At 42.3% G+C, this 57,671-nt stretch carries 43 protein-coding genes and 1 pseudogene; 37 read left to right on the top strand and 7 right to left on the bottom strand.

Annotated elements, in window-relative coordinates; all coding sequences use genetic code 11:
• The first annotated feature begins 226 nt into the window (after window positions 1-226).
• Entirely contained in the window at window positions 227-565 is a 339-nt protein-coding gene (locus tag G9U52_RS17410) for a hypothetical protein (protein WP_166151889.1), read from the top strand.
• 303 nt (window positions 566-868) lie between these two features.
• Here the strand turns inward: G9U52_RS17410 and G9U52_RS17415 are convergent, their stop codons facing one another.
• Window positions 869-1,270, bottom strand: coding sequence for a helix-turn-helix domain-containing protein (locus tag G9U52_RS17415; protein ID WP_166151891.1), 402 nt, complete (start codon window positions 1,268-1,270; stop codon window positions 869-871).
• Between the two features lie 196 nt (window positions 1,271-1,466).
• Here G9U52_RS17415 and G9U52_RS17420 point away from each other — a divergent pair, with 196 nt between their 5' ends.
• The 13 genes from G9U52_RS17420 to G9U52_RS17475 all read left to right on the top strand — a co-directional run bounded on the left by G9U52_RS17420 (window position 1,467) and on the right by G9U52_RS17475 (window position 26,352).
• Window positions 1,467-2,321: a TnsA endonuclease N-terminal domain-containing protein gene (locus G9U52_RS17420; RefSeq protein ID WP_166151893.1), complete on the top strand. Its 855-nt coding sequence runs from the start codon at window positions 1,467-1,469 to the stop codon at window positions 2,319-2,321.
• Window positions 2,293-4,449, top strand: coding sequence for a TnsB C-terminal domain-containing protein (locus tag G9U52_RS41400; RefSeq protein ID WP_166151895.1), 2,157 nt, complete (start codon window positions 2,293-2,295; stop codon window positions 4,447-4,449). The genes G9U52_RS17420 and G9U52_RS41400 overlap by 29 nt, the downstream gene beginning before the upstream one ends.
• Window position 4,450: 1 nt before the next feature.
• Window positions 4,451-6,163, top strand: coding sequence for an ATP-binding protein (locus G9U52_RS17430; RefSeq protein ID WP_166151897.1), 1,713 nt, complete (start codon window positions 4,451-4,453; stop codon window positions 6,161-6,163).
• A gap of 65 nt (window positions 6,164-6,228) precedes the next feature.
• Entirely contained in the window at window positions 6,229-7,857 is a 1,629-nt protein-coding gene (locus G9U52_RS17435) for a TnsD family Tn7-like transposition protein (RefSeq protein WP_166151899.1), read from the top strand.
• A 19-nt stretch (window positions 7,858-7,876) separates the two neighbouring features.
• Window positions 7,877-9,745, top strand: a complete 1,869-nt coding sequence (locus G9U52_RS17440; protein WP_311764892.1) for a TnsD family Tn7-like transposition protein — start codon at window positions 7,877-7,879, stop codon at window positions 9,743-9,745.
• Between the two features lie 419 nt (window positions 9,746-10,164).
• A complete protein-coding gene (locus G9U52_RS17445; protein WP_243767407.1) occupies window positions 10,165-15,561 on the top strand; it encodes a P-loop domain-containing protein in 5,397 nt (1,798 codons plus the stop codon).
• 49 nt (window positions 15,562-15,610) lie between these two features.
• Window positions 15,611-16,444, top strand: a complete 834-nt coding sequence (locus G9U52_RS40085) for a hypothetical protein (RefSeq protein WP_243767408.1) — start codon at window positions 15,611-15,613, stop codon at window positions 16,442-16,444.
• On the top strand, window positions 16,356-17,078 hold the full coding sequence (gene avs3b, locus G9U52_RS17450) for an AVAST type 3 anti-phage protein Avs3b (protein ID WP_166151903.1): 723 nt from the start codon (window positions 16,356-16,358) through the stop codon (window positions 17,076-17,078). The genes G9U52_RS40085 and avs3b overlap by 89 nt, the downstream gene beginning before the upstream one ends.
• Before the next feature lie 403 nt (window positions 17,079-17,481).
• On the top strand, window positions 17,482-18,663 hold the full coding sequence (locus G9U52_RS17455) for a hypothetical protein (protein WP_166151905.1): 1,182 nt from the start codon (window positions 17,482-17,484) through the stop codon (window positions 18,661-18,663).
• Window positions 18,664-20,223, top strand: a complete 1,560-nt coding sequence (locus G9U52_RS17460) for a hypothetical protein (protein ID WP_166151907.1) — start codon at window positions 18,664-18,666, stop codon at window positions 20,221-20,223.
• Window positions 20,224-20,472: 249 nt separating this feature from the next.
• Window positions 20,473-24,435 carry a hypothetical protein gene (locus G9U52_RS17465; protein WP_166151909.1) on the top strand — a complete coding sequence of 1,321 codons (3,963 nt, stop codon included), beginning with the start codon at window positions 20,473-20,475 and terminating at the stop codon, window positions 24,433-24,435.
• Entirely contained in the window at window positions 24,425-25,717 is a 1,293-nt protein-coding gene (locus G9U52_RS17470) for a protein kinase domain-containing protein (protein ID WP_166151911.1), read from the top strand. Before G9U52_RS17465 ends, G9U52_RS17470 begins: the two co-directional genes overlap by 11 nt.
• A 293-nt stretch (window positions 25,718-26,010) precedes the next feature.
• Complete coding sequence (locus G9U52_RS17475) at window positions 26,011-26,352, top strand: hypothetical protein (RefSeq protein WP_207953045.1); 342 nt, start codon at window positions 26,011-26,013, stop codon at window positions 26,350-26,352.
• Window positions 26,353-26,597: 245 nt separating this feature from the next.
• On the opposite strand, the gene G9U52_RS41705 is transcribed toward G9U52_RS17475, so the two are convergent.
• Window positions 26,598-26,735 carry a helix-turn-helix domain-containing protein gene (locus G9U52_RS41705; protein ID WP_166151915.1) on the bottom strand — a complete coding sequence of 46 codons (138 nt, stop codon included), beginning with the start codon at window positions 26,733-26,735 and terminating at the stop codon, window positions 26,598-26,600.
• A gap of 1,132 nt (window positions 26,736-27,867) precedes the next feature.
• Between G9U52_RS41705 and G9U52_RS17485 the strand changes: the two genes are divergently transcribed.
• The 3 genes from G9U52_RS17485 (at window position 27,868) to G9U52_RS17495 (ending at window position 29,502) form a co-directional block, all read left to right on the top strand.
• Window positions 27,868-28,611, top strand: coding sequence for an MBL fold metallo-hydrolase (locus G9U52_RS17485; protein WP_166151917.1), 744 nt, complete (start codon window positions 27,868-27,870; stop codon window positions 28,609-28,611).
• Window positions 28,604-29,173, top strand: coding sequence for a TetR/AcrR family transcriptional regulator (locus G9U52_RS17490; protein ID WP_166151919.1), 570 nt, complete (start codon window positions 28,604-28,606; stop codon window positions 29,171-29,173). Before G9U52_RS17485 ends, G9U52_RS17490 begins: the two co-directional genes overlap by 8 nt.
• A 125-nt stretch (window positions 29,174-29,298) precedes the next feature.
• On the top strand, window positions 29,299-29,502 hold the full coding sequence (locus G9U52_RS17495) for an IS3 family transposase (protein WP_375790264.1): 204 nt from the start codon (window positions 29,299-29,301) through the stop codon (window positions 29,500-29,502).
• Between the two features lie 195 nt (window positions 29,503-29,697).
• Here the strand turns inward: G9U52_RS17495 and G9U52_RS17500 are convergent, their stop codons facing one another.
• Window positions 29,698-30,456 carry an SDR family NAD(P)-dependent oxidoreductase gene (locus G9U52_RS17500; RefSeq protein ID WP_166151921.1) on the bottom strand — a complete coding sequence of 253 codons (759 nt, stop codon included), beginning with the start codon at window positions 30,454-30,456 and terminating at the stop codon, window positions 29,698-29,700.
• 224 nt (window positions 30,457-30,680) lie between these two features.
• Here G9U52_RS17500 and G9U52_RS17505 point away from each other — a divergent pair, with 224 nt between their 5' ends.
• From G9U52_RS17505 to G9U52_RS17520, 5 genes are all read left to right on the top strand, one after another.
• Complete coding sequence (locus G9U52_RS17505; protein ID WP_166151923.1) at window positions 30,681-31,274, top strand: TetR/AcrR family transcriptional regulator; 594 nt, start codon at window positions 30,681-30,683, stop codon at window positions 31,272-31,274.
• Window positions 31,275-31,439: 165 nt separating this feature from the next.
• On the top strand, window positions 31,440-31,562 hold the full coding sequence (locus G9U52_RS40920; RefSeq protein ID WP_279538665.1) for a hypothetical protein: 123 nt from the start codon (window positions 31,440-31,442) through the stop codon (window positions 31,560-31,562).
• Between the two features lie 1,376 nt (window positions 31,563-32,938).
• The gene (murD, locus tag G9U52_RS17510; protein ID WP_166151925.1) at window positions 32,939-34,270 is read left to right on the top strand and encodes a UDP-N-acetylmuramoyl-L-alanine--D-glutamate ligase; all 1,332 of its coding nucleotides are present in this window, start codon (window positions 32,939-32,941) and stop codon (window positions 34,268-34,270) included.
• A 295-nt stretch (window positions 34,271-34,565) separates the two neighbouring features.
• The gene (locus G9U52_RS17515; protein ID WP_166151927.1) at window positions 34,566-35,480 is read left to right on the top strand and encodes a phosphotransferase; all 915 of its coding nucleotides are present in this window, start codon (window positions 34,566-34,568) and stop codon (window positions 35,478-35,480) included.
• Between the two features lie 262 nt (window positions 35,481-35,742).
• On the top strand, window positions 35,743-36,318 hold the full coding sequence (locus G9U52_RS17520; RefSeq protein WP_166151929.1) for a dihydrofolate reductase family protein: 576 nt from the start codon (window positions 35,743-35,745) through the stop codon (window positions 36,316-36,318).
• Between the two features lie 593 nt (window positions 36,319-36,911).
• Here G9U52_RS17520 and G9U52_RS17525 read toward each other — a convergent pair.
• A complete protein-coding gene (locus G9U52_RS17525; RefSeq protein WP_166151931.1) occupies window positions 36,912-37,616 on the bottom strand; it encodes an SDR family NAD(P)-dependent oxidoreductase in 705 nt (234 codons plus the stop codon).
• Window positions 37,617-37,896: 280 nt separating this feature from the next.
• Between G9U52_RS17525 and G9U52_RS17530 the strand changes: the two genes are divergently transcribed.
• The 15 genes and pseudogenes from G9U52_RS17530 to G9U52_RS17600 all read left to right on the top strand — a co-directional run bounded on the left by G9U52_RS17530 (window position 37,897) and on the right by G9U52_RS17600 (window position 53,357).
• Complete coding sequence (locus G9U52_RS17530; protein WP_166151933.1) at window positions 37,897-38,778, top strand: LysR family transcriptional regulator; 882 nt, start codon at window positions 37,897-37,899, stop codon at window positions 38,776-38,778.
• 250 nt (window positions 38,779-39,028) lie between these two features.
• Window positions 39,029-39,361: a hypothetical protein gene (locus G9U52_RS42105; RefSeq protein ID WP_243767409.1), complete on the top strand. Its 333-nt coding sequence runs from the start codon at window positions 39,029-39,031 to the stop codon at window positions 39,359-39,361.
• A gap of 224 nt (window positions 39,362-39,585) precedes the next feature.
• Entirely contained in the window at window positions 39,586-40,794 is a 1,209-nt protein-coding gene (locus G9U52_RS17540; RefSeq protein WP_166151937.1) for an N-acetylglucosamine-6-phosphate deacetylase, read from the top strand.
• 510 nt (window positions 40,795-41,304) lie between these two features.
• Window positions 41,305-42,636 carry an extracellular solute-binding protein gene (locus tag G9U52_RS17545; RefSeq protein ID WP_166151939.1) on the top strand — a complete coding sequence of 444 codons (1,332 nt, stop codon included), beginning with the start codon at window positions 41,305-41,307 and terminating at the stop codon, window positions 42,634-42,636.
• A gap of 112 nt (window positions 42,637-42,748) precedes the next feature.
• Window positions 42,749-43,783 carry a Gfo/Idh/MocA family protein gene (locus G9U52_RS17550; RefSeq protein ID WP_166151942.1) on the top strand — a complete coding sequence of 345 codons (1,035 nt, stop codon included), beginning with the start codon at window positions 42,749-42,751 and terminating at the stop codon, window positions 43,781-43,783.
• A gap of 56 nt (window positions 43,784-43,839) precedes the next feature.
• Entirely contained in the window at window positions 43,840-45,030 is a 1,191-nt protein-coding gene (locus G9U52_RS17555) for a DegT/DnrJ/EryC1/StrS family aminotransferase (RefSeq protein WP_166151944.1), read from the top strand.
• A gap of 31 nt (window positions 45,031-45,061) precedes the next feature.
• Window positions 45,062-45,928, top strand: coding sequence for a sugar phosphate isomerase/epimerase family protein (locus G9U52_RS17560; RefSeq protein ID WP_166151946.1), 867 nt, complete (start codon window positions 45,062-45,064; stop codon window positions 45,926-45,928).
• Window positions 45,925-46,932: a LacI family DNA-binding transcriptional regulator gene (locus G9U52_RS17565; protein WP_166151948.1), complete on the top strand. Its 1,008-nt coding sequence runs from the start codon at window positions 45,925-45,927 to the stop codon at window positions 46,930-46,932. Before G9U52_RS17560 ends, G9U52_RS17565 begins: the two co-directional genes overlap by 4 nt.
• A gap of 16 nt (window positions 46,933-46,948) precedes the next feature.
• Window positions 46,949-47,704, top strand: a complete 756-nt coding sequence (locus tag G9U52_RS17570) for a glucosamine-6-phosphate deaminase (protein WP_166151949.1) — start codon at window positions 46,949-46,951, stop codon at window positions 47,702-47,704.
• A 48-nt stretch (window positions 47,705-47,752) separates the two neighbouring features.
• A complete protein-coding gene (locus G9U52_RS17575; protein ID WP_166151950.1) occupies window positions 47,753-48,676 on the top strand; it encodes a carbohydrate ABC transporter permease in 924 nt (307 codons plus the stop codon).
• Window positions 48,673-49,500 carry a carbohydrate ABC transporter permease gene (locus G9U52_RS17580; RefSeq protein WP_076228791.1) on the top strand — a complete coding sequence of 276 codons (828 nt, stop codon included), beginning with the start codon at window positions 48,673-48,675 and terminating at the stop codon, window positions 49,498-49,500. Before G9U52_RS17575 ends, G9U52_RS17580 begins: the two co-directional genes overlap by 4 nt.
• 27 nt (window positions 49,501-49,527) lie before the next feature.
• Window positions 49,528-50,772, top strand: a complete 1,245-nt coding sequence (locus G9U52_RS17585) for an AGE family epimerase/isomerase (protein WP_166151951.1) — start codon at window positions 49,528-49,530, stop codon at window positions 50,770-50,772.
• Between the two features lie 28 nt (window positions 50,773-50,800).
• Window positions 50,801-52,252, top strand: a complete 1,452-nt coding sequence (locus G9U52_RS17590; protein WP_166151952.1) for a neutral/alkaline non-lysosomal ceramidase N-terminal domain-containing protein — start codon at window positions 50,801-50,803, stop codon at window positions 52,250-52,252.
• A gap of 136 nt (window positions 52,253-52,388) precedes the next feature.
• A pseudogene (locus G9U52_RS17595) lies at window positions 52,389-52,703 on the top strand (cell wall hydrolase); the annotation flags it as partial.
• A 99-nt stretch (window positions 52,704-52,802) separates the two neighbouring features.
• The gene (locus tag G9U52_RS17600) at window positions 52,803-53,357 is read left to right on the top strand and encodes a GNAT family N-acetyltransferase (RefSeq protein WP_166151954.1); all 555 of its coding nucleotides are present in this window, start codon (window positions 52,803-52,805) and stop codon (window positions 53,355-53,357) included.
• Window position 53,358: 1 nt separating this feature from the next.
• Here the strand turns inward: G9U52_RS17600 and G9U52_RS17605 are convergent, their stop codons facing one another.
• From G9U52_RS17605 to G9U52_RS17615, 3 genes are all read right to left on the bottom strand, one after another.
• Window positions 53,359-54,147, bottom strand: coding sequence for a family 43 glycosylhydrolase (locus G9U52_RS17605; RefSeq protein WP_243767410.1), 789 nt, complete (start codon window positions 54,145-54,147; stop codon window positions 53,359-53,361).
• Between the two features lie 196 nt (window positions 54,148-54,343).
• Window positions 54,344-54,580 carry a hypothetical protein gene (locus G9U52_RS17610; RefSeq protein ID WP_166151955.1) on the bottom strand — a complete coding sequence of 79 codons (237 nt, stop codon included), beginning with the start codon at window positions 54,578-54,580 and terminating at the stop codon, window positions 54,344-54,346.
• 464 nt (window positions 54,581-55,044) lie between these two features.
• On the bottom strand, window positions 55,045-57,177 hold the full coding sequence (locus tag G9U52_RS17615; RefSeq protein ID WP_166151956.1) for a GMC family oxidoreductase: 2,133 nt from the start codon (window positions 57,175-57,177) through the stop codon (window positions 55,045-55,047).
• Window positions 57,178-57,671 lie beyond the last annotated feature (494 nt).

Below are 57,671 nucleotides of genomic sequence, written 5' to 3' on the forward strand. Positions count from 1 at the left end.
ACTACAGTGGTCTAAACGTTTGCAGGAGACTACAAAACGCCGACGGTTTAGAAGAAATCCTACGAAATATCTGAAAGATATAGAAAACAAGTTTTGTACGTTAATTGGTCAGGCGTAGTTTTTTTTTGCTTAAAATATTGTTTAAACAATAATATTGATAACAAATGTATAAATATATTAAAATTCGGATATAAAAGAAAAAGATAGTTGAAAGAGGAGGTGCAACATGTCGCAGAAAACTAGCATTTTTATTAATGAGTTTGCAAAGGTTACTTGTAGAGGTATTTTTTTTCGTGGTTGCTATTACTCGTGTGCAAAGGCAATTCGTGAGAAATGGTTCGAGCTAGCTAGGAACTATGGGGGTTGGACAATTCAGGTGGAATTTAATCCGGAGAATTTACAATCCATTTTTTTGAGATTAGAAGAGTTTGATGAGTTTGAGCAGTGCAATATCATTATTAAGCAAAAACAATGTCAAACAAAACTGGATAAGTACTTTCAAGCTATTCTGAAGCTTAAAAGAGAAAAAGTTAAGGCTCAAAATCAGTTTAGAAATGTAGATTAGTGAATTACCCGGATGAATCAATACATTAATCGTTTAATTACCATCATAGTTCAGATTAAAAGGGGGGAGCTGGCTTTAAAGAGTTTGTCGAAGAGGTTGAAGCTTTTGGGGGTTTGTCGGGCAAATATTGAAAGACAGAACAAAACTACTTTTACCGATTAATTCTCACAGAGACTTGAAGTTTGGGTGAGAAATAAAAGTTTAATAGAAAAAAGATTACAAAGACCAGTTTGGAACTTTACAGTTCTTCCCCACAGATAAACAGAACTCTTGAATAATAAGTTTAATATAAATTTTATATCCTTATATACCTGGTAGCTGATTTTTATTCAAATGTAATTCCTTTAGTCCCTTTGCAAGTGGGATTAGAAGTTCTTTAAGTAATGATTTGTCATCTTCTGTGAGGCTATAGTCACCAACTTTCAAATTTTCCGAGCACCGTAACAAAGTTAACAGATCGAGATCAATTGGTTCTTGCTTTGTCTTAGACTCAAAAACAATTTGTTTATTAGATAACCCAAGTAAGTAATCGGTTGTTACTTGGAATGTTTGGGCTAGTTTATAAATGTCCTGTTTATCTGGTTGAGTATAGTTTCTTTCCCAATTCGATACCACTTGTGTAGATACACCAATAAGTTTGCCAAGTTCTGTTTGATTCCATTTGTGTTCTTTCCTCAAATGTTTAATTCTATCCGATAGGCTCATTAGATTTTTCTCACATCCTTGTTAGTTAATTAGTTAGTTGATATATAGATATTAACATAAATAACGGTATTCGTTAATGTATGTATATCAAATAAATATATTGACAAAATATTAACGGAAATATTAAAATAATATTAACGGAAACCGTTAATTGACGGCAAGAAGGATTAAAATAATTGTGGGAGAGGTTAGATCTATGGCAAAAAGAAATCGTACTACTACTGCAAAAGTAATTGAAAGGAGGATTAAGGAAGGACGGGGCCAAGGTCATTTTAATTTGTACAAGCCATGGCTTACCATTCACGATGTTCCATCACACGGCATTGTCACTAGAACATTGGGATGGAAAAGCGGGAGGTTACACCATTTTTTTTCAGAGCATTTTGAACTAGCGCATTTTTTTCAGATGGAATGGTCAATGAGTATCACTGATCTTAGAGAGCAATATCCGTTGCTTCCCTTAGAAAAGACTTTATTTATAGCAGAGAAGCTGGGCATAAAGCACCCTACAGATCCAAGAACACATCACCCTATCGTCATGACAACAGACCAACTTTTGACGGTTAGAGCAGGGGAAGAGACCGTTTATGAAGCACATTCTATAAAACCAGAATCAAAGCTAAAAAAACGTGTTCTTGAAAAACTGGAGATTGAACGTTTGTTCTTTAAAGATGCCAGAGTTAAGTGGAGGTTGATAACAGAGAAGCAAATTAATTATGATTTTGTCAAAAACGTTAATTGGCTGCACTCTTCAAAATTGTTGGACGACTTGCCCCATATTTCATTATCTTTGATTGATAATATCGAGTCCATTTTATTTCATGCTTTAAAAAATCAATCTATGCCATTTGCTAAAATCACATTACAGCAAGATCGCAAATTAGATCTTCCTCCTGGGACTTGTATCTCAATCGCAAAGTATCTTATCGCCAATCGAATCTGGAAGATAGATATGACAAAATTACTAGAGCCCACATTACAGCCAATAGTCGTTGAGCGAGGCAGTAAAGGAGGGATTCTAAGTGAGAGTTTATCTGAACAATATTTTTGAAAAACGAGATGAAGCTGCTGAGTTAGTTGGATGCGACAGAGTTTTATGGATGCATCGAGAAACCGATATTGTAATTACTATTTCGGTAGTAGAGAAAAGTCCTTTACCAATTTTTCGAAGCCTTAGCGAACTTGAGGGAGAATTGGAAAGTGGACTTTGTAGAAAGCTTGATTACGATCCTTATCAGAAATTTATGGTTTCAGATGAAGTTCTTACAGCAAAAGAGATCTGGGTTCGTGACCAAGCATGGGACTGTATCAAGGATATTGTAGAGTTGGAACCGCGAATTTATAATCCGAAAGAAAGGTACGAGCTTATTAAGGAAGCCGTGAAAGAAAAGGGCAAAGGCAAGAAATTCTTCTATAAATACCTGAGGTATTATTGGACAGGTGGAAAGTCGGAAAATGCTTTACTTCCGCGCTTTCGAAAATGCGGAGCTAAAGGAAAGAGGAAAAATCCTACAAGTAAGATGGGTAGGCCGAGGAAAACAAGAGACGAGAATGAAGAATATTCAGGTGTGATAGTGACGGAAGGGATTAGAAAAATCTTTGATGCTTCTATAACCAAGTTTTACAATAATCGAAGGAGAAATTCGGTAAAATTTGCATACATCAGAATGCTTGGTGAGTCTTTCAACATAGAAATTCGTGAAGAAGCTGGTGTGGAAATTCCCATAATCCCACCAGATCACTTGCTACCCAGTTTAGCTCAATTTCGCTATCACCTAAGAACCAAGGGGAATCGAAAGAAGACGTTAATCAAACGTGAGGGTGAAGTGAACTTCGATAGAGATTTAAGACCTCTTCTAGGTTCTGAAACACGTCGTGCTACTGGTCCGGGTCAAATATTTCAAACTGATTCGACGATCGCTGATGTTTATCTAAGAAGTGAGGATGATCCAAATGACATCATAGGGAGACCGGTTGTTTACATGGTGTCCGATGTCTTCTCGCACATAGTTCCGGGCTTCTATATTGGACTTGAAGGACCTTCGTGGCAAGGAAATGCAATGGCAATTGAAAATACTGCTGCCAATAAAGTTAGTTTTTGCGCTGAGTACGGTATTACTATCGAAGAAAATGAATGGCCATGTCATCATATGCCACAAATTTTCTTTGCGGACCGTGGAGAAATGGAAAGCAAGCAGGCTGACTCACTTGGGAAATCCCTTGGGATCAAAATAAAAAATGCTCCTCCGTATCGTGCAGATCTAAAAGGTATTATTGAGCAAAAGTTTCGCACTTTGAATTTGACTCTTCAACCTTGGATGCCTGGGGCAGTAAAGAAGGAGTATCAAAAACGGGGTGGACCGGATTATGTGCTTGATGCCAAATTAACGCTTAGGGATTTTACTCGCATGTTCATACAAATGGTCATTTATCATAACAATTATCATTATATGGAACATTACCCTTTGGACAAAGCTTTAGCTATTGATCAAGTGCGTCCGATACCTAGAGATATTTGGGAATGGGGAGTCGCACACGACCATTTTTTAAAGGAAGTTCCAATCGATATTGTTCGTCTAAATGTGTTGCCTGAGGAGAAAGCCAAAGCTAGTCGGCAAGGGATTTATTTTAAACGTATGTATTACGGTTGTGAGGAACTCACAGAACAAGGGTGGTTTATTAAAGGTAAATCAATTGAAACGATGATAGCTTTCGATAGAAGATGTATGGACCATGTATATGTTAAGACGGATAAAGGAAGGGGATTCATTAAATGCCCCCTACTTGAAAAGTCTTCACGTTACCGCGGATTAAGCTTGGAGGAAATCAAAGAAATCCAACACCAAGAGGATATTAGACACGGTCTTTACATGTCAACAGAACGCCAAGCGGAAGTCACTTTACATGCCAAATTGTCAGCAATTGAGCAAACAGCAGTGGTCCGCACCGAACAAGATGTAGATCATTCGATACCTAAAACTCAACAAAAAGCTAATATTAGGGCAAACAGGAAAACCGTTCGTGATAAGCTCCGGAAAGACCAGTATTTCGAACTCGGAGAAAAACAAGCATCCGATGAACAACCCATTGTAGATATGAATGGAGAACAAACTGGTAGCAGGTCGAGGACCCAATCGAAATTGTCTTTTTTAGCGAATATTAACAAGGAGGCCAACTAGTATGTCAAGAGCGAATGTTAAATCACAGTTTATGTTTAGCCCCTCTTTAAGGGGCAGCCACGTTAAAGCTATGTATATCCAACAAGAAATAGAAGGGTATAAAGGGAATCCATTCATTGAGGCGTTGCCACCTATATTTGAGGAAGAGTACGTGGCTAAGGCTATTGCCAAAAGACCCGCTCATACGGATGAGCAAAGAAAGCTTGGGAAGCAGACGCGTCTACATTTGGTTCAACAGATCAGTGATTATGTTGAAGTTCTTCCCATTCACCTAACACTTGAACAGCGGCTGTCCCGTCTGATTCGTCATGGATACAAAGCGAGGAATCCATTTACTACGGAATACGTAAGGCAATTCAATGTTGGGTTTCAAGAACTGTTGAATGGTGGAGTAGACGAAGAAGGAAGAAATATGGCTGGAGTTAGATCAACTGCTGCTAGTTTTGCAGTACTTGGAGTTAGTGGTCAAGGAAAAACTACCTCAATAGAGAGTACATTACTGTTATACCCACAAGTTGTTGAACATACGAGTTATAATGGTAACCCATTTACTCTTAAACAATTAGTGTGGTTAAAGCTAAATTGTCCTTTCGATGGTTCTCTGAAAGGATTGTGTATCAACTTCTTCCAAGCAGTAGATGCCCAGCTTGGAACAAATTACTTTCAAAAATTTGTCTCTAGAGGGGTAACCGTTGATATATTAATTCCCAATATGGCCCAGATTGCTACTTTACATGGTTTGGGTGTGTTGGTAATCGATGAAATCCAAAACTTAAGTACTATGAAAAGTGGCGGTGCAGAAAAAATGCTGAACTATTTTACACAGCTAATTAATACTATCGGGGTTCCGGTAATAACTGTCGGCACATATAAGGCAGTCAAGTTGCTCTCCGGTTCCTTTAGTCAAGCCAGAAGAAGCACTGGTCAAGGTGATTTAATTATTGACCGTTTGACTCAGGGTGAGGAATGGAATTATTTCATTGAGGGTCTCTGGCGCTACCAATGGACATCGGAGAAATGTCCATTAACTGCAGCTTTAAAGGATAGCATGTACGTATTAACACAAGGTATTGTCGACATCGCAGTTAAACTCTATATGCTTGCACAGTGGGAGGCAATTGACGGAAGCAATAAAATTACATCTTCTTTGTTAAAGGAAACGGCTACACGCCATATGCGGCTTGTACAGCCCATTCTGAAACTTCTGAAAGGCAATAATCCTGAAACCTTATCTTTGGTGGATGATCTATATCCTCAATGGAACGTAATGGACGACTTTTTGCGTAATTCGTCGGAGAAAACTACTATGTATGGTCATATAAGAAATCAAACTCATAGGACTGAAAAAGTAGAACTCGATCAAGATAAGTTGATTGAGCTTGTAAAAACAGCGTTAGATTTTGGTGCAGATTCGGATAAGGCGGAAAAAATAGCAGAGTATGTTATTCAACAGAATGAAACAGAACGGGATATAGTAGCCTTACGAAAAGAGGTCGTCAACCTTCTCCAGCAGAATTCGAACGATAAACCTAAAGAGGCAAAAAAACGGCCATCTTTACCCTCGAGGAGAAATAAGGATGAGTTTATGGATCCAGATGATCTCAGGCAGGCTTTAAAGGTAACTTCTGAAAAAGAAGATATTTATAGCAAGCTTGCTGATGCTGGTAACGTTCCGACTGACCAGGAACTTGAGAAGCTAATTTTCACTTCATAATTATTCATAATTATGTATTAAAAGAAAAACCTAGCAATTCAATCTAAACGAATGGAGTGATTCTATTGCTAGGTTCTTTTCCCTCTTTGTATCCTGATGAGATTCTATATAGTGGAATAGCAAGGTACCATCAACGAACTGCTGGTAAGAGCTTTAAAGATACAGTGCAGGATTTGTTTGATGGAACCTTGGTTTGTGCGACCGTAGATTTACCAAGTCATTTGGGGAAGCTTTCGGATAAACTTGCTGGAGGACTTGATACCGAAACACTTATTAATCATCATACGTTGTTACCCTATTACCGACCGTTTTTGAAACAGGAACGTTATTCCCTTGCTCGATCTATAATGGAGGTTGGCGCGTGTTGGGGTGAAGTCCATGCGGTAATAGGCCTCTTGGCATCAGGTGTTAAAAATCCGTCATATTTAAAATTTTGTTCTGAATGTTATCAAGAGGACGATCGAATTTACGGAGAACCTTATTGGCATCGAGTTCATCAGCTTCCAGGTTTACTTGTGTGTCCACACCATCATGTCTTTCTCACTGCTAGTAATGTAAGATTTAATACCAATGACCAAAAACAGGAGTTTACCGTGTTGTCGTCTATTCCTGATCACAATACAACCAATTTAAATTTCGGTTCATGGGATAAGCAGCATCTGCTCTACATTGCACAACAATCATTGGAGTTGCTTTGTAGCTATATTATGCCAATAGATCCTGAGTTAATAAGGCAGAAGTACTTAAACAGGCTGGGATGCTTGGGTTGTACATCTGAAACAAACAGGTTTCGAATGAAACATATCATCCTAAGCTATAAGGCAACATTCTCGGATAATCTACTAGCAATGACGGGAGAGATGTTCGATGTTAATACCAAAGATACGTGGTTACATCGACTATTAAGGAAGCCAGAAGAATGCTGTCATCCTCTTAGGCATTTATCTGTACTTTGTTTTTTAAAAGAAGATGTGAGCCTGTTAACGAATTCTGCACCTATAAGCCCAATCAAACAGGAGAATATGATTCGAGAGTTGAATAGCCTACAACATTCTAATGAAGAATTGGCACTCCGCCGTAACCGTATGCTTCTAACCATGTCCTCTTGCGACGGATGCAGTAAAAAAGAGATTAGAATGCGAAATCAGAAGGACTTTACGTGGTTATATCGCCATGACCTTGCTTGGCTAATGGAGGTACTACCAAGATCTATTAAGACACATAAGCAGGTATACCGTATTAATTGGAAGGATAGAGACACCGAATTAGTTCTATTAGTCACAGAAGCAATAGCGGATGTTTTGAATGCAGATATACCAGTTCGAATCAGCAGCGCGGCTGTAGGGAGACATATAAATCGGAGGAATATTATCGACAAACATTTAAGCAAGCTGCCGCGGACACAAGCAATGCTGAAATCACACATAGAAACAACTCAGCATTTTCAGATTAGGCGACTTGAATGGGCTTTTAGAAGGTTGCTTGAGGAGGAAGATCGAGTACTAGGTTGGCGGTTATTAAAGAAAGCAGGGATACCTGACCAGGTTTCTAATACGGTATTGCTTAAAATACAGGAGCTTTTGAGTGGACACGATGATTTGTTCATTGGAAAGATGAATATGAAAGGCAATTATCATGCAGGGAGTGAGTTAAGTAAAGACACAGCTATCATTCTTCCCAGTAACGTATCCTAATGAAGACTTTAGAAGTGTTATTTATCGGTATCATTTTAGAATGGGTACCATGGCCATCGCAGACACGATGAAAAGCCTTTTTAATTTAAATACACATTCGATTAGGCATCTACCAAGAAATCTAAATTATCTATTAGACCAGATGCCGAATATTGACGCATTGTTTTACCTGAAAAATAACACTGTATATCCATTGATCAAATCCTTTTTGACATTAAAACAAAATGATGAATTACTAGATGATATATTAAATGGGGTTGATGGAGGAACATCTCTTGCCGGGCAACTATCTGGAAGTGGGCCAAAGGGATTAATCAATGAAGAAATAAGGTATTGTCCAGCTTGCCTTTCAGAGAACTATGCTATGTTCGGGGAATGTTACGTAAATAGATATCATCAACTAAAAGACATTAATATTTGTCTTAAACACAAATGCGGTTTAATAAGTAAATGCCCAGAATGCTATGTGGATTTATCAAGCAATTCTGGCCAACTTTATTTAAAAAAGCCAGTATGTCCTTTAGGCCATTCAATAGAAACTAACACCAATTCGAAAGCAAATACAGTGAATCAACTGGACTACGACCTGATGACAGACATAATTTACTTAATGGAAAATCAGAATGATATAGACGTCAATGTATTAATTGGAAAGTTATTATCTTGCCTGGGGGAGAAAGTGTACATACATCCTTCAGGTCTCATTAATAAAACCAAACTGATTCATGAGTTTTTCGAGCTTTATTCTGAACAAAGGTTGACGCCGCTAATTCCAGAGAAAAATTATTTTTTGGAACGACGAACTGTTAAAAGGTTATTGAGATCGGAATTTATGAACTTATATATAATTTTTTATCTACTTCTGATGCGGTTTTTATCTGGGTCTGTTGGGGATTTTCTCGATAGTAGTCACTGTTTTGTAACCACATTACCATTTGGAGCTGGCCCGTGGTCGTGTCACAATACTATATGTGAATCACATGGTGAAATGAAAATCATGAAATATAAAAGGTTACAAAGAAATGGGAGTGTATCAGGTGAATTTGCATGCCCTATTTGTGGATTCACCTATACTAGAAAGAAGGAGCCCCTTGCCGAAACGGATGCAGAAACATATTTTATAAAGGCAATTGGAGAGAAGATTATTAATAAAATTGTACATATGTCGAAAGCCGGTATACCAATGAGCCACATTGCATCAGAGGTTTGCGTATCCGAAAGTACTGTGGCCAAATATGCGAAACATCATCGTCGGAGTATAGATGAAACAACAAAGCAGGTTGCTATAAATGAAATTAAATTAGGCATGAAAGAAGTCGGTGCTGCGCAAGAAAATTCAAAGCGGGATCAGTATAGAGAAGTTATAAGGAACGCGCTTCATACGGATTCCAGCCTGAATAGGAAGACGTTAAAAAAACTTCAGACTGTAAAGTATAACTGGTTAATGAAAAATGATCGATCTTGGATGGAGGATAACTTACCTCCCGTTAGAAAGAGTGGTAATGTATCTATCGATATTCGACTACTTGATCAGAAGCTTAGCCAGCAGATAAAAATAATTGTTGAAATGTTATTTATTGAGAATCCACAAAAACGAATAAAACCACATACCATCTTGTCCAAATTAAGTTCTAGAGATTTCGGGAGATATAGCAATCTGAAAGATCAGTTGCCATTAACTAAAATGAGCCTACAAAAACATTCAGAGCAAGAAGTCGATTATCTCAATAGGATACTGCCTGAAGTGATTAACTTTCTGAAAAAGAATAGATACAATAATATTGATTTTGAAAGTTTGAAAATTAGAAGAGGATATAGAAATTGCTCAACTGAAGATCGAATCAAAATTGAAAAGGAACTAAATCGTATTCTTAATATGCAGAAGTGATAAAAACCGCTAAAATGCGGTTTTTGATTTTAATCGGACGGCGGTCTAGTGTAATACAAGAGGATCAAGTATTGCTGACATAAAAATGTATGAAGGGAGGCTTAGGCCTCTTTTTTGACAACATATAAGAATTTATATGTTTTTGGGTTTGGGGTAAGCAGAGCTTAACCCTTATTTATAGTGTAGGAGGTTGAAATAAAGGAAAATACTGTCGTTTTTTATCAATTATAGTATAATGGAACTAATAGAAAATAATACCTGTAGACACTTATTCAGATAAATCAAAGGCTGATCCATACGATTGAATGGCCGCACTATTAAAAACAGCAAAACGGAGAATTAAACTGATATTTTTCTGGCCTATTGAGTAATTTAAACTTCATTATTATGTGAGTTTTATAAGAAAAGGAGCATTATGTATGGAAAATGAACTTGTGAGATACTCAAGGGCAGGTGATGTTTTCCATTATCGCTGGGCCGCACGTCGTTGCCTTAGAATGATATATCCTAATTCTCAGTTGCGTTATATTACAATTGAGGGATCCAAGGAACGAGAACTGGCTGGCGAGTATGTTATCGATGTTGCTGAATACTCTGGATCAGCAGAAGATGGCTCACAGGAAATTGCATATTTTCAATTAAAACATACAACTGTAAGAAAAGAACAGCCCTTTGATTTGAGTGACCTAAAAGGTACGATTGAGGGTTTTGCTAAGCGCTATGTTGGTCATCTAGATGAGAAGAAGAAAGGCCTTGCATCCCCAAAAGTGGTTTTTTCAATTGTTACCAATAGGCCGATTGCAGAAAGCTTCAAACAAAACGTATTGACAATGGGGAAAAGTGATACAGCAAATACTCGCTTCAGAAGAACAATAGAACAATATTCGAATTTAAAGGGAAATGATTTGGCTAATTTCTGTGCATCGCTTCAATTCGTAGATGGAGAGGGCGATTACGATGCGCAACGATACGAGCTCCATGTTGAACTCTCTCAACTTCTAGCGGGAACAGTTGATAACCCTCTGATTGATAGTATTACTGCCCTAGTGCATAGTAAAGCATTACCTAAATCGGATGGGCAAATTGTCCGTGAGGAGATTTATAAATGTTTTGGAGTTACATCTGATCGAGATATGTATCCTGCTCCACCTAAGTTTGAAAAATTAGATCATGTCATACTCCGTAAACAACATCACTCTCTATTATATGCAATTTTGGAAGCGTCCACCCCCATAATAATCCATGCTGCCGGTGGGGTAGGAAAGTCAGTTTTTGCGCGTCAAATAGCAGGGACTCTATCGGCAGATTCGATGGCTGTTGTTTATGATTGTTTCGGGGGCGGAAGTTATCGTAATCGTAGTGAGACAAGACATCAACATCGTGATGGTCTTATACAAATTGCGAATGAATTAGCAGCGCATGGATTATGCGATCCTCTATTAGCTCAGTCTATATCATTAGAAAAAGATATCATGAGGCAATTCCTTAATAGAATCAATATGGCTGTTACGTCATTACGGAAAACAAATGAAAATGCTATTCTGATAATCGTAATTGATGCCGCTGATAATGCAGAAATGGCTTCCAAAGAGTTCAGCCAACCTTGTTTTGTTCATGAACTTTTGCGCGAGTCTCTACCAGATGGTTGTCGAATTGTTGCACTATGTAGAACTGAACGGATTCATCTCCTTCAACCAACAAATGAAATTTTAAAATTTGAGTTAAAGTCTTTTTTAGATGAGGAAACACTCATACATCTTAGAAGTCGCTTTCCAGACTCCACCAATGCCGATGGGCTAGAATTCCATCGATTGACTAATGGCAACCCTCGAGTGCAAGCTAATGCTTTAAATTCGAAGTGCCATACAGTTCTTGATACTTTGTCAACCCTTGGGCCTAGGGGGACAACAGTTAATGAACAAATAGAAAAGCAACTTGATTTAGCTATCTTATCTGTTAAGGAATCACATCCTGCCCACTATCAAAGTCAGATTGAAGCTATTTGTACTGGTCTAGCCACCTTACCTCCATTTATACCATTAAGTGTACTTGCAACAGCTGCTAATGTGAATGAAGCAACAGTACACAGCTTTGTTGCTGACTTAGGTCGTCCTCTTTGGCTATCGGATAACTTTGTACAGTTCAGAGATGAACCAACCGAAACATGGTTTCGGGAAAAATTCTCTGCAACTGAAGAACAAATATCATTATACATTACAGTTTTAAAACCATTGGCTACCGAATATTCGTATGTCTCTGAAACTTTACCTTCATTATTTTTGCAAGCTGGGAAATATGATGAACTGATTGATACAGCGTTATCTGACAAGTTGCTTCCGCGAAATCCAATTGACGAACGCAACGTCCGCGTGTATCGTCTTCAATTTGCATTTAAGGCGGCATTAAAGCTTGAACGATATAAGGATGCAATTAAGATCGCTATTCGTGCTGGTGAAGAAGTATCTGGTGATAAACGGCAACTAGAACTTCTTACTAAGAATGTTGATTTAATTGCATCTTTACAAAATGAACAGAAAGTACAAGAATTAGCCTTTCGTCGTTTATTAGGGGGTACGTGGGACGGTTCGGAAAATGTATATTCAGCTTCATTATTATCTTCTGTCGAGGAATTTAAAGGTGAAGCAAGAGGGTATTTGAGAGCCGCACATAATTGGCTCCGTCTGTATTTAGAGGAACGCAAAAAGAGTAAAGAAGAGTTTTCTCCAGAGCTTTTAAAAGATGAAGACATTGTGGAGCTAACGTACGCTCATTTCAACCTGTCTGGAGTAAGTAAGACCATAGATTTTATTCTAAGTTGGCATCCTGCTGAAGTGGTATATCGTATTGCACGGAAGTTCATCAGACGGCTCGTTGATGCCGGAGACTTTGATTCCATAAATGAAATTCCTCAAATTTATTCCCGAAACCAATATCTAATGATTGCTTTAGCACATGAGTTGCTCGAAGTGGGGTGCGTTCCTAGTGTTTATTTTTTGGAGACATGTTTGGACTTACTCACTACAAGCCGTGCTCGCATTCCACAACCGAGAGACGACTATTCCGATACAATTGCGGTAGCCCTTATCTCATTCTTAGAAGCATGTGCAGCAAGAAATTTATCGAAAACTAAAATATTAAGAGTTCTTAGACACTATTACCCCATCAGGGCTTCCATGTCAGTTTCTAGTAATCATCAAGAAAAAAAACGCGAAATTTATTTGCGCATGATTGCGCTCAAATTTGTACTTACAGATAACACAAATATAAATTTAGAAGAATTAATGCCAAAAGCACTTACTGAGAAAGAACATAAGTCTATAGAGGACCAAAATATTCGAGAGTTCAAAGAAGTATTAAATGGACTACTACCTTGGTACGTAGTCCGCGCACGTATATTAATTAATGAAGTATATGATTTCAAAGAAGAAGTTGATAATGCTGATAAGCAGTCCAAAAGTGTACTGCATCATAGGTGGAAAGACTACGATGCTCTACCATATGAAATATCGAAATTATGTATCGAAATTATTATGTTTAGTAGAAATATTGATGGCACTGAAATTAAGAAATTCTTTGCTAGTCATTTAAATGAAAATCAAAAAATATTGACTCAAGACCGATTAAAAGGAGTAAGGGCTGCATTTCGGTTAGGTCATCTTTCGGGAATAAGAAGTGAGCTAGAACATTCTACCTCTGAAGTGATTGCTTCTCTTACTGGAGATCCCGAGACCAAAGCGGAATCTTATATAGATCTTGCTCGTGCGGTGTTTTCTGTGAGCCGCGATGATGCAGTTGCTTATTTTGACTATGCAATTGAAGCAGTCTCTAAATTTGGGGACGAAATGGTTGAAAGATGGGAAACGGTTGTAGCATTAGCAAATCGTAGTGCAGAAGGAGAACAAGCATCTCCAGAACTGGCTTATCGGTTTATTCGTTGTGCTGAACTTATTGGTGACAATGTTGCCCGTGAAAAATATTGGAACCGAGATGAGGCTATTAGAACATGCGTTAGACTTTCCCCGGTTTCTGCCTTGTCTGCACTAAGTCGATGGCGTGATCGGGACGTGGGGTGGTTTGATCAACAATTTCCAGCTTTAGCAGAGGAAATGGCGTCTTATAATTATCTTTCTCCAACGGTAGCATGGTCATTATCCGCCTTCCTAGAAAGTTACGAACTTGATAAATTCGCATCACTTTGTATTGAAAGAGAAACGTCTGCGATTCGCCAGAAGCATATTTTAGAGTCGGTGATTCGAGATCTTAGACTTAATAATGCCACTAAAGTAAGCTGGCAGAAACTTAAACAAGTCGCCGAAAAATACTCTATTGAGAACAACACGCTGAATGGAATTATAGCATTCTATGATAGTAACCCTGAAGTAAAAAAAGAAGAGATATTCCAACAAACTTCATATTTAAGCAATTATGAGACTGAAACCATTGATTGGGAAGATATATTTATTAATTTAGAGTTAACTTCAAATTTAGGCATTAGTCGTGCATTACAACGTTTCGATGAAATAAAAAGTGTGCCACGCAACCACAGGGCATTTTGGAAAGAGGTCTTTAATAGAATTAATAATAGTGATATTACTAAATTTCTAAATGAACTTGTAATTGCAGAAAAGGTCGACATGGTTGACATGAAAACTGCCATTGCCTGTATACCAGATGAGTGGCACCGTAAAGTAAGTGTCAAGCGAAACTGGGGATTAATTCTCGAATCTATTGCGCGGCGATTTGCTGCACAGCTTACGGAAAGGGGTATGTTAAAATATTTTAATGAAAGTATTCAAGCAGAAAATGAGATGGTATCTATCGAATCAGGTATTCTAGCTGGCTTATCTAATAATAATGCTCTAGTTAACGCGAGTACTTTTTTTGGATTCGCAAAGATTGCTTCTAAACGCATTTCGCCGGAAGAAGCTGAGTACCTGCTTGATTTTGCATTGGGCCGATTTGAATTGCATATTGATGATGATTTTGCTGATGGAAATTGGTCAAATTGTTTGTTACCACCTAGGGATTTAAGTATGGCATGGGCTGGCTTTGTTTGGGCTTCATTAGGGTCGCCTCGCACTAAGACTCGTTGGCAAGCTGCACATTGTGTGCGCAGGCTTGCTGAAGGAAATTGCGAATCTGAAATTGATGCACTAATTACATGGATGCAACGAGATAAAGCAGATGCTTTCGGCAGCCCCACATTCCCATTTTATAACTTACATGCACGGCTGTATCTACTGATAGCATTGGCACGTATTTCTATAGATATTCCGCAAATATTAATGCGGCATCAGGATCTCTTCACCCAATATGCGCTGAGCTCTAGTCCACATATTCTTATTCAAAAATATGCAGCAGATATTATACATAATATTGAAAAGGCTTTTCCGAACACATACAGTAGGACTATTGTTGAAGGAATTCATAAAGTAGGCATGAGTCAATTGCCCATCAAAGAAATACAAAGCTATTCAGAGGTATTAAATAGTTATTGGCATAAAACAGACCAAGTGGATACAACTCTGAAGTTCTATCATGGATATGATTTTGATCATTATTGGTTTGCTCCTCTTGGAAGTGTATTTGGAATCCCGGAAAAACAAGTTGAAGAGCTCGCGACACATGTGGTAATAAATGATTGGTATGTTGATAATGATGGTGGATACCAAAATGATCCTCGTTCTAGATTGTGGCGTTCCCACCGTAATGAAAGCGAAACACGACATAGTCATGGAAGTTATCCTAGAACTGACGATTATAGTTTTTATCTTTCATTTCATGCATTGTTTGTTGTTGCAGCTAAAATTGCTTGAAAAAATGCCTGTTATAGATAGACGCGATGATGGGGATGGGAGTAAATGGATGGAATGGCTTCGTCGTCACTTATTGACACGTCTTGATGGCTTCTGGTTAGCGGATCGGCGTGACCCGGTTCCTTTATTAAAACGAGAATGGATTCATCAGATAACAAGCGAAGATTGGCGTAGGGATATTAAAAAGGTTGATTTTTTAGATGGCATTTTGTTTGAACGTAATGGTGAAACGTGGTTGAATGTATATGGTTTATGGACCGAAGGTGATAGCGAACGGAGAGAAAGCTATAGTGTTTCTACCGCACTTGTTTCATCATCAGCCTCTCAATCACTTTTAAATGCATTAACCACTTGCTCTAACCCGCACGATTTTAAACTGCCTGAATATGAAGAGGAAGATATGGAGTTTGGAGCGTACCCTTTTGTTCTTAAGGGATGGATTTGGCAAAAGGATATAGCTAAGCGTTTGGATGAATTCGATTCACAAGCAGCCAAGATAGATTTTCCACCTTATAAAATTGGAGAATCAATAATGAAAAAAATGAATCTGACTGTCGATTTAGAGTTGAGAGAATGGTTTTCCAGCGATACAGACGAAGTATCCTTAGCATGTGGGATCTGGAGCGAAAACATGCCTGAAAAAGATGATGAACCTAATAGACATGGCAATCAGTTAAGTGCTTCGCTCTCTTTCTTGAAAAAACTTTGCATGACTATGGAATGTGAGTTGGTTTTTGAGGTGCAAATTAATCGTCGATTTAAGCGAAATAATTACTCGAGGAGTGAGGAGAGAGATGAATATAGACCACCGCATAACAGAATTCTTATCCTCTCGGCAGACGGAAGACTCAGAGACTCAGAAGCACATTATCAACTTAGGTAAAAAACTAGTTGCAGAACTTGGTCTAGACCCTGGTTTTGACACTCTTGCTCGCTGGATGGCTCATTATATAGCAGAACAAATAGAATTCGCGGAAAATGCAGTAGGAGATGAAAAAGACGAGGCGGAACGGCGTTGCTTTGAGACCATATTAAAGCTTTGGGAGCATCGGTCAGATTTACCTAGCGGACAGCGTCCGTTTGAAAGTTTTGAACCCATTTTTCGAGCCTTAGATCGATTAGATCCAGAAAATGATGATCCTTATTATTTCTTTGACAGAAGAGAAACGAATGATAATGCAGGTGGAGTACAGGATGATGTACAGAAATGGTTAGATATTGCTAAAGAAATCGATCAAGTTGCACGAGTGTGGCTTGAGTATGTATTCAAACAGGCAGCTTTATGCGCAGTTGATGATAACACGAGAGAATGGCTGGAACATTCAGTTGGCCTACATAATAATGATGAAACTTCAGTTTTGGTTAGATTTCTGAACTATGGTGAGTCAGTGCAGGAAGAGACTAAACGAGATTTAATAATTTCAAGGATAAAGAAGCTCGAAGTTTTTAACGAAATGAATAAGGAATTGCTTTCAATATATGAACAGGAACTTGCAGAATTAGAATCTGGAAAGTAGGTTGACTTGTATAGGAGAATAAAGGTGAATCATGAAATTATATAAAATAACCATTGCATCTAAAGGATGCATTGTATGGTGACGCTTGTAAATTAGGTTTTAACAATAAATACGAAAAACTATTTGAATATGACTATAATTATACGGATACAGTACGTGTAGATGAATTTAAAAATAAAATACTCCCGATGTTTCATATTAGTGAAGCATTGGTGGATAATACTAACAGAGACACGAAATAATTTAGATGAAATCATGAGTATTATGGATAAAGAAATAAATATAAGAGATATTCTGTGATAAGTCAGGAGACAAGAACTTGAGCAGGCAATAATTGCTGGGAACTGATTGAACTGTTGAACTAATAAATGGTGAATTAAATCCGAATAATGGAGGGAAAATTTTGAGAATATTGGATAGAACGCATGATGACAGATCAGAAAGCTTCTCGATCCTTTCTATTTTGAAAATTAGTGATTACATTAAGTTGATTAATGAAGTATATGAAGTAAATGGTGGTATTGAAGGGCAGAGAAGTAAACTGAAAACAACATCTGCAATAAGAATTAGGAATCGAATGGCATCAGATTTTGTAAATGGTGCAGTATTGCCTTCAGTAGTGATCGGTATAGTTTTTACAAAAGAAAAATATGATAACATACTAAAAACTCCTGATGAAATATTTTTTAGGGATCTCTTCGAACTTGAAAAATCAAGGGTATCCATCATAGACGGTATGCAAAGAACAACTGTATTTCTTGAGAATCAGGTGGCATTGCAAGAGAGAGAAATTCGAGTGGAGTTTTGGGTGACATATCAAACTGCGGCATTAACATATAGAATGTTAGTTTTAAATACGGGCCAAGTTCCATGGAACCTGAGAAGGCAAATAGAGGTTGTATATTCATCAATAGTTAGTGAAATTAAGACAAAGTTTAATTCGCAAAACCCTGAATTGGAAACCCAAATTGAAATGTATAAATTAGGAGAAGGTAAACGAACTAGACCGGGAGAATTTCAAGTCAATGATATTGTTGAATTGTATATTGCATTTGGCCTCAGAAAATCTAAGGTGGATACGGAAACCGTATTGGCCGATGAATTCTCTAGATTGGACATGATTGAATCTGTCTCAAATAATTACTACCTAGAGGCATTTATTCAAGTTTTTTCATGTTTGTGTAAGTTTGACTTGGCTATTGGCAAATATAGTATTCCATTTTCAAGTGAAAGATTTAAAATTGGCAGAAATTTGTTTGATAGTCAACCAGCTTGTGTTGGCTTTTTTACAGCAGCAGGAATTAAAATATTTGGTCGACCTGGAACACATGTCAGAAGCGTTGAGCAACAACAAAAAACAGTACAAATTATTCAAAATAGATGCGATAAAGCAATTGAAATTATAAATCAAATTACTAATGGTGATGAATTTCTGCAGTTTGGACTGTTAAATGAGATAATAGCACTATCCTCAAGAACTAAAAGAATCGGGGATTTTGAAAGAGAGTTTTTCACAGATGCATTCTCATTGTTTTTTTCTGATGAAGAATTTGAGTCAATGGAACCATTTTGGAGAGCCTTTTAAATGGCAAGACATATGATTCAAGCAAATAAAGAAGTATTTAAACGTCTTATTGATAAGTTCAAGGAATTTCCGGAGCTTACCACTGGTGATATTAATACATCTGATCATGTGCCGAGATGGATATCAACTAATGTTGATGAGAAAGAATTGTTAAAACACTCTACAATACAAGAAAAAACTTTATGCTTAACAGATAAGTATATATTTAAAATTAATTATAAATACGAAGTAGAACCATTTACACAAGCACAAGAACTACAATTAATACCAGTAGATGCACAAGTTACAATAGTACAAGAAGAAGCGACAAGAATGCAAGAAGAAAAAGAAGAGCAAGAGAGAGCAGGAGAAGAGTATGTTCATGTAACTACTGGTGAAAGATTTTTTATTGTCCTTCCTGAAGCACAAAAGTTTACAGAGCCTTTCATGAGAGGTGCTGTTAATCAAATTAATGAGAACGCAGGATTGTTGACCTTAGTCTGGGGAGAAGGTGCATACCCGCTAAGTGAATTGAAGGATTATGGTAATCAATTAATAGAAACAGTATTTGGAAGAGATAAAGCATATGAACACAAAGACTTATCGGATTTTTTCGCACCATGTGATATTTGGGAAGTTGAAGAAGAATTGTATAATAAGCCTCCATACGCGATATATGGTGGAAGGTTGACTCAAGTTGATGAGAAATTAAATTTAGACTTCTTAATAGTCACAAAAATAAAAATCAGGAAAATGTTTGAGGATGATACTGGGAATATTATATCTGAAGCTTTATTTAGGGGCTTAACTTCGACACACTGGTCGCATTCTTTTCTCGAATTTTACCGGTGTATCGAACGGCTTTATCATATCCCTTATCTTAAACAATTAGGTACCAGTTTAGATTCCATTAAATCTACTTCAGATATAGCAAGTATAATTGAGGATAGTCTAGGATGGAAACCTAAAGAGGAGGAGGCACTGATTAAATTAATTCAATCATTAGATAGTTCATTTATCGGATATATAAAGCAGGAATTAAATATATTTGATCCCACGGTAATAATAAGCCCAGATCAGACAGAAAGATTACTTAAGCAGAAAGAAACTAATAGAGCTAAACTACAAGATCTATTAGTAGACTTTAATATTATTCATACAGAAGGTAGGACGATATTAGAAAACACACGTGGTTTTGTCATTGAAAAACAAGAATTATTGGTTTTATCTTTTTCAAAGTACTCGAACATAATTCAGTCTACAGTAAATGAAGTAATTAATGCTTTAGACTTGTATATCATCGACACTAATAATGTTGATAGTGAAAATATAAAAATAAAACTAATTGATGACCTGTCCGAATTCTTTTATCAACAAGATCAGATGAATATACAAGAGAAGCTGAAATACGATGCTTTAATTAAGATAGTTGCAAGAGATTTATACAAAACTCGTAATAATATTGCTCATTGGAGACCTATTGGTGATAATAATAAACCTATTGCTGATTGGCAGAAATTAATTGATGTAACAATAGATATAATTGATGAGCTATATAAGGAATTTCGAGATGATTTCTAGTAAATAACTTATATTGTATATTGACAGGTTAAGTTACAGTCCTGAAAATATGTTATGGGTCGCCGTTAAGATTATAAGCGAAGCGAGACGGTGTCCTTAAAAGTATACATATACTCATATAGTTCGAACGAGATTTTGGAGTTGTATGGGTCTGAAAGGAACATGCATGAATTTATGTATGATCATCAAATTTAAAGATTTTTTGTTGAATAGATCATGCAATGAGTACTGTTATTGAGGGGAGTCAAAATGAAGGATATAATTCAATCAAATTTAAAAGATCTGATAGACTATGTAAACGGAAAGAAGAAAATTAGTGAGAGGGCAACTTTGATTGCAAGTCTTACGGTGACAGCTTTTGCAATTGCCGTTCCCAATCTGGGAACGGCTGCTTCTACGGCTTTTACTTTGATGGGGGTAGGCATACCGGTATCGATCAAGAAAGTTCTGAAATCATTGGATCGTTCGAGCACAGAGGATAGGGCTGTGGAGGTATTTGAGCGATGCCGATTTACCGACTTTGTGTTGTCCCGAATGGCTGTTGCTCAAGCCGTCGAGAAAAACCTTACAGGAGAAGATCGTTTTTTTGCCCGTTGGAAATTGGCGAAAACGGTAGAGGAACATCAAAAGGAGATTCTAAAAAACGACGAAGAACGTGAAGAGAAGTACATTCAAGGATATCAGGATAATCAGGAACTCAACCATGAAGCATACTGGGACCAGTTGCTGGCAGCCATTCTTAAGGTGATGGACATCAAAGCTGAAGAGGAGTCGGAATTTCGAACAATGATGAAGCAAGAAATTGGATCGATGTACCAATCTTTAAAAAACCTGGTCATTTTTGAATCCGAATTCTTCAAACTTTACATAACAAGTACCGTTACTCCTAATCAAATGATGTATAAACTAAACCAGCTAGCTGAATTTGTTAATTCACATGGTAATTTGTATAAGACAATAGATCAAATGGAGCAATGGCTAAAATCGAATACAGAGCCTTCGATCAGCCTGAACTTTTTTGATTACGATGACAAGGAATTCGCAGAGCGAGTGATCGAGCAGTTTGCTGATGAGTCCAAAGACGTGATCTATGTGAAAGGAAAGACAAGGGAAGAAACGATGTTCTACCTGTTGTATATTATAAAGAACCTCGAGAAGCATCACAAGCAGGATACCCTTGTCGTAGAAACACTCGAGAATTGGAATTCCCTCAAGGAAAACTGCCAAGGCAAAGTATTGATTCCAAATTTCCATGCGTCTGTAATCGATACTATCCCGGGCAATCGTAATATCATCATTTACGGGGATGAGAATTATATTGGCCACAAAAATCCGATCGAACTGAAAAAAAGAAAGCTTGCCAACATGCATGAAAAACTTCGAGAGGAAAAAGTCGATCTAGAGACTGTCAATAGGTTCGTCCTACGCACAAATGGGCTTTATGCAAGCTTCAAGCGTATCGTCTTCAAAGGTAAAACCGGTGAACCTGAATGGGAGGAAAAGAAAAATTCTTCACTTATTCCAGCGTTATTGGCTGGAATGTGGTCAGAGTCAGAAGGAGACATGCAAGTGATGTCCAAGCTGACGTCTGATGATTATAATAAATTAATTAGGATGTTAAATCCCATCATTGATTCTGAAGATCCATTCCTGATAAGCTTTATTGATTATGGCAGTTCAACGTTTCGGTTAGCTAATGTCGAAGAAGCATGGGAAGTCTTGTTCGAGGAGATTACCTTCCAACAACTTGAGACATTCAGAGAGATTGTCATCGAGGTACTGACCGAGGTGTCGCCGGAATATAAGCTACCTATAGAGGACCATTATAAAGCGGCGGTTTTGGACAAAGTTCTTAAATATTCCCGTATATTGAAAAAAGGGATCGCCCGCTCATTAATCATGCTAGCCAATATGTCCGCGGTTAACTATTCGCTCAAGCAATTTTTTCCTCAAAAATTCGTGGATGAGATTGTGTCAGAGATTCTGAATCAAGCGGATACGAAAATTAAGTGGATAGCTTTATCCGAATATTTTCCGGATCTTGTCGAAGCTGCTCCGGAAGTGACAATGGCTGTAGTTGAACGAGAGACCTCTGATTCGGGCTCTCCCTTCTGGATATTATTTGAACAGAATGGTGATGGATTATGGGCAAGGAATTATTACACACATATTTTATGGGCTTTAGAGAAACTGCTCTGTTTTGAAGAGACGGCTCCGGGAGCCGTTCGTATTTTGACAAAGCTTTCGGAGAGAAAAATAGTCTATGCGATATCCAACAGTCCTTTATCGACTCTTGATCAGGCATTGTCAGCTTGGAGGCATGAGATCAACTTATCGATGGACGAGAAGATCCGCCTTACTCGTATTGTAGTGACAAACAGTGAGATTGGGTGGGACCTGTTGGAACGGTTATTGCCGGATCGATCCCCTAGCCGTGTTTATACGGACATTTGCAAACCGGATTACAGACGATTTGAATTCAAATATTTGTTGAGAAATAAACAAGATATTTTGCGGACTTTGCGAGAGTACACATTGTTTGCCGTTGATGAAGCACGCGTCGACTTAAGCAAATGGGGGCTTTTATTTAAGAAATTCTTCTTCTTCGAATTGGGTTTGGCTGATGAGGTCATTACAGGAGTCCAAAAGGCAATAAAGATGTGCGGTTCGGATGAGGCAAAATACGATTTAAAGGAAATAATAAGGGGTCTTCTTCATCAGCATCGCTTCTTTCGCGACGCCAAATGGGCGGCAGATGAAGAGTATCTGATGAGAATTGAAAAAGAGGTCTTTGTGGTTGTTTCTTTCGACAACCACATCTATGAATTTTTGCATTTGTTTACATCTGATCAGCCGAATCTTATCCACCCTATTCCCTATCGCGAAAGAGAGCGTGATTATAGAGAGGAACGGGTGAGATTAAGAGAGTCAAGGAGTATTGCTCTCTCCAAGATTGTTAACGATCCGGAAATGGGATTGGTCAAGCTGTTGTCGAAATTAACGGATGCACATGCTTTGGGACTTTACGACATCGGTTCCATTATGGCTAGCGATTTTCATGAGTATCAATCGGATGACGAATTTGTTAAATTAATGTTGCAACTGAATCAAATAAAGATTCTTTATTCCTATATTGGTACCATCTATCAACATAACGGGCTTAAAGTCATTAAAGATTTTCTTGGTACGTTTGAAGCAAATGATGAATTATTGGCAGGTATTTTAAGAATTGCTAAGATTGATGAAGCTTTTCTAAAACTAATAGACAGTTGTGAATCTTCTGTTATCGAGACGTATTGGAAAGGCCTATCAATGATTGGCGAGATTGAGGATTTGACTGTCAGGGAGCATGTGTGGGATCGGCTGTTGAACTCCCGCAATTATGCACCGACACTCGATATGCTCCATCGATATTATGGCACAGATGTATATAAGCACCTTCAATTGCTGGAGAACATCCGGGATGATTTTGACGAGTACAAGATCAGTCAGCATGAGGAATACTTGATTGTGAAATCTTTCGAGAGGTTGTATAAGGCAGATCAGTTGAGCGAAAAGAATTCCTCAAGGGTGACAAGATTGGAATGGGCTTTTTTCAATTTGTTGATCAATCAGGCAACCCCGCGTTATCTGGAACGAGAACTAAAGAGCGATCCGGAGCTGCTGACCCAATTAATCCAGTTTGCCTTCAAATCATCTGACCAAGTGGATTCTCGTGTTTCACTTAATGAGCAGCAACTGCAAATGGCCAAACAGTCTCTAAATATTCTTATGAAGGTTAAGTTCTGTCCTTGTATGGACGACAAAGGGAATATTTCTCTTAATGAACTTAAGAATTGGACACAGAAGTACCTTCAGTTGATTGATCAGAATAAGCAGGAGGTAATTGGAAGACAAATACTTGGGGAGTGTTTTGCTTATTCTCCACCAGGTGAGGATGGTGGGTTCCCTCATGAAGCGGTAAGACAGGTGTTCGAGGAGCATTATTCGGATCATCTCAAAGCAGGCTTTGAGATCGGGATTTTCAACAGCCGCGGGGTCTATACCGTGACTGGAGGAGAAGAAGAAGGGCAATTAGCGGAGCGGTATGGGAACTACGCACGTACTGTACGAATCGACTATCCTCAATTATCTAAGACACTAAAGGAAATATCGGACCGTTACATGAGTGATTCCGAAGTAGAAAGAGAGAGGGCTTCTCATGACATTTAAGGGAGAGAAGCTTGAATTTATCAAGGGTGAGCGTTTGGACGGTGGTGGTAATGGAGATGTATATCACATTATATGTAATCCACCTTCAGAGAGACCACTGGTTGCCAAATTTTTGCGGATCGGGGGGCGATTCGATACCAAGAGATATGAACGATTTAAGCGTGAAGTGAAGACGGTCCTTGTACTAGGTGATAAGTATCAAGGCATCCTTCCGATTATTGACCACAGCTTGCCGGAAGAGCCTTCAAGAGAAAATCCACCTTGGTATGCTATGTCATTGGCTGTGCCCTTGAAAAAGTATTTGTTTAATCGTAACGCCACAATTATAGAGAAGATGAAGGTCATAAAAGATATAGGGGAGGGTCTCCGCAATATTCATAATGAAGGGTTTTCTCATAGAGATATTAAACTGGACAATTTACTTATATACAATGATCGAATCGTTATAAGCGATTTTGGACTTGTAGCACATCACAACCTTGAACGTCTTACCACAATGCATGAGAAAGTAGGGCCATGGACCACGATTGCTCCAGAAATGAGGTTCTCTGCTTATGAGATTCAGGATGCTCGTCCAGCAGATATATACTCCTTTGCCAAATTGGTTTGGATTATTTTAATGGAGGATGAGAATGGGTTTGATGGACAGTATGGGAAAGAGAAGATCTTTGGTCTAAAGTGCTCAGAGTTTGGGGTGGAAACTCTGGAATGCATTCACCAAACTCTCATGGATTCTACAGATTCCGATATTACCAAGAGACAGACAATTGACGAAGTTCTTATGGTTTTAGAACAGTGGCATCGAATTATTGGAGACGAAATGTTGCTTGCAGAGGACAAACGTAGGGTGGTAAAGAGTGAAATCAAGAATGAATTTACACCTAGCATGGAATATTTCGAGGATATCAATACGGTCATAGGGATCATAGAGAAGATTTACAAATTATATTCCATAAAGAGTGAACAGTTCCAGGAGATTATTCCAAGAAGTTGCAAGCGTTCCCGTTTGAAGAACTGCTTGGAGATCAGCGATGGATTAAACACCTATTTGTTCAAGCCAGTCAAGTTGACAATTGAGAATCGGATCGTTCATGGAACAGATCTTGAACAATGGTATTTGCTTGAGATTGAAACAATAGGGGAAGAAGAATTTTCTCATATCAAAGATAGATTTGTTCGATATGAGGACGTTGATTTTCTGGATAGCTTGTTAACCGGTCGTATCGACCTGAACCCGCCGATCATTGTCTTGCGGGCAGAGAAAGAAATCCAGTTTGTATGATCTCTCATAGGTATGATAAAGACAATGGCTCTTAGTTTGTTGGCAAGAACCAGACATCCAGATTGTAGTTACTCAACAGGCGTGTTGTAATATATCAAAAAGGACTGCCCGTGCTGGTAGGGGACTAAACTTTTAGATATTTATCTAAAAAGGTTTCTAACTTTTTTTACATGGTAATTTCTGGCGGTTCCACACTTTCTTTTTTTCATGTTTATCACGTGCCGCGGCAAGCCCAGTAAAATCAACAAAACTGGTTCCATAGTTTTATATCACCTGACACTTTTTTTTGTCAGATGAGGCCTGAATTTCAAGCGAAATTGGAAGGGACCTCTGACAGTGAAATCGGATTTTGGCAGTATAAGTCGCTGCTACAAGCTGGAGAACAAGGGATATCAGCAATCAGTAAGGTGCATGAAACACTGGGCGGGGTTGCTAATATAGGGGTGTTACGCGAGGATGGGGAGTTTCTGATCTATGCAGCGCATCCCGAAAATCGGGTTTATACTTTTGGATTAGGAAAGCTGAAGATGGTATCCACTGCACTTCATAGCCATGATGATTTTCTGTTTCAAGCGATTTTTCCCGAGGCTAGAAGCATCGAACTTTTACCGCTTCATACCGTACTGACTTTATAGGTTGCAGGTATTGCAGGCATCCCTGCATCCGAAATTCAGGGTCGTTAAGAAACAAATGGGCAAATATTGAAGGCTTAATCATTACCTATTTTATGAGGGCAAGGGATAATCAACTCCTTGTCCTTTTTACTTTTCTCATGATTTTGGCTCAAAACTCTAATTCATGAGTATGCCCCAGCATGGGCGTTATCATAGGGTCTCGAACGGTGGAACGCACCTCTTAGGTATATCTACCTTCCTATGAATTATAACTTGGCATGGCCGTTTTTATAATCGGTCGGAGATAAGCCTGTAATTAACTTGAAAACCTTGCTGAAGTAGTACTGGTTGGTAAACCCGGCAATGGTTGCAATATCTCTAAACTTGAGGTTGGAGCTGTCCAAGAGCAGTTGTTTGGGCCTTCTGGATTCTTAGCTGGATTAAATATTCGATAGGTGAAATCCCCTTATACTTCTTAAATTCCCGGCTTAAATAAGAAATTTTAGGTTCACTCGATCGGCCATCATCACTCCAGCGTTTATCATCTATCCATTTATCCCATGACAACATTAACGAATTATTTTCTTGTACGGTCTAATGCATGAGATACACTCAATGCCTTCTCCCACATTATCTTTATTATATCGTCTCGATTGGGCAAGGTTTTCGAATTATTAATGCTTATAAATAATTGCATATCGATTCCCCTTTTTATTACAAGTCGCCTCCACCATTGCTACTCTCATTTTAGCTAAAGGTTAAAAAATTCCATACAGAATTCCATTAACCTTCCCAATAGCCTAACGAGGAGGCTGCCATTTGTTTCTGGCAGCCTCTTGATGTCGGTTATTAAGCTCTTGTGCACGATAGTTTAACTTCCACTAAAGTGATATGGGAATTGCATAGGATGAAAGTTCTTTCTCGAAAAATTCATGAGAAATAGATGAGTCGCCTGATGATGTGGGTGTAGGAATTTCCAGAGCAATCATAATAGAAGTGAGCCACTTCTTACTTTTGAACTTGCATTTTAGGGTAATATTGTAAATATTTAAGTGTAAAGGAATCGGGGGAATCTCGGTTCATACAAGTATGAAGTTCTTCACCCGTCCGTTGTTCCAAGCTTATTATGGCATAGTTAATTGCAATTTATTAGGTATTTGCTATTCTTTTTATTTCTTGCACCACAACTGGATTTCTAGTGAAGATAATATTAATTCTAGGCGGGACAAGCTTTTTCGGAAAGTGGTCTGGGGAATATGCTGCAGCTAACAGGCCAGGCCTCCATTAGCCGGGAAACAGAGGTCGCACCCAAGCTACCCAGGTGCGGAGCATGTTATAAGAATTTCATTTGAACCGGGTTATTCAGCAAGCATTGGCTTTTCCCATATTTTTTGGTTAAAAAGTATGCATCCACAGTGTACTTTGCTGTCGTTAGCGCACGTTTTTTATGTTTTGAAAATGCTTCTTGCCAAAACTAATGGTATTAGTTATTATAAAACTAATGGTATTAGTTTTTAAAACAAAGGAGCGATTTCAATGAGAATAATAAACAAACAAACTGTATATCAATTGACGTTTTTACCGCGGTTTTTTCCGGTTAACTGCTATTTAGTCGAAGAGGAGGATGGCTTAACTGTTATTGATGCAGCTTTACCCTATAGTGTGAAAGGCATATTTAAAGCAGCCGCGCAGATTGGTAAGCCAATTACGCGCATCGTTTTAACGCATGCGCATGGAGATCACATCGGTGCGCTTGATGCCCTCAAGGCAGCACTGCCGGAAGTGCCCGTTTTCATTTCGGCACGGGATGCTAGATTGCTTGCTGGTGATCGTTCACTCGACGCGAATGAAATGCAGACTCCGATTCGTGGAGGCGTGCCCAAGGCGGGGAGCATTAAGACGAAGCCGGACGTATTGTTGCACGATGGTGACCGTGTAGGTTCTTTACTTGCCATCGAGGTGCCAGGTCACACACCGGGTAGTATGGCGTTCTTGGATATACGGAATCGAGCCCTAATTGCTGGTGATGCGTTTCAGACCCGCGGTGGAATGGCTGTGACAGGCCAAGTAGTTCCTTTGTTTCCATTCCCTGCTATGGCAACATGGAATAAGGAGGCTTCACTGGATTCTGCACGCAAGATGCACAGCTTGAATCCTTCGCTGTTAGCAGTGGGTCATGGTCTTATGCTGGAAAATCCGCAAGCTCGAATTGCTCTTGCCATCCAAGCAGCCGAACGCAAATTGAAATTGAATAGCGAAAGGGCGGAAAACAATGGCTAGAATTGGACTTAATTTAACCACATTGATTCTTGCGGCTACCGAAATTGCTGATAATCAAGGGTTGGAGGCCGTGACCTTAGCATATCTTGCCAAGAAGCTGAAGATTCAATCCCCATCGCTATACAATCATGTGAATGGCTTGCCGGATCTACGCCGCCAATTGGCGCTTTCAGGACTAGCGCAAATGTCTTTGGATTTCAGGCGTGCTATGGCTGATAAATCGGGTGATGAAGCCGTTGAGGCATTCAGCTATGCTTATCTCGCTTTCGCTAGAGCACACCCCGGACTATACGAAGCGACGCAGCGCGCGGCTGAGCCCGATGACATAGAGATGAAAGAAGCGGGTGCGGTATTGGTACAATTGGCGTTGAAAGCGCTGGAAGGATACGGTCTTAAAGGAGATGAAGCGATTCATGCTGTAAGGGGCATACGGAGTATGCTGCATGGCTTTGCTTCATTAGAGCGGCAGGGTGGTTTTGGTCTTAAGCTCGATCTGGATGTAACCTTTCGTCAGCTCATCCATACCTTTCTCGAAGGTACCAAAGCTATTAATACTAAATAATAGTATAAAGTTATAATGATGGATAAAGTATAATGATATGTCAGAAAGAGATTGCTTTGTTTTCGTTCCTGCATTTTTCTATGGCTAACTTGAAAGAAAAGAAGCTTGCGATGCTAAAGCTGTCCATGAACATATGTTGCAGTCCACAAGAATCGTTTTTCGGCCACATAAAGGATCATGTAAAGAGTCGCAGCTGCTCTACACGGGAAGATCTGCAACAAGCGATCGATGGCTACATTGCTTACTACAACAACTACAGATATCAATGGGGACTAAAAAAGATGACTCCTGTTCAGTGTTCAGTACAGGAATCACCTTTTGTCATCTAAGGTACGTCTTTTTTTAAGTGTCCTTGACATGGGGTCCAGAACAGTTACCCGATGAAGGCTTTTTATAAATCAATCCGGGTCACCAGGACCCGGATTGACGACTTTACTGTATTAGCTACTCGCCTTTGGAGTTTACGATTATTAAGTTGTCTTAATTATAATTTGTGGGGCACGCCATAAGTCAAGTTAGCGCTGTTAAGCGTTTATGCCACCATCTACATTAATTGTTGCTCCAGTGATAAAGCTTGCTGCCGGACTGGCAAGGAATGCGACTGCTGCAGCAAGTTCTTCCGGTTGTCCATAACGGCCTAGTGCGGTAGCTTGTCTCAGAACATTAGCGAAATCACTGTCAGATGGGTTCATATCCGTATTAATGGGTCCCGGTTGTACAATATTCACGGTAATCCCTTTGGGCCCCAAATCGCGAGACCAGCCTCTAGTATAAGCAGCAACTGCTGCTTTACTTGCTGCATAGTCTCCAAAGCCGGGGTAAGTGGTTTTGTCCGCTGATGACGATCCTATAGATATAATCCGGCCACCTTCCTTCATAAAAGGAACTGCTGTCCGAACGGCAGTCACTACACCTTTTATGTTAACCTCTAACAGGCGATCAAACTCAGCAATTGGAGTTGAATCATCCCCGACTTGACCTGCAAGAAAGACACCCGCATTGTTAACTAGAATATCGAGCTGCCCAAAGCGAGAGACAACAGCGTTAACTAAATTCTCAACCTCAATGGAATGGGCTTGATCTGCTTTAATAGCTGCGGCCCGAACCCCTTTGCCTTCAAGCTCGCGCACCAATGCCTCCGCTTTCGCTGGCGATGCAACATAGCTTATCACTACATCAGCGCCATCATCTGCAAGTGCTTGGGCAATGGCTGCACCAATACCTCTTGATCCTCCTATTACTAAGGCTACTTTACCGGATAATTTCTTTGAATTGGTTGTCATGTGAATAACTTCCCTTCGGTTTAATTTTTGTACCGTTAGGTAAATATATAACGAGATAGGGTGTATGTCAAGACATTTTTACCAATCGGTACAATAATTATTTAGCTTCATATAATAGCAAATAAATCATTATTTCATCAGGAGCTTGGTTGGCTTATTCACTATTTTGACGTATAATTAAATTTAATATCGGTAAGTACAAAACGTTGAGGAGGAATTACTATATGACTATGGGACGCCCTCGCAACTTTGATATGGATAATGCTCTCGAGCAAGCACTCGAGGTTTTCTGGCGCAAAGGCTATGAAGGTACTTCCTTGACTGATCTAACAACGGCTATGGGAATTAATCGCCCAAGCCTTTACTCTGCTTATGGCAATAAGGAAGACTTATTCCGCAAAGTTCTGGATCGCTACGTTAACGAATCCGAGGCTTACAACAAAGAAGCCTTTAACCTGCCAACTGCACGCCAGGTTGTCGAACGGCTTATGTTGGATACTGTTGACGGTGTAACCAACCCCAATCATCCGACAGGATGTCTGCTTGTACACGGAGCTTTGGTTTGCGGAGAGGAAACCGAGCCGATTCGCGATGAGTTGATTTTGCGACGAATGGCTCTTGAAGCTCAGCTACTGCAACGGCTTGAGACAGCAAGAATAAACGGTGATCTCCCTTCGGAATCTGATCCTGCTGATCTTGCACGCTTCATTATCGTTATCATTCGTGGGATTTCTGTCCAAGCTTCAAGCGGTGCCTGCGCTAAGGATTTACAAAATGTTGTGAAAACGGCAATGCTAGCTTGGCCAACAAAAGAATGAACATACAGCCTAAATTCACATCCTAAATACTCCCGAGATCTAAGGATCTGGGGAGTATTTAATACATATATACTAAACAATAATAAAGTTGTTAACAGCAAACCTAACATGTTATATTATTTTTACCTAACGGTACATAAATAGAGATTAGAAGCTGAATTAAAGATGGAAAAATTATTGCTTATTTACATTATTGCTTTTGGCATATCCGGAATCATCCATACAGAGCTTGGCGTAGTCGATATTTTGCCACAGAATACTGAGCTCGCAGCTTCAAGCGAGAATTGATCAGCAACCAGAATCCGCGGAAACGAATTTCTCTACAATTAAAAAAGTCTGAAGCCCCTTAATGCTTTTGAGAATAAGATTACTATAAAAGAGACCGACTTAATCGTCGAATTTAGAAAGCTAAAGATAGAGGATCAGGATGAAATAATTGATTTTATAAAATTGGAAATAATGTGGCAGAGCTCTCCTGGTGTTGAGGGAAAATAAAGTGTTTTCTTAGTGCTTAGATTAAGAAAAGGTTCTTTTTAAAGCTATACATGCCAATAAGTGAAATGAAACGTCAAAACCCAATAAAGCATTTGATATATATGTCTAGAAGATACCCAGCGAGCATCTTGAGCTGCTGCTGGATCATCATAAGTTCGAAATTTAACTGTAATACTTTTAATATAAACAAAAAGGGACTGGATGTCCTTACTTTCCTCACTTTACTTACTTTAATTCATTTACCTTTTATGCTATAATTAACTTAATTATTCAAATTGAAACCAATTCACATATTGAAAAAGGTCTCATTTCTATGATGGAGCTTTTTTCAATATGTGAATTTTTGTTTTCTAGGAATGATCGGTTTAATAATAGGGCGACCGCCAACATTTTAACGCTAAGCCTTTAAACATGACCGCCTTGGCGTTTTTTCATACTCTAAGTCGAAGGGTCCGGGCAACCTTGGGTCTGAAAGAAGCTTTAAATTAAGCTTATCGCCACCGAATGCTAATATAAAATAAAGATGTGACCACATCAGAAAAGCGGTTTTTTATCAAAATAGATACACATGATTCGAACGTTAGTGTTGCATTTTCGACCATTGATGACATTATTAATTTTTATTCCAACAAGCAGAGTTCGCAGAGCAAAGTGGACGATCTGAACAATTTAAAGAATCACACAAGCAAGCAAAGGGGTGGAATATCATAATTGGAGAAATGATTCTTTCCGACCGACCTGTAAAGGTAATTCAGAAGAGTTCGTGGTTCATAATGACTTCCTGCATTTTTTCTTCATTTATCTATACTATTTGGGGTGGATGCCTTTTGCTCGCCTGTCTCGTTTACTTGGCCATATCAAAGCGAATTCGTTTTGATATGTAATAGCTCAATAAGGACATCTGAATAAAACACCTGCTTTGGTGCAGATATCTAAAGATGAAATTCCGCCAAAGGACCAAGAAAGGCCCTGAATGCCTTTTTCTTTTTCTTAATCGAATTAGTTCGATTGAAAAGGGAAAGTGGCAAATCAGGGCCTTTTTATTTGTTTAACAGTGTAGTGTCTGGTAGCAGTCGCGGTTACATGTGACTACCGCTCAACTAACGAGGCAGGATAGTTCCAATATGTGGTATATTTGGTTAAATGACATTTTCTAAGCGGAGGTGCTTATGAATCCTGCTTTTGACACCTATATACAATCGCTGGCCGATCGGGACGTGACCGTCATCGGCGCCGGCGTCAGCAATTCACCGCTGATCCGCATGCTGTGCTCGGCTGGGGTGCGCGTCACCGTGCGCGACCGCAATCCAGCTCTGCCCCGGGAAGAGTGGGACAATCTAGGCGTCGAGTTGCGCCTGGGGGAGAATTATCTGGATCGCATTGGGGGCGACGTGGTGTTCCGCACTCCGGGCATGCGCCCAGACCATTCGGCGCTGGACTCGGCCCGCGCAGGCGGCAGCCGTGTGACCAGTGAGATGGAGGAGTTCTTTGCACTGTGTCCTTGTCCTATTTTCGGCGTGACCGGTTCGGACGGTAAGACCACCACCACGTCGTTGATTGCAGACATGCTCGCTGATGGGGGGCGTACGGTTCATCTGGGCGGGAACATTGGCACGCCACTTCTGACGCGCGCCGGCGAGATGTCGCCGCTGGATGCGTGCGCGGTCGAGCTGTCCAGCTTCCAGCTGATGGACATGACGCGCTCTCCCCATGTGGCGGTGATTACCAACCTCTCGTCCAATCACCTCGACTGGCACCGCGACATGGACGAATATATCGCCGCCAAGCACCGCCTGCTGGATTTTCAGAGTGCTAACGACTTTGCCGTCCTAAACGGCGACAATCCGGTGACCGCCGCACTGCGCGGGCGGGGGCGGACCAAGTATTTCGGAGGGCACACTGTCCACGATGGTGTGATCGACGGTCTATTACCCATCAGTGACATTCGTTTGCCGGGTTGGTATAACGTGGAGAACGTTATGGCTGCCATAACCGCCGTGCGGGGAACCGTGTCTGATGAAGCAATCCTTGAGACGGTGCGCAACTTCGTCGGCGTGGAGCACCGAAACCAGTGGGTTGCAACTGTGGGTGGTGTGCATTATTACAACAATTCAATCGGCTCCAGCCCCGCCCGTACCGTCTCCACACTGCATGCGCATGTGGGCCGAGTGCTGCTGATCGCCGGCGGGCGAGATAAGAAAGTACCGTTTGACGAGATGGCTAGGCTGCTGCCTGATCATGTCAAGGTACTGCTGTTGATCGGAGAAGCGGCTAGTCAAATCGAGGCAGCGGCGCGCAGAGTGCCGAGTTGCCCGCCTATTGTCTGCTGCGAAGGCCTGGCTGAGGCAGTGGCGCAGGCGCACAAGCTGGCCGCACCGGGCGACACTGTGCTGCTGAGTCCAGCATGTACTGCTTTTGACCAATATCGTAACTTTGAAGAGCGCGGGCGTCACTTTGTAGACCTGGTCGGGGCGCTGCACCGGTCGGAGGGAAAGGATTGAACAAGACATAGGCGTTTGCCGGGAAAAGCTGATTGCCCTGATGTATTTTCATTTATAGATAGTTCTTATGAGGGACTTAATGAATTGATTCATTTCGCTAAAGTGTTACGATAGTTCGATGCCAGAAGGGCTACCGCTTGGTAGCCCTTCGCTCAGTTAACGGGCAGAATAGAGGAACAAAACGGTTAGATTGTTCTCAAACAGAAGATTAAATCAATCCATGGTATCAAGTGGGAAATAGGTCAAGGTTAGGTGAACAGATTTTCTTTTTTTGCGAGGGAGGAGATAGAAGGGTATGAGTAGTTCGAATCAATGGGATGCAAAATGGGAAGTATCAGAAGATTTGGCTCATAAATTAATAAGCAGTCAATTTCCGCAGCTAGCTTCAAAAAGCGTACAAAAACTAGGACATGGCTGGGATAACACTGTTTTTCTTGTCGGGGCCGAATATGTATTTCGTTTTCCAAGAAGAGAAGTTTCCATTAATCGTTTAAGGATGGAAGGAAAGATACTACCTAAGCTTAAAGATTATTTTTCCATTGCCTATTCCTTACCGATATTTTTTGGGGAAGGGGATTATGATTATCCTGCACCCTTCCTAGGCTACCCCTATTTGTCTGGAGAGTTTCCAATCGGATTAACAGACAAGCAACGTGCGTTATCAGCAACAACGCTCGCACAATTTTTAAAAAGCTTACATGCATTCCCTGTGAAAATTGCCCAAGAAAATGGGGTTCAACATGACCATAGAAATCTGACTGATATTGCGATGCGTAAGGAAAAGATGCATACCTTCATTTCCGGCCTTGCCCTTCATTTTAATGAAGAAGAGCACCGTGCAATATCGAATTATTTGGCACAGCTCAGAACTGAAAGAGTGAAACAAAAGTACGTATTCCTTCATGGTGACCTTCATTTTAAAAATATGCTGGTAGATGTGAATGGAAGGGTTTCAGGGATTATTGATTGGGGAGATATCCATATAGGACATCCTTCTTGTGACTTGAATGTTGCGTATAGCTTTTTACCTCCGGATGCGCGTTCTGACTTTTTCAAAGAATATGGGGATGTAGATGAAGAAACAAAGATATTAGCTCGATTGATTGCCATATATATTCCCATTTTGATAATGATGCAGGCAATTGATGATAAAGATGAAAGGTTGGTTGATGAAGCAAAAACGAACATTAAACGTGCTCTCGCTGATTAAGGGGCAGAGCCAACATTTTGACGGTTTTATACGCTTAGTATTAGCGGACACGCATTCGTTACATTCCTGACAGCCTTAGCGGGCGTAACAAGCCGATTTCCGACTGATTGATGACCGCTAATGATGTTTAGCGGTCATATGTGCGGGATTACGAATGGGCAGTTTAGATTAGCAATCCATAAGAAACAACCCAAGTTGAATTATGCTAAAATATAGTTAATGTATAATGTAGATATCCCTCATGAACAAAGGAGAACTGAAAATGAGAAAACTCGTTCTATTTCTGCACGCATCGCTTGACGGTTTTGTAGAAGGGCCGAACGGTGAAATGGACATTGGCTATATTTCCTACGATGCTGATTTGGAGAAACACGCGAAAGAAATTCTGAGTACTGCCGACACTGTCATTTGGGGACGTGGGACTTATCAGATGATGCACAGTTACTGGCCATCTGTGCCTTCGAACCCATCAGCTTCGCAGCATGAAAGGAATCATGCCGAGTGGATCGAAAAGACAGCTAAAATCGTTTTTTCCACGACGCTGGAGAAAGTCGAATGGAACAATTCCAGACTGGTGAAAGAAGATGTCGAGGAAGAGATCAAGAACCTCAAACAGCAGCCAGGTAAGGATATGGTCATCCTCGGCAGTCCTAGGTTCGCACACAACCTTATGCAGCTTGATTTAATAGATGAGTATAAAATTACGGTTTCTCCCGTCCTGATCGGCAGCGGGTTGCCGTTATTCCAAGGTTTCAAGGAGAAGATCAATCTTAAACTTATCGAAAACAAGACATTTGATTCTGGAGCCATAGGCCTCGTTTACCAGACGGTTAGATGACCTTGTCTCCTAAAGTAATCCCTGAGTCTAACGTGGAGCATATAAGACTTCTATAAAGTGTTTGTGGTAACTGGTACACGCTTAGAGGATTTGGCGGTAAGTAGTTGTATTTATATTGTGCAGTGACCTCTTTAGGGAAACAACCGCCCCTAAAAGGTTTGGAGCCAGCAGGCATCCCCCTGGACTTCTTAAACAGAATTGAGGCGCTCCATGCTTTGGCACTGCACAAACTAATAAATTATCAACCTGTCGATATGGCAGTTTTTTTTGCATTTCCTTATCGATTTCAAGTAAATGGACCGAGGGGAAACCATTACATTCCCAACTCATACTCTGCTGCTTTTCAAACGCTCGAAAAAGAGCCCCTTGTGGATCAGGCAAGGGACAACCTGGGCGATACGCTAACAATAATGAAACGCTACTGCACATCTATACACAGAATGCTCCAATTAACCTTCGAAGGAAATAAACCAACTCTCTCAGTGGTTTCACTACCAACTTCAAACAAGCAGATTCATTTGTCAAAAATCATAAGCGCGTTCGGCAGGAAAAAATGCTCCGCGCATCTCATGTGCAAGAACAGTAAAAGCTCATTAATCCATATATTGCTCATCTGGCTCGTGTAAAGCTGAAGCCAAGATTTTCTCTGCGACGAATTCAGGAGTATCAGCAGGAGGGGAAGAACCTTGTCGCTGCTGCTGGCGAACACCCAGAGCGTTTTTGCCAAAATCCGTTGCGGTTGAGCGCGGATAGACAGTAATCACCCGGATATTCTCTGAGGCTAATTCACCTCGTGCCGTATCGGAAAGCATGTTCAGAGCGGCCTTGGTAGCTGCATAGGCTGCCATTCCAGCAATATGCATCTTGGAGACCACCGAGCTTATATTGATGATCAGTCCTCCCCCTTGCTCTCGCATGATAGGGATCACAGCTTGCATAGCTGCTAATGGCCCAAACACATTGAGGTCTAGGGTCTTGCGGAAGTCGTCAGGATTGAGGTCAGCGATCGTGCCAACTGCAGCTTGCCCTACGTTATTGATGACCACGTCCAAGCGACCAAAGTGGCGCACCGTCTCCTCAATGACTCTTTGAACTTGCTTCGGATCACTCACGTCAGCAGGCAGAGCGACGGCGTCATTTCCCTGGCTCTGCAATTCCTCAGCGAGATGATTGAGTGCATCGGCAGATCGAGCTACCAGTGCTAATTTAGCACCAGCAGTGGCAAATCGGCGTACTGTGGCTAAGCCGATACCAGCGGATGCTCCAGTAATAAGAACGACCTTGTCACGAATTTCCATAATAAATGTTCCTTTCTTTGAGAAGATTGGCCTAACCGTTTATGGGAGGAAGCGGTCAGCAGGTTCCTGAAAAAATTAAACGGATAACGAAATGAGCAAAATAGATCGGCATCAAGACGCTCTGCTTGCGCTCGTCAAGGCGCTGGAGGGATGCATTAGTTGTGCTTCCTTCCATTCTTTTTAGCGCCTCTCAAATTTAGCTGTTTTGCACTTGAAACGGAAGTTCAAATAGGTTAGCATGGCATTAACTAAAAGTTAATACGATGAAGGAGTTCTTTGAATGAATGAACAATTGAATACGTTTATTCAGGTGGCAGAGTCTGGTAGCTTTTCCAAGGCAGCTGAAAAACTATTTGTTTCTCCAACTGCTGTGATGAAGCAAATGAATTTGTTGGAAAAGCATATAGGAGTGCCTCTTTTGATTCGCACTAACCATGGTGTTGAGCTTACCGAGGCAGGGAAATCATTTAACAAGGATGCAGCATTTTTTTTGCGGAATTTTCAAGAAGCCGTGCTACGTATACGTCAGGGTGCACAGGGAAGTCAGCATGTTATTCGTGTGGGCACCTCTATACTTAATCCCTGCAAGGTTTTGCTGGATTTGTGGAATGAAATCAGCGGCCAATATCCGCAGTTTAAAATAAAAATCGTCCATTTTGAGGATGATGCTTATACTCTACCAGCCACTTATCGTACCATTGGCAAACACTTTGATTTCATCGTAGGGCCATATCTTACAGAAGACTGGGAGGATTATCTCCGTTTGCTTGAGCTGGGGAGTTACCGCTTTTGCTTTGCTGTATCTCGCAACCATCGGCTGGCTTCAAAAAAAACATTGTCTGTCGAAGATTTGTATGGAGAGAAGTTGGCTGTGGTGAAAGGTGGAAAAAGTGCAGTAATTGATGAAATTCGTCATTTTTTGATAATGAACCATCCTAAAATCAAAATTAAAGATGTTCCGCGCCTTTATGATATTGATGTATTCAATCGTTGCGAGCAAAGCGATACTGTCCTACTAACATTGGATGCATGGGTAGATATTCACCCGTCCTTAGTGACCATCCCTAGCGATTTGGATTTCACAATACCCTATGGTTTGCTATATCCCTTAAAACCATCAGAGGATGTCAATCAGTTTTTAGAAATCATAAAAGAAATGTAATCTAAGCACAGTGACGTTTCATTTCGAACATACAAAAGGAACTATATAAGTTGAACTAAATATTGGAAAATAATGGTAAAGAGTGACTGACCACCTGTCGAAATCGATGAAAAAAAACGGAAAACCGTCGGAGGCTTGAGCGTTATCAAGCCTTGTACTTGCATCTGCAAGGTACTCCATCTGAACAGATTGCCCATACGCTAAACCGAAGTGCCCAAGCGGTAAAAACGAGGGGCTTGCCGGTCTGCAAATGAATCATTCTCCAGGTGCACCTGTGCGATTGACTCCCGAACAGCAGGAGCAATTGAAACGTACGATTGTCGAGTCTGTGCCTCATGAAGTCGGTTTTAGAGCACTTCATAACTGGACGCTGGAAATATCGCTGATTATATCAAGCGGGAGTTTGGTTCTGCCTATTCGCTTCGTGGCATTTCCGCATTTCCAAAATGATGCACCGTCAAGGGCTCAGCTACACCAAGCCTACCTATACCTTGGCAGCGGCAGATCCAGACAAACAACAGCTATTTGCACAAACCACCTTTATCCATGCTCCGTGACTACCAAGCCAAAGAAATCCGTATAAATGTACAACCGTTTATGGATGAAGTGGCCAAAGTGCCTTTGGTCATTATTGACCGCCTTTGTATCCGGTACTAACAGAATTTTCTTAGTTCAACTTAGATAGAATGGACAACATTCTGAATTATGGATAATTGACACCTTAAAGATTAAAGGCGATAATCTTTTTTGAAAAGGCACAGCACCTCAATGTTGTGTATATGAAGATAAAATTAGCTGGATGAAGGAGTGTTTACAATCGAAACGAATGGCCGCGAAATTTATGGAAGGCTGGTTACGACCGGCGAATACGTTTATGTTCAGACTCTTGGCGAACGCATTCATCGTATTATTCCTGCTGGGAAACAAGAGATTGATGGCACCAAGGAGGAGCTATGGATTGCCCCGGGGCTGATCGATTTACAAATTAATGGTTTTGCCGGCTATGATTTAAATATGGCTGAAGCCGATTTGGAGCAGCGTGTGGAAGCGATTGGTCTCATGACGAGAGAGGTGTTGAAATCGGGTACGACTTCTTTTTGTCCCACGGTGATTACCGCCGGATTTGAACAAATTCATAGCAGCATGACAGCCATCCGATTGGCTTGTGAGCGTGATCCTTTCATTGCCAGTTGTATATTGGGCATCCATCTGGAAGGACCTTATTTATCTGAGCAGGATGGACCGCGAGGCGCTCATCCTCTTGAACATGTCAAGGATCCGGATTGGGAGGAATTCTGCGCTTGGCAGGAAGCTGCCGGCGGGCGCATTCGTATGGTTACTTTGGCACCGGAACGAAGTGGGGCTGTTCCCTTGATTAACAAGCTTGTCCAAGCTGGCATTTTGGTATGTATCGGACATAGTGCAGCAAGCCATGATGAAATTACGGCAGCTGTAGATGCAGGAGCAAGGATGTCGACTCATCTCGGAAACGCAGCTCATTCGCATCTGCCTAGGCATCCAAACTATATTTGGTCTCAATTGGCTGAAGACCGTTTGATACCGAGTATCATTTCCGATGGACATCATTTGCACCCATCTGTGGTCAAAGTCATGGCGCGAGCCAAAAATAATCATATCGTGCTCGTCAGTGATGCTGTCCATCTAGCTTATATGCAGCCGGGAATTTATAAGACGCATGTAGGGGGAGAAGTCGAATTGCTGCCTTCGGGGCGATTACAAACTGTGGCTAATCCACTTGTTCTAGCAGGAGCGGCGGTCTCACTCGCGGAATGCGTGCAAAATTTTAGGCGATTTACGCAATCTGACCTACAGACAGCTTTCAAGTTAGCTACGTTGACTCCGGCACGCCTAATAGGTGAACCACTCATTGGTGATGTACAAACAAATGGACTCGCGGATATCCTAACCTTTACCTGGAATGAAGCAGAAGATAAGCTCGACTTACAGACAGTTATCAAACGCGGAGTAACGATATTTTCAGCTGCGAAGGCTTAATGAATTTGTAAAAAAATCTTATTGACGAACAACAACATAAGAGCTACAATTTCTAATTGAAACGGTTCAAATATGAGTGGCTGTTTCAATTAGATTTTTGGTATACAGATCACCTTTTTTATTCAGTAGTTTATGCAAACGCTTTCTGTAATCGTTTTCTTTATGAAAAACCAAATACTTGTGTAAGTGATTCATTTTAATTGCTATTGAATATAACATAGATGTGTAATATTAATGTAATGTATTTACTTAAAAAAAGTTTTTGTTGTAGTTTAGTGGATTTTAATGTTATTATAACTGACATATAAGATTTAATTTAACGGACATTATTTTTTAGAAAATTTGAACCGGTTCAAAATATTTGACCGTCTCAATATATCATGTTTTCAGGAAAAGGAGATGTGATCCAGAGCTGAGTTCAGCAGCGTACACCGTGTTCGGTACCTTAGTTTCATCGTATCTAGAAGTGTAGGAAGTTGGTACACCAATAACTTAGAGGAGTGGTCGTAGATGGCATCTAAAAAATTAGTTTCTGGTAGTCTCGCAGGTATGTTGGTTTTAACAGCTATGCTGTCCGCGTGTTCAAGCTCAAGTAATACTTCCACTGGAGGAGCTTCTCAGCCTGGCACAAGCGCCGCCGACGGTAAGGCAGTAAGCTTGTCGATCTGGACGGGATGGCCTGAACTGGATCCATTTTTCAAAAAAATGGCTGATGACTACAAAAAAACAAAACCAAACGTTTCGATCGAAATCTCTTCATTCCCGCTTCGCGATTACGAAAAGAAGGTAGCAGCGGCTCTGCCATCCAAAAGTGCTGCAGATATTCTTCCATTGAATCCAAACCTGGCGCTTCGCTACATTGAAGGCAAAATGCTGCAAACCACTCCGGATGATCTGGTGAAACAAACTAACTCCGGTATCCATCAAAAACTAATCGTGGATACCACAGTAGTCGGTGGCAAGTCATATGGCGTACCCTCCTTTATGGGCTCCGGTGCAATTTATTATAATAAAGATATGTTGAAGGAAGCAGGTCTTACAGAACCACCAACCGTGGATAACTTGCTGGATTATGCTCAAAAGCTGGCAAAACGTGACGCTTCAGGGAACCTCGAGCGTGCAGGCATGAGTCTTCGACTTAGTGGAGGGGGCAGCGGCACCGGGGAGAAGTTCTGGAACATATTGGCACAGCGCGGAGGCAGTATCGTTAAAGAAGTATCGCCTGGCAAATTTAAGGCTGATTATAACACGGAAGCCGGATATCAGACTTTGAAGCTGTACGTAGATATGGTGCATAAGTTTAAAACGGACGATCCAAAGGTGAAGCACGATACGGAAGCCTTCCAGACAAAAGCGGCAGCATTTTATATTCGTGAATCCAATGTCATTGCAGATACCAAGAAAAAAGTACCTGATTTGAACTATGACGCGGCTCCGTTGAAAGCGAATGTTATCAGCTTGATCAATTATTATGTTTCCAGTACAGATAAGGCCAAAGCAGATGCTGCATGGGATTTTATTAGCTTCGTTACCAAACCCGAGAATCATAAGCAAATGGTTGCAATGAGTGGCTGGCTGCCACCGCGCGACGATTTGGATCTGAATGATTTGTACAAGGAATTCCCGCAATACAAAGCGTTTTTTACAAAACAGGAATTACAGATGTACCCGGCCATTGCCGAGTTTGATGAAATTTTGACCAAGTTTGCAGATCGTATCGCAACGAAGGGTTTCACTGACCCGTCATTCGTGGATAATCCTGATAAGATGAAGGCTTTCCTGGATGAAGCGGCCAAAGAAACGAATGACATTTTGAAAAAAGCAGGTCATTTGGCTGAATAAGCAATACGTCCTTACGTTGTTTAGATTGAAAAGAAGGTTTAAACAAATGAGTTAAATACAGCATGCTTACCCGGTTGTTCAGGCCGGGTAGGTTGCAACATGAGGTGAAAATATGCCCGATACAATCAGATTCGCCATTGTGGGTGCAGGAAGTATAGCAAGGCATCATGCCGAATCGATCCGTCGACATCCCGATGCACAATTAGTGGCTATTGCAGATAATAGCTTGGATAGAGCCCAAGCATTGGCAGAAGAGATGGGCTCTGCCCCTCAATTGTTCACTGATTATGAAGAGATGCTGAAGCTTGCGGACATTGATGTTGTCTGTGTATGTACGCCAAGTGGGGCGCACAGTGAGGTGGCTATTGCTGCAGCGCAAGCGGGCAAACACGTTCTCTGCGAAAAACCACTGGATATTCATGCTGATGGTATGACTGCCATGATTAACGCTTGTCGTGAACATGGCGTGAAGCTTGGTTGTGTATTTCAAAGACGCTTAATGCCGGCTATGCTGCATGCTCATAAGGCGATACGAGAAGGCAAGATAGGCAGACCAGTGCTTGGCAATGCGTATTTGAAATATTACCGCAGTCCCGAATATTACAAGAGCGGCGGTTGGCGTGGAACCTGGAAGCTTGACGGGGGCGGGGCTTTGATGAACCAAGGTGTTCACGGTGTGGACCTCATTCAATATCTAATGGGTGATGTTGAGTCGGTTTTTGCGTATTCCGCAGCGCTGTCAAGGGAAATTGAAGTAGAAGATACAGCTGTAGTGGCATTGAAATATAAAAGTGGTGCGTTCGGCATCATTCAGGGCACAACCTCGGTATATCCGGGTCAGGAAACAAGATTTGAGCTTCACGGAGACCAAGGCACCATAGAGTTCGGGGACGAGGGGATCAAGCAATGGATTTTCAAGGGGCAGGAAGAACCGGCTCCGCAGTATGAAGATACATTGGGCCTTTCGTCGAGCAGTAATCCGTCGCAAATTTCCACTGCCGGCCATTACTTTTACGTTGACGATATGATACAGGCAATCCGGGATAACCGTGAGCCTCATGTAAATGGAGAAGAAGCAAGAAAACCGGTTGATTTGATACTTGCGATATACGAGTCTGCGAGGCTCGGTAAAGAAATCAGGGTATAGCATTTTTTAATGAAGTCTTCTTGTACTCATGAGAATTTCCTAAGGAGCGAACGAAAATGACTCATTTAGCAATAGACGGAGGAACGCCTGTCAGAACGAAAGCTTTCCCAGAGTGGCCGATTTTTGACAATCTGGAGGAAAGGCTGCTGCTTGAGGTGCTCCATTCCGGCCAATGGGGAGGAGCCAATCGCAACAAGCTGCCCGAAGCCGAAAAGCTGTTCGCCGAGCTCCATGATGCCAAGCATGCAGTAACGGTTGTGAATGGAACCGTAGCGATTACGGTAGCTCTTCAGGCCGCTGGTGTCGAGCCAGGGGATGAGGTTATCGTGCCTCCATACACCTTTTATGCTACAGCCGCAGCTCCGCTGATGTTCGGTGCGATTCCGGTATTCGCGGATGTGGAAGAGAACACCTTGCTTATTGATCCTGACAAAGTGGAAGCCTTGATCACTCCAAGGACTAAAGCGATCATTCCGGTTCACATCGGTGGGGCTCCAGCCAACATGACGAAGCTTAAGGCCATCGCGGATAAACACGGTTTACGAATTCTTGAGGATGCGGCGCAAGCAGCAGGCGCCCGATATAATGGTGCAGGTGTAGGGACGATTGGCGATCTGGGCACATTCAGCTTCCAGTCCTCCAAGAACATTAATTCCGGTGAAGGCGGAATGATTCTAACTAATAATGAGGAATTGGCAGATAAGGCCTGGTCTTTGATAAACGCTGGACGTATTCGTAAAGGTGAGTGGTATCAGCACGAGGTCGTAGGCTGGAATCTGCGCATGACAGAATTTCAAGCCGCTATTCTTATCGGTCAGCTTAGCAGAATGGAACAGCAAATGGTAATACGCGAAAAGAATGCACGCCTGTTGAATGAAATGCTGCGGGATATTGATGGTATTCGTCCGCTGGATGTAGATCCGCAAATAACGCGGCATGCCTATCACCTGTATATTTTTAAAATGCATCAGGAGTTGGCCGAGAAGCTCGGTAAACGTGAATTTTGCCAAAAACTCAATGCGGAAGGCATTCCCGTTCATGAAGGTTATGTAGCATTAAACCACAACCGGGCGATTTCCGAGGCCATATACAAATTGACAGGAACGGCTCGTCATGATTCTTGCCCGATTGCTGAACGTGCGTGTGAGAAAGAAGCGATGTGGCTGGGGCAAAATGTTTTGTTAGGTGATGAACAAGACATGGAGGATATTGCAAAGGCAATCCGAAAGGTCGTACAATCGGTTTAGTTCCTGTTAAGAAATGGAGGTACAAAACCGTATGATATGGAATCGTGTGGGTGTATTAACTGATGAGGTGTCTCCTCATTTGGAGGAAGCACTCGATTGGATTGTAAATAATCAACTGAAGCATGTGGAAATCAGGTCAGTTGACGGGCGTAATATTATGAATATATCGGACGAGGCATTGGTAAATATACGACATGAAGTAGAACGACGGGGGCTGTTTGTTTCTGCGATAGCCTCCCCTGTATTCAAATGTTCGCTAGACCCGGAGCGCCAGGTTTCAACGGGTGACACGTTTGGTCAGCAGGAAGAAGACATTGAGGAGCATCACCGAAAGCTGCTGCAAGCAATCCGAATTGCGAAACAACTGGGTACGACAAAAATTCGTATTTTTTCATTTTGGCGTGAGCAGGATCCCTTGCGTTATGAAGCAGACATTGTTCTTCATCTGAAGAGAGCGGCAGCAATAGCCGAGCAGGAGAACGTGACCTTGCTTCTGGAGAACGAGCCTTCTTGTAATGGCGGATATGCCGAGGAGGTAGGCCGCCTTGTTCGTGGAGTGAACTCCCGTGCACTTCAAGTGCTTTGGGACCCGGGCAATGAGGCGTATGGAGGGAAGTCCGCTTATCCCGAAGGTTATGAGAGTATTAAAGATGTGTCAGGGCACGTTCATTTGAAGGACGCTCTAGTGGAGCAGGATGGTACGCCTCGCTGTGTACCGATAGGAAACGGACGGGTTCCGTTTGCAGAACAAATTATCGCGTTGGAAAAAGACGGTTATAAGGGTCTGTACACCATTGAAACTCATTACATTCCTGACGGTGGTACGCCCGCGGACGGAACGATGCTAACACTTCAGGGTTTAAGCAAAGTGCTTTCGTCTTTGGAGACACAACTATGAACGTAACGATAGCCGATATAGCCAAGGCTACAGGGTTAGCCAAAAGCACGATCTCTGGAGCCTTGAACAACAAGAGCGGGTTCTCCGAAAAAACACGCCGAAGGGTACTGGCCGCAGCAGAAGAACTTGGCTACGTTCCTAATGAAATTGCCAGAGGGTTATCGTCCAAATCGACAGGGTCCATTGGTTTGATTATTAAAGATATAACGAACCCCTTCTATAATCATATCACCAAGGGCGTTCAAGAGATTGCAGGCGAGCATGGTTACACGGTGTTTTTGTGCAGCAGTGGTGAGGAGCATCAAGCGGAAATCAACCATATTCAAGCAATGGTCCGCAAAAGAGTGGACGGTTTAATCATTGCACCGCTGCTGGAGGAAGTTACCTTCGATCATTTTTTTGAACTAAAAGAACAAAACGTACCTTTTGTACTGCTTGGTAAAATTCAGGGGTTATCCTGCGATACGTATGAATTTGACGATTATGATGGAGGGCGTCAGGTGACGGAGCACCTGCTTTCCATGGGACATACCCGAATTTGTTTTGTACGTGGCCCCAAAACTTCTAAAGCCGCCAAATTACGCTATTCCGCGTTTATCAATACCTTAAAAAGCCATGGTATCGAAGCGGATGAAAGGTATGTGTTTCAAAACGCTAACGGTATAGCGGATGGCATGGCAGTCGGCAAGCAGATTGCGGCTATGCCGGATCGGCCTACGGCAGTCATTTGCTTTGATGATGTGATTGCCATTGGAGTGATCAAAGCGGTCATGGAGGCTGGCTTGCAAGTACCGGAGGATCTCTCGATCATCGGCTTCGATGATATCGAAGTGAACACATTCCCTCTGACGACCGTATCGATACCTACCTATGAGGCAGGTAAAGCCTTGGCATGGACCTTATTCGATCGCATCCTGCAGAGGCGCACTTCCGGGTTTCAACATATTACATTCGAGCAAAAGCTCATTGAAAGAGCGTCGGTCAGACAGTTGTATAATAAATAGAATAGGAAGTGTAGGAATGGAAGCAACGACCATGAATCAACTAACTGTACTGCGTTATACATCACGTTTAGATATGGGTAAAGCTGTAGCCTCAGATGTTGCAGCAAAAATCAAAGAGCTGCTGGAACAGAAATCGAGTATTGCTGTCGTGTTTGCCTCTGCACCATCGCAAAATGAGTTCCTGGAGGCACTTCAGGAGGACGAAAGCATCCCGTGGGAGCGGGTAGTCTGCTTTCATCTGGATGAATATGTGGGTTTGCCTGCCGATGCGCCGCAAAGCTTCTCTTTGTTTCTAAAGGAAAAGCTGTTCAATTCCCGCAAGCCCAAACAATTTAATGTCATTAATGGTTTAAATGATCCAAAAGACGAATGTAAAAGATATTCAGACTTGCTGGCCTCCCATTCTATAGATATCGCCTGCATCGGAATCGGAGAAAACGGGCATATCGCATTTAACGATCCTCATGTTGCTGATTTCGATGATCCGTTAAGAGTCAAATCCGTGATGCTGGATGAAACCAGTAGAGTGCAGCAGGTCAACGATGGCTGCTTTGACGCTCTGGACAATGTCCCGGTGGAAGCAATTACGCTGACCATACCAACAATTCTATCTGCTCCTTCGATCTTTTGTACAGTCCCTGGTGAACGCAAAAGCAAGGCTGTTCAGGAAACGTTGTATGGGCCGGTTGACATACGCTATCCCGCAACAGCGCTGCGTAGGGCTACATCCTGCCGTATTTATCTGGACGAGGAGAGCGCTTCATTATTGTAAGCCTGCATGAGGTTTCACTGGAAAGGAAAGCGAAAGGGGATGGCAGGAATGCAACCACACGTGAAAAAGAAATTTCGCCTCAATTCCAGCCACTGGTTTTGTATCATTGGACTGGCGCCGATCATCGCCTTATATGCCTATCTACGATTTATCCCGATTGTGAAAACCATGTACATCAGTTTATTTGAATGGGACCTTATTTCCACGAATAAGCCATTCGTTGGGCTGGATAATTTTGTGACTTTATTCCAAAGTGAACCATTTCTGATGGCTCTTAAAAATACGACGATCATTGCTTTCGGTATTCTCATATTCGCGGTTCCAGGCTCGCTGATTATTGCGAGTATGCTCCATAAGGGAGTTCGCTTCAAAGCATGGTATGAAGCGCTTTACTTCCTGCCTGTGATCACGCCCATGGTTCCAGTGGCGGTTACCTGGAAATGGATGCTGGATTCCCAACACGGCTTGTTCAATTACTTTCTTTCCTTCTTCGGTGTACCCCCGCAGGCGTGGCTGTTTGATCCCGTTCTGGCTGTTGTCTCTGTCATTATGATGACCGTGTGGAAAACGATAGGGTATAACATGATCATCTTCCTTGTCGGTATGACCGGAATTTCCAAGGAATATTACGAAGCGGCTGCCCTCGATGGGGCGACAGGGGTAAAGGGGTTCCGTTATATCACACTTCCGCTCCTGAAGCCGATTACGGTATTTGTATCGATTATTACTTTAATTCACGGTTATAACGTGTTCAGCCAAATATACATCCTGGCTTCTGACATCCAGGGTTCACCTGGTTATGTCGTTCGCGTACTGGTCTATGACATGATCGAAAATGCATTCCGCTATTATAAAATGGGTTACGCTTCAGCCGAAGCAGTTGTGCTGTTCTTGATTGTGCTTGTCCTGACAATGGCGCAGCTATGGCTCGCTAAGGATAATACAACCTCGCGGAAGGGGGCAAAACGATGAAACGCAGAAATCAGATCATGACTGCCTTGATGATGCTATTCCTCACTCTGGGAGCGCTCATTATGGTTATTCCTTTCCTTTGGATGATATCTACAGCGTTCAAAACACCTCCTGAGTTGACCATATGGCCACCGTCTTTCATACCGCATCAGTTTAATTTCGACAATTTTGCCGCGGTGTTTGAAATGGCTCCCTTCCATCTGTACTTCTATAACAGCTTGCGAATGGCCGTCTTTTCCGCGGTTGCAATTGTATTCACATCCGTTATAGCCGGATTTATATTTGCGAAGTTCAAGTATTTTGGTTTGACCTTTATCTTTTCGATATTTTTGGCTACTGCAATTATTCCTTTTGAAATTTACATGATTCCTCTGTATATGCAAATCCAGAAATTAGATATGCTTAATAAATTTAGTGGGTTGGTATTGCCCTATCTGGTAATGAGCTTCGGTATCTTCTTTATGCGACAAAATGTCATCCAGCAAATTCCTGACGAAATTCTGGAATCTGCGAAGGTGGACGGAGCCAACGAATGGCGCACCTTTTTTCAAATTGTGATGCCTTTGCTGGTCGCACCTATGAGTGCTTTGGGGATTTTTGCTTTTATCGAAGCTTGGAATGCGTTCGTATGGCCACTGCTTGTGGTTGGCGACAAGTCACTCTTTACGATGGAATTGGGTTTGGCTATGTTCCAATCGTCCTTCTCGATTGACATGACAGTGATGTCAGCGGGCTCGCTCATTTCGGTGATTCCGATTTTAATCGTATTCATTTTCCTGCGTCGACACATCATTCAAAGCATAAGTATGACCGGCGGGAAATAAAGGCCAAACCTAATCACGGGGTGAATCATGAAACATTTATTAGCATTTTATCAAGAGCATGCAGAACAGGTTCTATTGCCCTTTTGGCTGAAGGCGATAGACCTTGAGCGTGGCGGTGTCTACACATGCTTTAATAATGAAGGAACAGAATTGGTAAGCACTGATAAGTACACGTGGTCTCAGGGTCGCTTTATTTGGATTCTTGCCCAAACGGCATCGATGATTGATAACAAGCTGCTCACTGGTGATGCTGAATTTTGTATGCATAATGCTCGTAAAACCGTTGATTTTCTAAGGAGTCACGTATTTCTTGATAATGGCAACTGTGCCTATGTATTGACGGAAGATGGTGAGAAGAAGGAAGCTATTCCCGGTCTGGGATATGACACCAGCTTTTATGCAGATTGTTTTGTCGTGCTTGGCTTTGCCAAATTCGCTCACGGTTCCAGAGATTTTGGGGTACTGCAGGATGCATTACGATTGTATCGCCGTATTATGGAGCGGCTTGCGCAAGGGGATGTGAAAAGCGAACCTTATCCGGTGCCTGTTGGGTATGAAGCGCACTCTGTACCGATGATCATGTTGAACGTCGCCCAGGAGCTTGCCGATGCACTTGATTCGTTCTCTCACCCAGAAGCACAAGCGGTTCGGGCTGATGCTGAATCCTTTATGAACAAGATCATGGATCGTTTCTATACAGGCAGCGGAATCATTCGGGAGATGCTTCCTATGGATGAGGGGGATACAGACACACTGCTCACCCGGCATGTGACACCAGGGCATTCCTTGGAATCGATGTGGTTTGTTATGAATGAAGCGTTAAAGATTAGCAATCAACAGCGGGTGGATCAAGCAGCTGCCGTTATTGAACAGGCTTTTGAATTAGGCTGGGATCCGGAGTATGGAGGTTTACTGCGTTACGTCGACCGAGAAGGCGGCGAAGTGCGTGGACGCAGGACCGGCGGCAGGTACGAGCAATTAGTAGTTGACACCTGGGATATGAAAATATGGTGGCCGCATTCGGAGGCGTTGTATGCGCTATTACTCGCCTATAAGCAGACTGGGGAGCCACACTTTTACACCAAGTATGAACAGATGCACGATTATGTATTCCGAACCTTTCCTCATCCAGATGCCGAGATTGGCGAGTGGATCCAAATCCGTGATCGGAGCGGTCAGCCGGTTCAGAAGATGGTAGCTCTACCGGTCAAAGATCCCTATCATATTTTGCGGAATGTATTGTTAACGATTGAGCTGCTTGCTGAGCAATAATTGCATGCTGTATGAGGAGGAGACATCATTGTCTAACCGAAAAGAGGGTAGCTGCGATATACCGGCTCAAGAGACTCATAACGAAGAGCTGATGCTTGGCTGTGCCAAGGTGGATATCACCCCGCAGAAGCCGCTGGCTCTAGCTGGATTTGCACATAGACAAGGTAATTATGAATCCGTCATCAGGCCTTTGAACGCCAGAATATTGTACTTCCAGCAGGGGCAGATTGGAAAGACGCTGCTCGTATCGGCCGATCTGCTTTGGTGGGGATCAGAGCAAATGGAAGGACTCAGGGGCAAGCTTCGGGAACGTTTCGGATTACTTGAATCACAAATCATGTTCCACGCCACACATAATCATTCGGGGCCACAAACCAGTGTGATGTATACCCCTTCCCTCGGCAAGCCGGATATCGAATATATCCGATATCTGGAGGATTGTATTCTGGATGGTGTGGATCAAGCGGTGCTGCAACTGGAGACTGTGACGGTCGAACGGGGGATTGGACGGTGCGACCTATCAGTTCACCGCCGTAAAATGGTAGATGGAACGATCCACATGGCCCCTAACCTTGAGGGATTTGTTGATCCGGATGTAAATGTTATTCGATTGTGCGCTTCGGGGGGAAGGACTAAGGGGCTTCTGGTCCATTACGCATGCCATCCAACGACAACTGGAGAAAATGTGATTTCATCCGAATTTCCAGGGGTTGCGATGGAGCTGATTGAAGAAAAGCTTGGTGACGGAGCCATATCGGCGTATTTGCAAGGCTGCTGCGCGGATGTCCGCCCTGCGCTTGTCCGGGACGGTGAATTTTACCGGGGCGGTGACGATGAAGTATGCAGAATAGGGAGAGCGTTAGCCGACGAGGTGCTCGCCATTGTGCAGCGGCCGATGAAGAGACTGGAAGCAGGGCTATTGGATTCGAGGTCGATCAAGGTACAGCTCCCCTTACAAGATCCACCTGCTCTAGATGATTTGCTGAATTGGGCAGGGGTGTATGCAGCACAGTCGGTGGTAGATCATCAACAAGCTGTTTCTAATCCGTCTGTAGGTGGGGGACATGAGGATACGGGCCGTTCTACAGCCGATGCTAATCCCATCAAACAGTTAATGCCAGATGCAGAAATCGTGGAAAAGTGGAGTCAACTGTTGTTAATAAATCAGCGTTATAAGCAACGTTATGTAGAGCTGGAGCTAGAGTATTTACAATTGGCTGAAGGTCTTGTATTGCTGACAAGCAATGCGGAGCTGGTCGGAGCATACAGCCGGTTCATCAAAGCCTCCTTCGAAGATACGGTGCTTCCCGTAGGCTACACCAATGGGATGATCGGGTACGTACCAACAGCTGCTCAATTATCCGAGGGTGGATATGAAGCCGTTGATTATATTTATTATTTCGGTTTACCTGCACCGCTTGCGCCTGAAGCTGAAACTATTATACACAACAGTATAGTCAAATTGGTTGCTCAAAAATAAAAAGCAGCTCCAATACCACTAGTAAAAGTGGAATTGGGGCTTTATTAGCTAGGGCAGCTCTCTTTTTTTTTTTTTTTTGAAAATATAGGAATTGTCCCACAGGTCTAAACTTACCACCTTCACGATACATAAATAGATGGTTGGAAATGAAGGAATCAATCGAATTCGCGCAAACTGCTCTGACTTCAAGGGGATTCGGATGATTCCGCAAATGATTTATCAGCCGCATGCTTTCGAAGCTACACCGCATGGTTATTTTTATCAAAAAGCAAGAGAAAGAGATGTGAGGTTAGCGAAAAGAGCGGCAGAGGGAGAAAGGCTGTGGCCAGCCGAGTTCAGTTTATGGTATTTCAGACCTGAGGGCGATTGTCCTGATGAATGGTATAATCAGCTTTTGGTAGCTATATATTGGCGGGAATTGAACGACGCAATCTTAAAAAGGGTTGGTTAGGCGCAGGGGAGGTAAAGATAAGAGATAAATCAATAAGCATAAGAATGGATTGATACAGAAGCAAAGTGACGTAACCTTAATGGTAAAGGAGTATGTAGGTTGATCAGAAAAGCACAAAAACAGGATAGTGAGAAAGCAGCAGTGCTCATCTATGATGCAATCCAGGATATCGCACATGTATTGACAGGCGAGCGTCACAAGAAAAAGGTATTTGAGCAATTGGAACGATATTTCTGTCAAGAAGTAAATCGGTTAAGCTTCCAAAATTGCTTGGTTAAGACAATAGATGATATTCCTGTAGGCATTATAGTTGCTTATCAAGGAAAAGCCGCGATAAAGCTCGATGAACCCATACGTGCATATTTAAGAGATTTAACGGGTAAAGAACCAACAATTGACCCAGAAGCGGATGCTGCTGATTATTATATAGATACAGTCAGTGTAAACCCGGAATTTCGTGGACGAGGGTTTGGAACGGAATTATTACTTGATGCCATTCATTACGCAGAAGCTCAGGGGCATCCGACAGTTTCGCTAAATGTGGAAGAAAACAATCCTAAAGCAAGAAAGCTTTATGAAAGCCTTGGTTTTTCCTATAAGAAAACGGTTATGATCAACCAACATAAGTATAGTTATCTCGTGAAACAGCTGTGAGTCAATCGGGTAAGTTTGGTATTGCCTGCGATACCAAACCATAGAGGAATGCTTCGCGGCGGATGACAAAGCTGATGGCGCATCCTATTTGCTGGGGACAATTGTTATAGGCCCCTGCATAGAACATGAGCAGCTTGCCTTCGCGCTTGCACATCGCGGCCGCTTCAATACATTGCCCTTCCCACGGGAGCTCAGGCTTCAGGATCGATTCCTCGCACCTCTGCGTCCAAGCCCCGGCTCCAAAGCCGGAGTCAAGGGGAGCCGTTGCAACGCCCTGCATTTGAATCTCCCCTAAAGGGTCGCGCGTGGCAAAGTAGAGGAATAGCTTTCCCTGATGAACAATAACATCGGCATCGATGGCACGGCCATTGTTCCAGTTACCAGTCGGTGAGAAGATCGGATTCGTCCTATTTCGCTCAAAACGGATTCCGTCATGCGACACAGCATGGCAAATCGCGTCCTTTGGACCGTTGCCATAGGTCTGGTAATACAGATGGATCGCCCCGTCCAACACAATCGCTCCCGGAGCGCAAAAGCCATTGGCCTCATAGGGTTGCTCCGCTGCCATTTCACCCACGCGCTCCCACTTCGTCAAATCGTCGCTCACGGCAATGCCTATTGCCCAGCCATCCGGCTCCCGTCCGTCCAGGTGAGAGGGTATGGAATAATACATCCAGTAGCGCCCTGCATATTTCACGACAGCCGGATCCTTCGAATAATGTCTCCCTCTTGATGTATCCGCATAATGCATCATGCTTGTTTTCTCCTTACTTCTGTTTATTATTTTCATATTTCTTCGCAATGCCTTACTTCATTTGGCCCAACTGTGTAATGGACATCTTCGAAGCCATAGCGGAATGCTTTGGCGCTTGTTCCATAGTCCAAATCACTATTTTTCTTTAGAAATCGAAGGAATTCAACAGAATTTTTCATGACAGGATTCGAGTACCGAGACAAGTCACATGAGCCGTGAGGGTCTTATACCGTCAACCAAGTTTTTGTCGGTACTTATAAACATAAATTTTTTCTGCAAAAAAACTGACAATCAGACCAATAATCAAAGGAACAAATGACCCAGTTGTAATGAAGAAACCATTTGCGTTATTTGCATATTCGTGCTGAAACATTAACCAAGGAATAGTAAACGTATGTCCTACTAAGAAAAGCAGACCTGTCGTTAAAACAAGCGTTGCAAAGGTAACGATAAAACTTTTAAATTTCATTTGAGGACCTCCTAGGTACACTATTTTGATGTTAATATTTTCGACGTTTTGGCCTCGTTATATCTCGTCGGTTGCAGGCATTAAAGAAGTCTTCGGCGCGGCAACCTATGTTAATTGCATTTTCTGCTTTGATTGTATCCATAGTGTCAACATTTTTCATCAAGGCTACCGAGGAGCAACTCAGCTAACTGGCAGATTTGTTTAATGTCGGGACTGTCACGGTGACGCCGTTAGCATTATAACAAATGGGTCAACAAATGAATGGGTGTCTTCAACTAAAAAGGCTGACTGGTCACCCTCAATGAAGCTTTGCCTGTGACTGCGCTGATTCATAGCATATCAGTAAGCCACAGGCCAATGCTTTTATAGGATAACTACAAGTTTCTGCAATCGGCCAATTACATCTACGCGAACGCAAACAACCAACTGTCGATTCGAGCCACGTATCTGTTCCCAACATTTCGCTACGTTTGTTTCACCAGGTTTTCTGCCGTGCGGAAAGCCAAGGCAAGAATCGTCAACACCGGGTTAACGCCCCCATTGGTCACGTGTACGGAGCCGTCGCTTACCCAGAGATTATCGTATCCATGTACGCGACCAGAGGGATCGGTGACTGATGTCAAAGGGTCGTCACCCATGCGCAGTGTTCCCGCCTGATGCTGCCCAGCACTAAGCCCTCCACCTGGTCGGGTTCGCCAAACCCGACGTGCTCCGGCAGCCCAGAGCCAAGTCTCCGCTTGCTCTGCTAACATGGCCGCGGCTCGAAGAGACTCGGGATGGACACTTCCTGAGAGTTGAGCAACGGGCATTCCGAAGCGGTCTTTGACCGTTGGCGAGAGCCGAACTCTTGCCTCAGCGGTCGGGATCTCTTGGATCGGTCCCTGAACATGACTAGTGCGCAGGTAACTCTCGCGCATCGTTTCCTTGCCAGCGCTTCCCCAGCGCGCCGCATCCGGCGCAAGCGCTCGATACCAGTGAAGGAGCGGCAGCCGGGTGAACTCGTTGGCAAGCATCCCGCCTCCGACAATCCCGCCCCCGTTACCATGGGCAAAGCGACAGGTGGCAATACTCACCCCTGGTCCAAGACCGTCTTGAACCGGCTCATCAAAGAGGGCGTAGGCACCCGCATAGACATGCCCCTGAAGGTTCCTTCCTACTTGACCGTTTCGATTACCTACCCCATTTGGTTCTGCATCGTTTGCCGAATTGAGGAGTAAGCGCGCACTTTCGATGGCTCCGGCTGCAACCACCACGTGTCCTGCTCGCACTTGCCGATGTTGGATCGAGCCCGCCAGCGTCTGCACAAGGTGAACCCCAGTAGCGTGCCTTCCTGCCTCGGTGTCGATGCGCTCCACCGTGGTATCGCAAATCAGGTCGCAGTTACCGGTAGCGATGGCCCTCAATAACATCGTATTGTGGCCGCCATTCTTGCTATTGGTCGGGCAGGCAAATCCGACACACTGGCCGCACCGTCCACAGGCCGGTCGACCGTCACGTTCGACTGAGTTGATGAGGAGAGGAACCGGTCCCGCGTCCCATCCCAAATTCGCTGCTGCCCGAGCCAAGCGTTCTGCTTCCAGCGTCCTTGGCAGTGCTGGCATTGGAAAAGGAAGTCGTTGCCTCCCGCGTCCAGGGTGGGCATCACCGTCACCAGAGACACCGACTTCCCACTCCGCCCGCTCGTAATAAGGTTCGAGTTCATCATAGTTAATCGGCCAATCGCTGAGCGAACTCCCGTCCGGAATCCCATAGCGAGTCGCCATACGAAAGTCATCCGGATGAAATCGCCATGCCTGTGCCCCGTAGACCCGTGTGCCGCCGCCCAACGTCATCGCATTATTATGATAGTCGCCTTCAAAGGGTGCTGTAATCCGTTCGTCCCCGTTGGCTAAAAGAATCGTGCGAGGATTACCTTCGAGCCCTGGCCCTGTGTTGTGACCGTATTTGCTAAAACGATGATTGCGCACATGATCGCTGCCTATCTGGCTGTATTGAAGCGAGCTTCCACGCTCGACGACGAGAACACGAAGTCCCGATTCCGCCAATACCGCCGCCGCTACCGAGCCCCCTGCACCAGACCCCACGACGATAACATCATACTGGTCTCGGAGCTGATCGAAGGTCCGTTGTGATAGATCGGTTTCTGGGACCGGTGCATGGATTTCCGAGACGGGCCCCCGACGAAATCCAATCATGTCCCATGACTTACCTTCGCGATTCCCACCAGACTCAGGACTTCCATAGTAACCTTCGATAACCAAGCTCAATAGGGTGGTAAAGAAGCGTTTAGGCGAGACGGGCCAGTCCCGTACATGATCACGCTCAAGGTCATGTAACAATGCGTCTTGCTCGTTAGCCAGCAGTTCCGAAAATGGTCGACGATGGAGATTGATGGCTTCTGCGTCCAGGGCGCGAAGCCCGGGTTCAATCAAATCCATCCAGGTAGCGGCATCCTCGCCGGCGCGACGTTCCAGGTATACCAGGACTCCCCCATTGGTTGCCGATGGCCACGTATCTTCCGGAATCATCCGGTCGGCGACGGCCTCCAAGATAGGGCGCACCTCGCTTGAATCATACAACGGATCGCCCGGTTTCATCTACGTTCACCACCTAATGTTATTCGGCTTCCCTCATAATTACTCATCTTCATAAACTTTTTCTCCTTTATCCGTCGGATCATCTCAATCAATCCGATGAACAGTTTTGATTGCTTACATCCCCCTTACCTACTCTGCTGCAAGCGGTTTCAAGGGTTCTAACATTAGTCTAACACGGCCTTAGGCTTCCCGCTAGACATTTGGTCAGCAGAGAATGCCATTCTCAGCGGGTATTCGCTTTTTTATAAATACTTGTACATGTCATAACATTAACAGTATAAAGTATTAGTGTGCTGAAGTTGAAGGGATGCACTTATTATGCGCAAGCGAGCCTAGCGGATTAGTGGAAGAATACCTACTGTTGTTTCCTTTGTAAAGGATATAAATAATAACGAGGGTATAATGAATGTAAATTTTGGTAGCGCATACATTCCCAATCAAATTGGCATTTTTGCATATCATAGTGCCTTTTTTATATACGGGGATCGGTGATA

This window comes from Paenibacillus agricola (assembly GCF_011440305.1).
In the GTDB taxonomy this organism is placed as follows: domain Bacteria; phylum Bacillota; class Bacilli; order Paenibacillales; family NBRC-103111; genus Paenibacillus_S; species Paenibacillus_S agricola.

Bases quoted from the DNA above. Each gene is read 5' to 3' on its own strand.
- G9U52_RS17585 (WP_166151951.1), top strand. From the start codon at position 49,528: ATGAAACATTTATTAGCATTTTATCAAGAGCATGCAGAACAGGTTCTA.
- G9U52_RS17445 (WP_243767407.1), top strand. From the start codon at position 10,165: ATGGAAAATGAACTTGTGAGATACTCAAGGGCAGGTGATGTTTTCCAT.
- G9U52_RS17415 (WP_166151891.1), bottom strand. From the start codon at position 1,270: ATGAGCCTATCGGATAGAATTAAACATTTGAGGAAAGAACACAAATGG.
- G9U52_RS17520 (WP_166151929.1), top strand. From the start codon at position 35,743: ATGAGAAAACTCGTTCTATTTCTGCACGCATCGCTTGACGGTTTTGTA.
- G9U52_RS17475 (WP_207953045.1), top strand. From the start codon at position 26,011: ATGAGGCCTGAATTTCAAGCGAAATTGGAAGGGACCTCTGACAGTGAA.
- G9U52_RS17575 (WP_166151950.1), top strand. From the start codon at position 47,753: ATGCAACCACACGTGAAAAAGAAATTTCGCCTCAATTCCAGCCACTGG.
- G9U52_RS17605 (WP_243767410.1), bottom strand. From the start codon at position 54,147: ATGAAAATAATAAACAGAAGTAAGGAGAAAACAAGCATGATGCATTAT.
- G9U52_RS17515 (WP_166151927.1), top strand. From the start codon at position 34,566: ATGAGTAGTTCGAATCAATGGGATGCAAAATGGGAAGTATCAGAAGAT.
- G9U52_RS17490 (WP_166151919.1), top strand. From the start codon at position 28,604: ATGGCTAGAATTGGACTTAATTTAACCACATTGATTCTTGCGGCTACC.
- G9U52_RS17525 (WP_166151931.1), bottom strand. From the start codon at position 37,616: ATGGAAATTCGTGACAAGGTCGTTCTTATTACTGGAGCATCCGCTGGT.
- G9U52_RS17460 (WP_166151907.1), top strand. From the start codon at position 18,664: ATGGCAAGACATATGATTCAAGCAAATAAAGAAGTATTTAAACGTCTT.
- G9U52_RS17555 (WP_166151944.1), top strand. From the start codon at position 43,840: ATGACTCATTTAGCAATAGACGGAGGAACGCCTGTCAGAACGAAAGCT.
- G9U52_RS17570 (WP_166151949.1), top strand. From the start codon at position 46,949: ATGGAAGCAACGACCATGAATCAACTAACTGTACTGCGTTATACATCA.
- G9U52_RS17485 (WP_166151917.1), top strand. From the start codon at position 27,868: ATGAGAATAATAAACAAACAAACTGTATATCAATTGACGTTTTTACCG.
- G9U52_RS40085 (WP_243767408.1), top strand. From the start codon at position 15,611: ATGGAATGGCTTCGTCGTCACTTATTGACACGTCTTGATGGCTTCTGG.
- G9U52_RS17495 (WP_375790264.1), top strand. From the start codon at position 29,299: ATGAACATATGTTGCAGTCCACAAGAATCGTTTTTCGGCCACATAAAG.
- murD (WP_166151925.1), top strand. From the start codon at position 32,939: ATGAATCCTGCTTTTGACACCTATATACAATCGCTGGCCGATCGGGAC.
- G9U52_RS17610 (WP_166151955.1), bottom strand. From the start codon at position 54,580: ATGAAATTTAAAAGTTTTATCGTTACCTTTGCAACGCTTGTTTTAACG.
- G9U52_RS17420 (WP_166151893.1), top strand. From the start codon at position 1,467: ATGGCAAAAAGAAATCGTACTACTACTGCAAAAGTAATTGAAAGGAGG.
- G9U52_RS17470 (WP_166151911.1), top strand. From the start codon at position 24,425: ATGACATTTAAGGGAGAGAAGCTTGAATTTATCAAGGGTGAGCGTTTG.
- G9U52_RS17580 (WP_076228791.1), top strand. From the start codon at position 48,673: ATGAAACGCAGAAATCAGATCATGACTGCCTTGATGATGCTATTCCTC.
- G9U52_RS17560 (WP_166151946.1), top strand. From the start codon at position 45,062: ATGATATGGAATCGTGTGGGTGTATTAACTGATGAGGTGTCTCCTCAT.
- avs3b (WP_166151903.1), top strand. From the start codon at position 16,356: ATGAATATAGACCACCGCATAACAGAATTCTTATCCTCTCGGCAGACG.
- G9U52_RS17615 (WP_166151956.1), bottom strand. From the start codon at position 57,177: ATGAAACCGGGCGATCCGTTGTATGATTCAAGCGAGGTGCGCCCTATC.
- G9U52_RS17430 (WP_166151897.1), top strand. From the start codon at position 4,451: ATGTCAAGAGCGAATGTTAAATCACAGTTTATGTTTAGCCCCTCTTTA.
- G9U52_RS17565 (WP_166151948.1), top strand. From the start codon at position 45,925: ATGAACGTAACGATAGCCGATATAGCCAAGGCTACAGGGTTAGCCAAA.
- G9U52_RS17410 (WP_166151889.1), top strand. From the start codon at position 227: ATGTCGCAGAAAACTAGCATTTTTATTAATGAGTTTGCAAAGGTTACT.
- G9U52_RS17465 (WP_166151909.1), top strand. From the start codon at position 20,473: ATGAAGGATATAATTCAATCAAATTTAAAAGATCTGATAGACTATGTA.
- G9U52_RS17550 (WP_166151942.1), top strand. From the start codon at position 42,749: ATGCCCGATACAATCAGATTCGCCATTGTGGGTGCAGGAAGTATAGCA.
- G9U52_RS42105 (WP_243767409.1), top strand. From the start codon at position 39,029: ATGAATCATTCTCCAGGTGCACCTGTGCGATTGACTCCCGAACAGCAG.
- G9U52_RS17530 (WP_166151933.1), top strand. From the start codon at position 37,897: ATGAATGAACAATTGAATACGTTTATTCAGGTGGCAGAGTCTGGTAGC.
- G9U52_RS40920 (WP_279538665.1), top strand. From the start codon at position 31,440: ATGGAAAAATTATTGCTTATTTACATTATTGCTTTTGGCATATCCGGA.
- G9U52_RS17505 (WP_166151923.1), top strand. From the start codon at position 30,681: ATGACTATGGGACGCCCTCGCAACTTTGATATGGATAATGCTCTCGAG.
- G9U52_RS17545 (WP_166151939.1), top strand. From the start codon at position 41,305: ATGGCATCTAAAAAATTAGTTTCTGGTAGTCTCGCAGGTATGTTGGTT.
- G9U52_RS17500 (WP_166151921.1), bottom strand. From the start codon at position 30,456: ATGACAACCAATTCAAAGAAATTATCCGGTAAAGTAGCCTTAGTAATA.